Origin of the sequence: Herbaspirillum sp. CAH-3 (assembly GCF_009668275.1) — a bacterium.
In the GTDB taxonomy this organism is placed as follows: domain Bacteria; phylum Pseudomonadota; class Gammaproteobacteria; order Burkholderiales; family Burkholderiaceae_D; genus Herbaspirillum; species Herbaspirillum aquaticum.
Genome location: NZ_VSWE01000004.1, coordinates 227824 through 283776 on the forward strand (window position 1 = coordinate 227824; position 55953 = coordinate 283776).

The 55953-nt window shown below is 61.8% G+C and carries 54 protein-coding genes, 1 tRNA gene and 1 pseudogene (2 of these 56 cut by a window edge); 19 read left to right on the forward strand and 37 right to left on the reverse strand.

Features of this window, described 5'->3' with window-relative positions; all coding sequences use genetic code 11:
- The 5 genes from FYB76_RS07095 to pseC form a co-directional block, all read right to left on the reverse strand.
- Positions 1 to 1031, reverse strand: partial view of a hypothetical protein gene (locus tag FYB76_RS07095; protein ID WP_154133151.1) — the 5' portion only. The gene continues 925 nt to the left of window position 1, outside the view; 1031 of the gene's 1956 nt are visible here — the first part of the coding sequence; the start codon lies at positions 1029 to 1031; its stop codon lies beyond the left edge, outside the window.
- A gap of 5 nt (positions 1032 to 1036) precedes the next feature.
- Positions 1037 to 1651: a DUF2304 domain-containing protein gene (locus FYB76_RS07100; protein ID WP_154133152.1), complete on the reverse strand. Its 615-nt coding sequence runs from the start codon at positions 1649 to 1651 to the stop codon at positions 1037 to 1039.
- Positions 1648 to 2355, reverse strand: coding sequence for a glycosyltransferase family 2 protein (locus FYB76_RS07105; RefSeq protein ID WP_195724586.1), 708 nt, complete (start codon positions 2353 to 2355; stop codon positions 1648 to 1650). Before FYB76_RS07105 ends, FYB76_RS07100 begins: the two co-directional genes overlap by 4 nt.
- A 66-nt stretch (positions 2356 to 2421) precedes the next feature.
- Positions 2422 to 2877, reverse strand: coding sequence for a GNAT family N-acetyltransferase (locus tag FYB76_RS07110; RefSeq protein ID WP_195724587.1), 456 nt, complete (start codon positions 2875 to 2877; stop codon positions 2422 to 2424).
- 4 nt (positions 2878 to 2881) lie between these two features.
- Entirely contained in the window at positions 2882 to 4024 is a 1143-nt protein-coding gene (pseC, locus tag FYB76_RS07115) for a UDP-4-amino-4,6-dideoxy-N-acetyl-beta-L-altrosamine transaminase (protein WP_154133155.1), read from the reverse strand.
- Positions 4025 to 4431: 407 nt separating this feature from the next.
- Between pseC and FYB76_RS07120 the strand changes: the two genes are divergently transcribed.
- The 4 genes from FYB76_RS07120 (at position 4432) to waaA (ending at position 9179) form a co-directional block, all read left to right on the forward strand.
- Entirely contained in the window at positions 4432 to 5805 is a 1374-nt protein-coding gene (locus FYB76_RS07120; protein ID WP_154133156.1) for a phosphomannomutase/phosphoglucomutase, read from the forward strand.
- 58 nt (positions 5806 to 5863) lie between these two features.
- Entirely contained in the window at positions 5864 to 6841 is a 978-nt protein-coding gene (waaC, locus tag FYB76_RS07125; RefSeq protein ID WP_154133157.1) for a lipopolysaccharide heptosyltransferase I, read from the forward strand.
- 168 nt (positions 6842 to 7009) lie between these two features.
- Positions 7010 to 7879: a Kdo hydroxylase family protein gene (locus tag FYB76_RS07130; RefSeq protein ID WP_154133158.1), complete on the forward strand. Its 870-nt coding sequence runs from the start codon at positions 7010 to 7012 to the stop codon at positions 7877 to 7879.
- A gap of 1 nt (position 7880) precedes the next feature.
- Positions 7881 to 9179, forward strand: coding sequence for a lipid IV(A) 3-deoxy-D-manno-octulosonic acid transferase (gene waaA, locus FYB76_RS07135; RefSeq protein WP_154133159.1), 1299 nt, complete (start codon positions 7881 to 7883; stop codon positions 9177 to 9179).
- On the opposite strand, the gene FYB76_RS07140 is transcribed toward waaA, so the two are convergent.
- The 5 genes from FYB76_RS07140 to FYB76_RS07160 all read right to left on the reverse strand — a co-directional run bounded on the left by FYB76_RS07140 (position 9161) and on the right by FYB76_RS07160 (position 18423).
- Positions 9161 to 10129 (reverse strand): SDR family oxidoreductase, encoded by a 969-nt coding sequence (locus tag FYB76_RS07140; protein ID WP_154133160.1) that lies wholly within the window; start codon positions 10127 to 10129, stop codon positions 9161 to 9163. The two genes, waaA and FYB76_RS07140, sit on opposite strands and share 19 nt — an antisense overlap.
- Before the next feature lie 88 nt (positions 10130 to 10217).
- Positions 10218 to 12221 carry a nucleoside-diphosphate sugar epimerase/dehydratase gene (locus tag FYB76_RS07145; RefSeq protein ID WP_154133161.1) on the reverse strand — a complete coding sequence of 668 codons (2004 nt, stop codon included), beginning with the start codon at positions 12219 to 12221 and terminating at the stop codon, positions 10218 to 10220.
- Between the two features lie 381 nt (positions 12222 to 12602).
- Positions 12603 to 14054 carry an efflux transporter outer membrane subunit gene (locus tag FYB76_RS07150; RefSeq protein WP_154133162.1) on the reverse strand — a complete coding sequence of 484 codons (1452 nt, stop codon included), beginning with the start codon at positions 14052 to 14054 and terminating at the stop codon, positions 12603 to 12605.
- A gap of 2 nt (positions 14055 to 14056) precedes the next feature.
- Positions 14057 to 17203 (reverse strand): efflux RND transporter permease subunit, encoded by a 3147-nt coding sequence (locus FYB76_RS07155; protein ID WP_088756512.1) that lies wholly within the window; start codon positions 17201 to 17203, stop codon positions 14057 to 14059.
- Between the two features lie 11 nt (positions 17204 to 17214).
- Positions 17215 to 18423 carry an efflux RND transporter periplasmic adaptor subunit gene (locus FYB76_RS07160; RefSeq protein ID WP_088756511.1) on the reverse strand — a complete coding sequence of 403 codons (1209 nt, stop codon included), beginning with the start codon at positions 18421 to 18423 and terminating at the stop codon, positions 17215 to 17217.
- Positions 18424 to 19018: 595 nt separating this feature from the next.
- Between FYB76_RS07160 and FYB76_RS07165 the strand changes: the two genes are divergently transcribed.
- Positions 19019 to 19654, forward strand: a complete 636-nt coding sequence (locus tag FYB76_RS07165) for a TetR family transcriptional regulator (RefSeq protein WP_088756510.1) — start codon at positions 19019 to 19021, stop codon at positions 19652 to 19654.
- Between the two features lie 174 nt (positions 19655 to 19828).
- Here the strand turns inward: FYB76_RS07165 and FYB76_RS07170 are convergent, their stop codons facing one another.
- From FYB76_RS07170 to FYB76_RS07180, 3 genes are all read right to left on the reverse strand, one after another.
- The gene (locus FYB76_RS07170) at positions 19829 to 20152 is read right to left on the reverse strand and encodes a rhodanese-like domain-containing protein (protein ID WP_088756509.1); all 324 of its coding nucleotides are present in this window, start codon (positions 20150 to 20152) and stop codon (positions 19829 to 19831) included.
- A gap of 28 nt (positions 20153 to 20180) precedes the next feature.
- The gene (locus FYB76_RS07175; protein WP_154133163.1) at positions 20181 to 20846 is read right to left on the reverse strand and encodes a protein-L-isoaspartate O-methyltransferase; all 666 of its coding nucleotides are present in this window, start codon (positions 20844 to 20846) and stop codon (positions 20181 to 20183) included.
- A gap of 152 nt (positions 20847 to 20998) precedes the next feature.
- Positions 20999 to 21628 (reverse strand): TetR/AcrR family transcriptional regulator, encoded by a 630-nt coding sequence (locus FYB76_RS07180; protein WP_154133164.1) that lies wholly within the window; start codon positions 21626 to 21628, stop codon positions 20999 to 21001.
- Positions 21629 to 21784: 156 nt separating this feature from the next.
- Between FYB76_RS07180 and FYB76_RS07185 the strand changes: the two genes are divergently transcribed.
- On the forward strand, positions 21785 to 22072 hold the full coding sequence (locus FYB76_RS07185) for a YkgJ family cysteine cluster protein (protein WP_154133165.1): 288 nt from the start codon (positions 21785 to 21787) through the stop codon (positions 22070 to 22072).
- A 14-nt stretch (positions 22073 to 22086) separates the two neighbouring features.
- Here FYB76_RS07185 and FYB76_RS07190 read toward each other — a convergent pair whose 3' ends face one another.
- On the reverse strand, positions 22087 to 22254 hold the full coding sequence (locus FYB76_RS07190) for a hypothetical protein (protein ID WP_008325257.1): 168 nt from the start codon (positions 22252 to 22254) through the stop codon (positions 22087 to 22089).
- A 122-nt stretch (positions 22255 to 22376) separates the two neighbouring features.
- Positions 22377 to 22739, reverse strand: a complete 363-nt coding sequence (gene arsC, locus FYB76_RS07195; RefSeq protein ID WP_154133166.1) for an arsenate reductase (glutaredoxin) — start codon at positions 22737 to 22739, stop codon at positions 22377 to 22379.
- Positions 22740 to 23099: 360 nt separating this feature from the next.
- Between arsC and FYB76_RS07200 the strand changes: the two genes are divergently transcribed.
- The 4 genes from FYB76_RS07200 to FYB76_RS07215 all read left to right on the forward strand — a co-directional run bounded on the left by FYB76_RS07200 (position 23100) and on the right by FYB76_RS07215 (position 28682).
- The gene (locus FYB76_RS07200) at positions 23100 to 23954 is read left to right on the forward strand and encodes an undecaprenyl-diphosphate phosphatase (protein WP_088756504.1); all 855 of its coding nucleotides are present in this window, start codon (positions 23100 to 23102) and stop codon (positions 23952 to 23954) included.
- A gap of 159 nt (positions 23955 to 24113) precedes the next feature.
- Positions 24114 to 24986, forward strand: coding sequence for an undecaprenyl-diphosphate phosphatase (locus FYB76_RS07205; RefSeq protein WP_154133167.1), 873 nt, complete (start codon positions 24114 to 24116; stop codon positions 24984 to 24986).
- 38 nt (positions 24987 to 25024) lie between these two features.
- Positions 25025 to 26878: a DNA helicase RecQ gene (gene recQ / locus FYB76_RS07210; protein WP_154133168.1), complete on the forward strand. Its 1854-nt coding sequence runs from the start codon at positions 25025 to 25027 to the stop codon at positions 26876 to 26878.
- 235 nt (positions 26879 to 27113) lie between these two features.
- Positions 27114 to 28682 carry a methyl-accepting chemotaxis protein gene (locus FYB76_RS07215; protein WP_154133169.1) on the forward strand — a complete coding sequence of 523 codons (1569 nt, stop codon included), beginning with the start codon at positions 27114 to 27116 and terminating at the stop codon, positions 28680 to 28682.
- A 207-nt stretch (positions 28683 to 28889) separates the two neighbouring features.
- Here the strand turns inward: FYB76_RS07215 and trmB are convergent, their stop codons facing one another.
- The 5 genes from trmB to FYB76_RS07235 all read right to left on the reverse strand — a co-directional run bounded on the left by trmB (position 28890) and on the right by FYB76_RS07235 (position 31570).
- The gene (trmB, locus tag FYB76_RS07220; RefSeq protein ID WP_187697708.1) at positions 28890 to 29609 is read right to left on the reverse strand and encodes a tRNA (guanosine(46)-N7)-methyltransferase TrmB; all 720 of its coding nucleotides are present in this window, start codon (positions 29607 to 29609) and stop codon (positions 28890 to 28892) included.
- Positions 29610 to 29690: 81 nt separating this feature from the next.
- Positions 29691 to 29764, reverse strand: a tRNA-Gly gene (locus FYB76_RS07225).
- A 79-nt stretch (positions 29765 to 29843) separates the two neighbouring features.
- Positions 29844 to 30449 (reverse strand): hypothetical protein, encoded by a 606-nt coding sequence (locus FYB76_RS07230; RefSeq protein WP_141107023.1) that lies wholly within the window; start codon positions 30447 to 30449, stop codon positions 29844 to 29846.
- 184 nt (positions 30450 to 30633) lie between these two features.
- Positions 30634 to 30801, reverse strand: coding sequence for a hypothetical protein (locus FYB76_RS26580; protein ID WP_167386315.1), 168 nt, complete (start codon positions 30799 to 30801; stop codon positions 30634 to 30636).
- Between the two features lie 82 nt (positions 30802 to 30883).
- Complete coding sequence (locus FYB76_RS07235; protein ID WP_370516316.1) at positions 30884 to 31570, reverse strand: substrate-binding domain-containing protein; 687 nt, start codon at positions 31568 to 31570, stop codon at positions 30884 to 30886.
- 303 nt (positions 31571 to 31873) lie between these two features.
- On the opposite strand from FYB76_RS07235, the gene FYB76_RS07240 reads away from it, so the two are divergent.
- A complete protein-coding gene (locus FYB76_RS07240) occupies positions 31874 to 33784 on the forward strand; it encodes a DUF262 domain-containing protein (RefSeq protein WP_154133170.1) in 1911 nt (636 codons plus the stop codon).
- 166 nt (positions 33785 to 33950) lie between these two features.
- Here the strand turns inward: FYB76_RS07240 and FYB76_RS07245 are convergent, their stop codons facing one another.
- Both FYB76_RS07245 and FYB76_RS07250 read right to left on the reverse strand, forming a co-directional pair.
- Complete coding sequence (locus FYB76_RS07245; protein WP_195724588.1) at positions 33951 to 34391, reverse strand: hypothetical protein; 441 nt, start codon at positions 34389 to 34391, stop codon at positions 33951 to 33953.
- 145 nt (positions 34392 to 34536) lie between these two features.
- On the reverse strand, positions 34537 to 35214 hold the full coding sequence (locus FYB76_RS07250) for a hypothetical protein (protein ID WP_154133172.1): 678 nt from the start codon (positions 35212 to 35214) through the stop codon (positions 34537 to 34539).
- Between the two features lie 370 nt (positions 35215 to 35584).
- Here FYB76_RS07250 and FYB76_RS07255 point away from each other — a divergent pair, with 370 nt between their 5' ends.
- Positions 35585 to 36688 carry an SDR family oxidoreductase gene (locus FYB76_RS07255; RefSeq protein ID WP_229296904.1) on the forward strand — a complete coding sequence of 368 codons (1104 nt, stop codon included), beginning with the start codon at positions 35585 to 35587 and terminating at the stop codon, positions 36686 to 36688.
- A 35-nt stretch (positions 36689 to 36723) separates the two neighbouring features.
- On the opposite strand, the gene FYB76_RS07260 is transcribed toward FYB76_RS07255, so the two are convergent.
- Positions 36724 to 37368 carry an alanyl-tRNA editing protein gene (locus FYB76_RS07260; protein ID WP_154133174.1) on the reverse strand — a complete coding sequence of 215 codons (645 nt, stop codon included), beginning with the start codon at positions 37366 to 37368 and terminating at the stop codon, positions 36724 to 36726.
- A 153-nt stretch (positions 37369 to 37521) separates the two neighbouring features.
- Here FYB76_RS07260 and FYB76_RS07265 point away from each other — a divergent pair, with 153 nt between their 5' ends.
- The gene (locus tag FYB76_RS07265) at positions 37522 to 38319 is read left to right on the forward strand and encodes a hypothetical protein (protein WP_088756497.1); all 798 of its coding nucleotides are present in this window, start codon (positions 37522 to 37524) and stop codon (positions 38317 to 38319) included.
- A 34-nt stretch (positions 38320 to 38353) separates the two neighbouring features.
- Here the strand turns inward: FYB76_RS07265 and FYB76_RS07270 are convergent, their stop codons facing one another.
- Positions 38354 to 41281 carry an HD domain-containing phosphohydrolase gene (locus FYB76_RS07270; RefSeq protein ID WP_154133175.1) on the reverse strand — a complete coding sequence of 976 codons (2928 nt, stop codon included), beginning with the start codon at positions 41279 to 41281 and terminating at the stop codon, positions 38354 to 38356.
- Positions 41282 to 41758: 477 nt separating this feature from the next.
- Between FYB76_RS07270 and FYB76_RS07275 the strand changes: the two genes are divergently transcribed.
- Positions 41759 to 41968, forward strand: a complete 210-nt coding sequence (locus FYB76_RS07275; protein ID WP_088756495.1) for a cold-shock protein — start codon at positions 41759 to 41761, stop codon at positions 41966 to 41968.
- Between the two features lie 528 nt (positions 41969 to 42496).
- On the opposite strand, the gene FYB76_RS26980 is transcribed toward FYB76_RS07275, so the two are convergent.
- Complete coding sequence (locus FYB76_RS26980; protein ID WP_255475284.1) at positions 42497 to 42619, reverse strand: hypothetical protein; 123 nt, start codon at positions 42617 to 42619, stop codon at positions 42497 to 42499.
- Positions 42620 to 42633: 14 nt separating this feature from the next.
- Here FYB76_RS26980 and FYB76_RS07280 point away from each other — a divergent pair.
- A pseudogene (locus tag FYB76_RS07280) lies at positions 42634 to 42822 on the forward strand (TRAP transporter substrate-binding protein); the annotation flags it as partial.
- 103 nt (positions 42823 to 42925) lie between these two features.
- Here FYB76_RS07280 and FYB76_RS26585 read toward each other — a convergent pair.
- The 5 genes from FYB76_RS26585 to FYB76_RS07300 form a co-directional block, all read right to left on the reverse strand.
- Positions 42926 to 43078 (reverse strand): hypothetical protein, encoded by a 153-nt coding sequence (locus FYB76_RS26585; RefSeq protein WP_167386314.1) that lies wholly within the window; start codon positions 43076 to 43078, stop codon positions 42926 to 42928.
- Positions 43079 to 43200: 122 nt separating this feature from the next.
- The gene (locus FYB76_RS07285) at positions 43201 to 43827 is read right to left on the reverse strand and encodes a trimeric intracellular cation channel family protein (RefSeq protein ID WP_088756494.1); all 627 of its coding nucleotides are present in this window, start codon (positions 43825 to 43827) and stop codon (positions 43201 to 43203) included.
- Positions 43828 to 43909: 82 nt separating this feature from the next.
- Entirely contained in the window at positions 43910 to 44119 is a 210-nt protein-coding gene (locus tag FYB76_RS07290) for a protamine P1 domain containing protein (RefSeq protein ID WP_088756493.1), read from the reverse strand.
- Between the two features lie 184 nt (positions 44120 to 44303).
- Positions 44304 to 45956, reverse strand: coding sequence for a PAS domain-containing methyl-accepting chemotaxis protein (locus FYB76_RS07295; protein WP_154133176.1), 1653 nt, complete (start codon positions 45954 to 45956; stop codon positions 44304 to 44306).
- 397 nt (positions 45957 to 46353) lie between these two features.
- On the reverse strand, positions 46354 to 46947 hold the full coding sequence (locus tag FYB76_RS07300; RefSeq protein ID WP_088756491.1) for an attG domain containing protein: 594 nt from the start codon (positions 46945 to 46947) through the stop codon (positions 46354 to 46356).
- Between the two features lie 158 nt (positions 46948 to 47105).
- Here FYB76_RS07300 and FYB76_RS07305 point away from each other — a divergent pair, with 158 nt between their 5' ends.
- The 3 genes from FYB76_RS07305 (at position 47106) to FYB76_RS07315 (ending at position 50211) form a co-directional block, all read left to right on the forward strand.
- Positions 47106 to 47540 (forward strand): nucleotide pyrophosphohydrolase, encoded by a 435-nt coding sequence (locus FYB76_RS07305; protein ID WP_088756490.1) that lies wholly within the window; start codon positions 47106 to 47108, stop codon positions 47538 to 47540.
- Between the two features lie 54 nt (positions 47541 to 47594).
- Positions 47595 to 49163 carry a methyltransferase regulatory domain-containing protein gene (locus FYB76_RS07310; RefSeq protein ID WP_154133177.1) on the forward strand — a complete coding sequence of 523 codons (1569 nt, stop codon included), beginning with the start codon at positions 47595 to 47597 and terminating at the stop codon, positions 49161 to 49163.
- 223 nt (positions 49164 to 49386) lie between these two features.
- Positions 49387 to 50211, forward strand: a complete 825-nt coding sequence (locus FYB76_RS07315; protein ID WP_154133178.1) for a GGDEF domain-containing protein — start codon at positions 49387 to 49389, stop codon at positions 50209 to 50211.
- A 96-nt stretch (positions 50212 to 50307) separates the two neighbouring features.
- Here FYB76_RS07315 and FYB76_RS07320 read toward each other — a convergent pair whose 3' ends face one another.
- The 5 genes from FYB76_RS07320 to FYB76_RS07340 form a co-directional block, all read right to left on the reverse strand.
- Positions 50308 to 50829 (reverse strand): hypothetical protein, encoded by a 522-nt coding sequence (locus FYB76_RS07320; RefSeq protein ID WP_154133179.1) that lies wholly within the window; start codon positions 50827 to 50829, stop codon positions 50308 to 50310.
- A gap of 129 nt (positions 50830 to 50958) precedes the next feature.
- A complete protein-coding gene (locus FYB76_RS07325) occupies positions 50959 to 51375 on the reverse strand; it encodes a DUF2325 domain-containing protein (RefSeq protein ID WP_145606918.1) in 417 nt (138 codons plus the stop codon).
- A 115-nt stretch (positions 51376 to 51490) separates the two neighbouring features.
- Entirely contained in the window at positions 51491 to 52234 is a 744-nt protein-coding gene (locus FYB76_RS07330; RefSeq protein ID WP_186450200.1) for a YafY family protein, read from the reverse strand.
- 122 nt (positions 52235 to 52356) lie between these two features.
- Positions 52357 to 52728 carry a VOC family protein gene (locus tag FYB76_RS07335; RefSeq protein WP_088756484.1) on the reverse strand — a complete coding sequence of 124 codons (372 nt, stop codon included), beginning with the start codon at positions 52726 to 52728 and terminating at the stop codon, positions 52357 to 52359.
- Positions 52729 to 52856: 128 nt separating this feature from the next.
- Positions 52857 to 53870 (reverse strand): bile acid:sodium symporter family protein, encoded by a 1014-nt coding sequence (locus FYB76_RS07340; protein WP_088756483.1) that lies wholly within the window; start codon positions 53868 to 53870, stop codon positions 52857 to 52859.
- Between the two features lie 135 nt (positions 53871 to 54005).
- Between FYB76_RS07340 and FYB76_RS07345 the strand changes: the two genes are divergently transcribed.
- On the forward strand, positions 54006 to 54854 hold the full coding sequence (locus FYB76_RS07345) for a LysR family transcriptional regulator (protein ID WP_088756482.1): 849 nt from the start codon (positions 54006 to 54008) through the stop codon (positions 54852 to 54854).
- Positions 54855 to 54875: 21 nt separating this feature from the next.
- On the opposite strand, the gene FYB76_RS07350 is transcribed toward FYB76_RS07345, so the two are convergent.
- Together FYB76_RS07350 and FYB76_RS07355 are read right to left on the reverse strand one after the other, a co-directional pair.
- Entirely contained in the window at positions 54876 to 55274 is a 399-nt protein-coding gene (locus tag FYB76_RS07350; protein WP_154133181.1) for a hypothetical protein, read from the reverse strand.
- Between the two features lie 130 nt (positions 55275 to 55404).
- Positions 55405 to 55953 carry the final stretch of a DUF342 domain-containing protein gene (locus tag FYB76_RS07355; RefSeq protein WP_154133182.1) on the reverse strand. 1089 nt of this gene lie beyond the right edge of the window, so only the last 549 of its 1638 coding nucleotides appear in the window; its start codon lies beyond the right edge, outside the window; its stop codon occupies positions 55405 to 55407.

The window sequence follows — 55953 nt, forward strand, 5'->3', positions numbered from 1 at the left end:
CCGACCATGATGAGGTTCTTGGCGAAATGCACGAGGAAGGGTGGCAGCATCAACAAGGCTACCCACGCCCCTTCTCTGACGAGTTGCAGCACCCGCGGCGCCATCTGGTGCGGCTCACGCCAGTGCTGGCAGAGCGCGACCAGACGTGGGTAGAACAACAGCATCAGCATGGGAGGGAAGAATGCAATGGCATAGCTCAGTTTGGCGACGAGGGCGATGCCGAGGAACATTCCTGACAACATCAGCGAAGCCCGCCGGATCGGCTCTTCCCAAGAGCGCAAGGCGAACAGCGCGGCACACAGCCCGTAGGCGGCAGCAAAGAAGTCGGTCTTGCCTTCCATCAGGATCACGATGCAGGAGGAGCTGGCGGCTATGGCGACTGCCAGCAGACGTCCCCGCCGGCCCAGCCCGGCGTTGCTGCAGATGGCGCCCAAAATCGCAATGCCGGTGAGCGTGGTGAGCCAGATATAGAGCTTGACGGAGGCATCCGGCATCCCCAGCAGGTAGAGCGCGGCCAGCTGCATCTCGGCGATGAGACCAACGCTCATGAAGGGCTCATACCCGGGTACGGGAGCCAGGCGGTGGGCGCTGGCGATAATCTTGGGCAAGGTCAGATAGAAGGCTAGTGCGTCGCCCTCAATGATGCCGCTAATCGAAGCCATCAGACTCAGTAGCAGCGACGTGGTTACCACGGTAAGCACTTTCCAGTGCAGGGGCGCGCCGAAGAAGGCCTGGCCGGCGATACCCAGCTTGCGCACCAGAGACCATGGATTGCAGCGCGTTTCGTACAGAGCGAAGAGCACGAACGGCAGTGTAAGCGCAAGCAGGACCGGCAGGGTGAACTGCTTGGTCAGCGCCGCAACCAGCAGAACGCTAGCGTAGATGCCTTGCCCCAGCAGAAGCGCGATGCCAGACGCGTACTCGCGGGGACGGGCCTGGGCTGGGAAGAGCCTCATGAGGGCGGTACCTGCGCCAATATTGGCAACGGCCAGATAGATGACGGGGCCTAAAACGGAAAACAGGTGGCTCATGGGCATCAATGCTGATATTCGGCCTGCAGGGAAGTAAAGAGTTGGGTCAAGACGGTGCCGAAATTACCTTGGGGTGGAATGAATCCGGTAAATACACCGAAGGCATATACGCACACGCAGATCCATGCGCAGCCAAGCGTTTGGCGCAATAACTGTCCGCCCATGCCGGTGGCGCTGCGCGGCGGCTGGTTCGGCTCGCTCGCAGCAGTGGCTGGAGATGGTATGGGTGTGCTCGGGGGAGGCGCGGACGACTCAGGGGCGGCGATACCAGTGTGCATACGATCCATACGTTCGTTGAGCAGCGCCAGCTCCTGATCCAGCAATTTGAGTTTGACGGTAAGGCCGGAGATCCGGACGTGATTGTTGATCGCCACCAGGCCGAGCCAGGCGATGGCCAGAATGGCCAGTCCCAGCAGGGGCGTGCCGCGGCCAAAGCGGGCGGCGATGCCAGGTAGTGGCCATGGCAGCAGATTGAGGAGGATGAACACCGTGAGCGCTACCAGCCAACCCACTCCGATACGGGTATTGATGCGGTCGCTGGCGACCAGTTTCCAGGTGTAGACGAACAGCGCGAGCGCGGGCAGCAGCACCGGCCAATTTGCTTTGAGCATAGTGATCATCGGGGAATTTTCCGTTTCTTGATAGCCAGGCCGATGAAGCCCAGAATGACTCGATAAGGATAGAGGGCGGCCTTGCTCATCGTGAACAAGGATTCGCCAGCGGCACGGCCGCGCATCTTGACCGGTACTTCCGTGATACGGAATCCGGCCCTGTGCAGCATGCACAAAGCCTCGGCCTCGGGATGCTCAACGGGGTAGTCGGTGGCAAAGTACGTGAATGCCTTGCGGTTCAGGGCACGGAAGCCCGACGTGGTATCGGTGATGTGCAGTCCGGTCGCCATCATCAGGATGCCGGTGGAGAAGTGCATGCCCATGCGGCGCGGGAAAGATGTCTTGTAATCGACGTCGAACCCCTCCTTGGTATAGCGCGAGCCGATGACGCAATCGGCGCGCCCGTCCCGGATGGGGGCCAGCACGTTGTCCAGCCAGACCGGGTTGTGCTGGGCATCGCCGTCTAGCTGGACCGCGACATCATAGTTGTGGCGCACTGCGTATTTGAATCCGGTCTGGACTGCGCCGCCGATGCCCAGATTGGCTGGTAAAGTGGCCACCGGGGAGCCGTGGGCGGCCGCTACGGCGGCAGTCCTGTCCGAGGACGCGTCGTTGACAACTAGCGTGTCATAACCCAGGCCGGAGAGTTCGCGGAGCAATCCAGGCAGACTCTCTTCCTCGTTGTGAGCAGGAATGATGATCAGTGTTTTCATAGGTACATGCCGTAAGGCGATGAAGTGCATCGGAGAGAGCGTTGTGACGTCATGCGTCTGCGGAGCTCAGTTCATGGGCAGCAGATAGAGGAACATGCCGTCTTCGGATTTTGAGGCCTGGAATCCCAGTGCCGCAAACAGGCGCAGACTGGCCGTGTTCTCCGGCTTGATCCGGGCCACGATGGTTTTAGCTGCATGCTGGCTGGCGAAGTGGTCCAGCGCCATCTTCAGCAGCAGCTTGCTCTGACCACGGCCGCGTGCAGGCGCTGCCAGTACGATGCTGACCTCCCAGCGTCCAGCCTGCAGGTGATCGAAACGAATCATAGCCACAGGCCCGTCTTCGGTTTCTCCGATCAGGAGCAGCCGCGCCGGGTCGGACAATGCACGGGCATACCATGCCTCGTGGCCGGCGCTGTCGATCTCTGCCGTATTGCGTGACATGGCACGGGCTTGGACATCGTTGCGCCAATCAAGAATGGGTAGGCAATCCGCTGCGGTCGCGGGCCGGATACGCAACACCATCGATTCAGGCACTGTAGTAAGTGACGACGCGGGTGACAGCCTCAATGACGTCTTGGATATCGGAGTCGCTCATGCCCGGGAACATCGGCAGGCTGATCATGCGCAGGTGCGAATCTTCCGCCACCGGCCACTGGCCGCGTTCGTACCCAAGTGAAGCGTAGTGGCTCATCCAGGGGATGGGGACGTAGTGCACGTTGACTCCGATATTTTCAGCTCGCAGGGCTTCAAATACCTTATCGCGTCCGACACGCAGCGTCTCGGTATGCAGGCGAATGATGTAGAGGTGCCAGGCGGGGACGACATTCTGACGTACCGTCGGCAACTGCAGATGCGGCAGTTTGGCGAATGCCTCGTCGTAGCGGGCAGCGATTTGATGGCGACGATCAAGCCAGCGATCGAGCTTGCCCAGCTGGCTCAGGCCCAAGGCGCAATTAATGTCCGGAATTCGGTAGTTGTAGCCCAGCATGTTGACGTCGTATTGCCACGATTGCGTCTTCGAACGCTGGTGCAGATCAAGGTCGATGCCATGGTGACGGAAGGAGCGGATGCGCTTTGCGATAGCGGCATCTCGGGTCAGGATCATGCCGCCCTCGCCGGTGGTGACCTGTTTGACGGGATGGAAGCTCAGGGCCGTCATGTCGGCCAGCGTACCGACCTTGCGTCCCTTGTAGACGCCGCCCAGTGAGTGCGCGGCATCCGCGATGGTAACTAGTCCGTGCTTCTCGGCGATCGCGCCGATGGCATCGTGATCGGCAGGATGTCCGGTGAAATCCACCGAAATGATGGCTTTGGTTCTGGAGGTGATCTTGCGTTCGATATCGCTGGGATCAATGTTGAGCGTGTCTGGACTGAGGTCGGCAAAGACCGGTTTGCCCCCCATGTAGAGCACACAATTGGCGCTGGCCACAAACGAAATCGCCGGGACGATGACTTCGTCGCCCGCACTGATATTGGCCGCCCAGGTCGCAGCATGCAGTGCTGCCGTTCCCGTGTTGACCGCTACGCCATGTCCCGCGTGGGTGTAGGAGGCAACAGCGTCCTCAAACGCTTTGACCATCGGTCCGGTGGTGAGCCAATCTCCCTTTAGCACAGCATCCACAGCCCGGCGATCATCGTCATCGATGATCTGGCGTGCATAGGCTAGCATGGTTGCGCGGACAGGTTGTCCGCCTTCTACCGCTATTTTCGAAATCACTTAATCGCCCTGTGTAACGTGGTGTTTAATTCTAATTCTAGGTCTTTTAATGGGAATTATCGCATAGCGTTTCGGTCGCTCGTTACTTGTCGTCCATTCATTATCGCTGAAGCCTATCGCAACTCCAAAGAGAAGGATAATGTCTCACCCTGAAGGGGGTGACATTTTTGACAATCTTCTTTATCGTTTCAAAAAATTCTGCAGTTAGCATGAATCTTTTCCGGAGGCAATAAAACAAACGGCACCGCCTTATCAGATCATCCGTTCAGGTTTTCTCAAAGAAACATCGGGCCGCTCTCCATGCAGCGCGGTTCCGAGCGATGTCCACTCATCCACCCGCTCGCCACTTACTGCCTCTCATGACCATCTCCTCTTCCATCTTCAAAGCCTACGACATCCGCGGCATCATCGACAAAACCCTGGACGACCAGGTGGCCTTCCAGATCGGCCAGGCCTTCGGCGCCGCCGCCCTCGCCAAGGGCCAGAAGAAAGTCGTGATCGGCCGTGATGGCCGCCTTTCCGGCCCCTCCCTGTCGGCCGCGCTGGCCAAGGGCCTGCAGGCCGTGGGGGTGGACGTGATCGACCTGGGCATGGTCGCCACCCCCATGGTCTATTTCGGTACCCACGTGCTCGATACGCAATCGGGCATCATGGTCACCGGCAGCCACAACCCGCCGGACTACAACGGATTCAAGATGGTGCTGGCCGGTGAAGCCATTCACGGCGAGACCATCCAGGGCCTGTACCAGGCCATCGTCAAGGGCGAATTCCCGCAGGGCGCCGGCAGCTACAGCACGCACGACATCAAGGCGGCCTACATCGCCCGCATGATTTCGGATGTGAAACTGGCCCGTCCCCTGAAGATCGCCGTGGACTGCGGCAACGGCGTGGCCGGTGCCTTTGCCGGTGAAATCTACCGCGCGCTGGGCTGTGAAGTCACCGAACTGTTCTGCGAAGTGGATGGCAACTTCCCCAACCACCACCCGGATCCCGCACACCCGGAAAACCTGCAGGACCTGATCCGCTGCCTGCAAGAGACCGACAACGAACTCGGCCTGGCCTTCGATGGCGACGGCGACCGCCTGGGCCTGGTGACCAAGGATGGCCAGATCATCTATCCGGACCGCCAGCTGATGCTCTTCGCCGAAGACGTGCTCACCCGCAACCCGGGCAAGGAAATCCTCTACGACGTCAAATGCACCCGCCACCTGGCGCCCTGGATCACCGCGCGCGGCGGCCAGCCGCTGATGTGGAAGACCGGGCATTCCCTGGTCAAGGCCAAGCTGCGTGAAACCGGCGCGCCGCTGGGCGGCGAGATGAGCGGCCACATCTTCTTCAAGGACCGCTGGTTCGGCTTCGACGACGGCCTCTACGCCGGCGTACGCATGCTGGAACTGATGGCCCGCCAAAGCGATCCGTCGGCCGTGCTCAATGCCCTGCCGCAATCGGTGAGCACGCCGGAACTGCAACTGAAGCTGCAGGAAGGCGAGAACTTCGCGCTCATTGGCAAGCTGCAAAGCGACGCCAAGTTCGAGGGCGCCCAGGACATCATCACCATCGACGGCCTGCGCGTGGAATACGCCGACGGTTTCGGCCTGGCCCGTTCCTCCAACACCACGCCGGTGGTCGTGCTGCGTTTCGAGGCAGAGACGCCGCAAGCGCTGGAGCGCATCCAGGGTGAGTTCCGCAAGGTCATCCTGGCGGCACGCCCGGATGTGACCTTGCCGTTCTGACCGGCCGATGAGGTAAGATGCTGGCCCACCATTAAAGTCACGCCAACGTGGGTCAGCCTTGAAGATTCTTATCGTCCGTGTCTCCTCCCTGGGAGACGTCGTCCATAACATGCCGATGGTGGCGGACATCCATCGTCATTTCCCCGCTGCCCAGATCGATTGGGTGGTCGAAGAGGCGTACACCAGCCTGGTCGGCCTGAACGGCTACGTCCACAGCATCATTCCCATCGCCCTGCGCCGCTGGCGCAAGACCCTCTTCTCGGCGGCCACCCGCGCCGAGATCGGGGCTTTTCGCCGCAAGTTGCGCTGCGAGCGCTATGACCTCGTGTTCGATACCCAGGGCCTGCTCAAGACCAGCGTGGTCATGCGCATGGCGCGCCTGGCCCCGCAGGGCCGCCGTATCGGCCTGGCCAACGCGACAGAGGGTTCAGGATATGAACCTGTCTCCCGCATCTTCCACGACCAGAGCATCCCGGTGGGCCTGCATACGCACGCCGTGACCCGCGCCCGGCTGGTGGCGGCGGGGGCGCTGGGCTACCAGATGGAAGGGCAGCCCGACTTCGCCCTGCGGCCGCCCGAGCCGGCGCGCTGGGACTGGATGCCCGGGCAGCCCTATGTGGTTTTCTTCCACGGCACCGCCCGCGCGGCCAAGCAATGGCCGCAGGACCGCTGGATCCGGCTGGGCCAGGCCCTGGCCGCGCGTGGTATGCCGATCCTGCTGCCGTGGGGGAGTGCCAAGGAACAGCAAGCCGCGCAACAGCTGGCTGCCGGCATTCCCGGCGCCACCGTCCTGCCAGCCTTGCCGATGATGCAGGCCGTAGCACTGGTGCAGCAGGCGCGGCTGGTGATCGGGCTCGATACCGGCCTGACCCATATTGCCGCCGCCTATGGCCGGCCCACCATCGAGCTTTACTGCGACTCGCCGCGCTGGAAGACTGAAGGCAACTGGTCATCTTCCATCCGCAACCTGGGCGACCTGGGCAAGCCGCCCGCGGAGGATGAGGTGTTGCAGGCCGCGCTGGATCTGCTGGCCTGAACTTCATCGCCCGCGGCCGGCGCCACTTGGGCATGCGTTGAAGCAGATCAAAGGCCCCGCTCAAAGCGCCAACTTTGCGTGACGAGCCGCATCCAGCTTGCCTTCCGGACGTGCCGACGCGGCCGTCTTGGCCACACGGGCAGGGCGCTTGCGGGCATAATACGCGCCATGGAATCGCAAATTATCGAGATCGGCTTGACCGAATGGCAGGTCGACAATCCCAACCAGGAATGGATCACCGCGCTGGAAGCGGGTAAGGTGCTGTATTTCCCGCAGCTGGCATTCCAGCTCCTGGAGTCCGAGCGCAAGCTGCTCGATCCGGCCGTGCGCGACCCCAAGTCGCGCAATATCAGCCTGGATGCGCGTGGTCACATCAAGGGCGCCGCCGGCGGGACCGAGCAGCAGCTGGCCCTGGCCGCGATGGTCGGGCGTTTTCGGGAGCAGGCGCTGGCGCTGGTGCATACCTTGCTGCCGAAGTACCGGGATGCCTTGCGCATCGCCCCGACCAGCTACCGCCCGATGCAGGTGGAAACACGTGCCCAGTCCTGGCGTGCCGATGATCGCCGCATGCACGTCGATGCCTTCCCCTCCCGTCCCAACTATGGCGAACGCATCTTGCGCGTCTTCACCAACGTGAATCCGGACGGCGTGCCGCGTGTCTGGCGCGTGGGCGAGCCCTTCGAGACCGTGGCCCGGCGCTTTCTGCCGCGCGCCAAGCCCTACGTGCGCTGGCAGGCCAGTGTGCTCAAGGCGCTGCATGTGACCAAGTCGTTCCGTAGCGAATACGATCACCTCATGCTGCAGTTGCATGACGGCATGAAGGGCGACATGCAATACCAGCAAGACGCCCAGCAGGTGACCATGCCCTTTGCCGCCGGCTCGGTCTGGATCTGCTTCTCGGACCAGGCCTCGCATGCGGTGATGTCCGGCCAGTACATGATGGAACAGACCCTGCACCTGGCACCGGAACAACAATACGATCCGCAATCCAGCCCGCTGGCCATCTTGACGCGCCTGGTCGGCCATCCCCTGGTCTGAGATGCGGCTGCTGTATTCCTTCATCTGGTGGCTGATGCTGCCGCTGGTGCTACTGCGCCTGTGGTGGCGTGGTCGCAAGGAGCCCGGTTACCGCGCCCATGTGGGCGAACGCCTGGGTTTTTATTCGCAGGACGCCCGGCTGTCCGATCCCCAGGGGCGGTTCATCTGGGTGCACGCGGTCTCTGTGGGAGAGACGCGTGCTGCAGAGCCCCTCATCGATGCATTGCTCGCGCAGTATCCGCAGCACTCCGTCCTGCTGACCTGCATGACGGCAACCGGTCGCGCTACCGGAGCACAGGTCTTTGGCAGGCATGGCATGCGCGTGGTGCAGAGTTTCCTGCCGTACGACACAGGATGGATGTGCGCGCGTTTCCTGCGCCATTTTCGTCCCGCAGTGTGCGTGCTGATGGAAACGGAGGTCTGGCCCAATTTGATTGAACAATGTCGCCGTCACCAAGTGCCGATCATGTTAGCCAATGCCCGTCTTTCCGAACGTTCACTGCGGCGTGGTCGGCGTCTGGGCGCGCTGTTGCGGCCGGCGGCCGCGGCCATTGACGTGGTCGCAGCCCAGTCCGTGGCTGACGCCGACCGCCTGCGCGCCTTCGGCGCACGCCGCGTGGAAGTGACGGGCAGTCTCAAGTTTGATGTCCAGCCTCCGGTCGAGATGGTGGAGCGCGGCTTGGCCTGGAAGCGGGCGATTGGCCAGCGCAGGATCCTGCTCTGTGCCAGCACGCGCGAGGGCGAGGAAGCCTTGATCCTTGATGCGCTGGTCACGCTGGGATGTACTGACTGGCTGACCGTGATAGTGCCGCGCCATCCGCAGCGATTCGACGAGGTCGCGACGATGATTCAGTCGCGCGCGTTGCGGATGCGCCGACGTACTCAATTGGAGCAGGGTGGCCGCTGGGATGAGGTCGACGTCATGCTGGGCGACTCCATGGGTGAGATGTTCGCCTATTACGCACTTTGTGATGTCGCTTTTGTCGGAGGTAGTCTCTTGCCGCTGGGTGGGCAGAACCTGATCGAGGCGCTGGCGCTTGGCAAGCCGGTGCTGGTCGGAGAGTACACCTTCAACTTCGGAAGCATTACCGAAGAGGCCGTCCGGGACGGAGCAGCGCATCGGGTAGAAGATGCCCCGGCGCTACTGGGCCACTGGCTAAGCCTCATGGACGATCCGCAGCGCCTGTCTCGGATGTCCCAGGCGGCGGTCTCCTATGGTCTTCATCATCAAGGGGCCACTCTACGCAGCTTGGCACTGCTAGCGCCCCTGCTGCAAGAGCCTCAGTCGGCGCAGCGGTAGGCGTCCGCCGTTTCCTTCAAAGCGGTGTCGACCGACACTGGCGGTGACCATCCCAGCAACGCACGATTCTTTCCGATGTCCACTTGCAACGAGCCGCATAGACGTTGCGCCAAACCAGGCTTGCCCAGTGCGCGTGCGCCCAATGCCAGCATGGAGGCAGGCACGGGAAGAAGGATCGGACGCTTGTTCAATGCCCGTGCCGTGCGGCGCAGCAGAGCCGACGTCGAAAGATCTTCCCCATCAGAGGCGAGGAAGACCTGTCCGGCAGCGGCAGGATGGCGCAGGCAGACCACAATGAGGTCGACCAGGTTGGGCAAGGCGACCAGACTTCGCTGATTCCGTGTTATACCGCCCAGAGGCAGCGGTACTCCCTTGTCGATCCAGCGCATCATGCTCAGGAAATTGGCTTTGACCCCGGGGCCATATACCAGCACCGGACGAATAGCCACGACTTCCATGGTACTTGCCGTCCCGAGTTCAAACAGTTGTCGTTCTGCCTCAAGCTTGGAAATGCCATAAGGATCGGACGGCGTAGGCATGTCGTCTGCGCTGAAGGGGGCTCCCGGCAATGTCGCCTCTCCATTGACCTTCACGGAGCTGATGAAGATGAAGCGTTTCACCCCCGCTGTATGGGCCTGTTGCGCCAGTGAGAGCGTGCCATTGACATTGGTCCGGCGGAACTCCTCCATCGGATTGGCGGCAGTATCGTGCATCACATGCACACGTGCCGCGCAATGGATGACAGCGTCAATGCCTTCGAGCGCATTACGCCAGTCGGTGTCTTCGTTGAGATCGCCGACAAGGACATACTCGACACCCGGCAGCGGAGCCGGCGGGGGGCGTCGAACTGCGGCGCGCAGCCTTGCGGTCGAGACGCCAGGTTCCTTGATCAACCTGGCAAGTACTGCGCTCCCGACGAAGCCAGTTGCGCCAGTGATGAGAATGTTCATGGAGTGGCCTTTGGTTTTTCTCGGTTCTGCTTCTTGTTGCTTGCTTCGTGGGAACGACCAGCGGCGCGGCTTGCCCAGTGGTCAAGCATCAGGTCGCGTGATGCCGACGGGACTCGATCCGCTGCGGCCTGGCCAGGCTGAAATCCTCCGGTTCGGGCTTGGCGCCACATGCCTCCTGTTCCAGATAGACCCAGTCCACGATCTCGCCGGTCGGCGAGTATCCTGAGATGAATTCCAGAAGCATGCTTCGGATGGTATCCACCTCATTCTTGACAATAGCTTCCAGCAGCAAGCTCAGCTTGGGTTCCAGCACCTGCCAGTCGACGAACTCCTCGCGGGCCTTCATGATGCGCGGATGCTGGGTGGGCATCGGATTGTCACCGATCAGAAGCTCCTCGTAGAGCTTTTCTCCCGGTCGCAGACCGGCAATATGGATCTCGATGTCGCCGTCAGGACGGCGGTCGTCGCGTACGGTGAGGCCGGACAATTCCACGATTCTGCGAGCCAGGTCGATGATCTTGACCGGGCTACCCATATCCAGCAGAAAGACATTGCCGCCGCTTCCCGCCATCGCTCCTGCCTGGATCACCAACTGGGCTGCCTCCGGAATCGTCATAAAGTAACGGGTGATGTCCGGGTGCGTAAGGGTAATCGGGCCACCGTCACGAATCTGCTGACGGAACTTCGGCACGACCGAGCCGGATGAGCCCAGGACGTTACCGAAACGAACCATCGTGAAGCGGGTCTTGTCGGTCGAGGCAGCAATGGCTTGCAGCACCATCTCGGCCAGACGTTTGCTGGCGCCCATGATGTTGGTGGGACGCACGGCCTTATCAGTACTGACCAGAACAAAGTCCGCAACCCCGGCGGCCTCGGCCGCACGGGCGGTGTTGAGCGTGCCGAATACGTTGTTCTTGATTCCTTCCGCGGGGTTGTGCTCGACCAGCGGCACATGCTTGTAGGCTGCAGCATGGTAGACCGTGTTGGGAGCCCACGTCGACAAGATCTGATGCATCCGTTTGCCATCCTGGACCGAGGCCAGCAGCGGGACGATGGCGATATCGCGGCCGGCCAGTTTTTCTTCCAGCTCCTGGTGGATCTGATAGAGGGCAAATTCGCTCTGTTCCACCAGCAACAAGGTCTGTGGGCCAACGTTGATGATCTGTCGGCACAACTCGCTGCCGATGGAGCCCCCGGCTCCGGTTACCAGCACTACCTTGTCCTGCACGTTCTTGACCAGCAGCAAGTGATTCGGGGCCACCGGTTCCCGGCCCAGGAGATCATCGATATCCAGATCCCGCAAATCGGAAATGCTGACCTTGCCTTGCGCCAGGTCGGTCATGCTGGGCAAGGTACGCACGGCGACATGGGCCGACTGGATCTGTTGCAGGATGGCATTGCGCCGTTTGCGCGTGATCCCGGGCATGGCCAGCAATACGGCCGAGATACCCAGGGTCGAGACCAGCGCCGGCAGATCGTGCGGATTGTGGATGGGCAAGCCATTGAGGATATGACCATGAAGCCGATCGTCATCGTCGAGAAAACCGGCGACTCGCATCTCAAGATTGTTGGTCATGGCCATGGCCAGCTGGCGGCCGCTCAGGCCGGCGCCGTAGATCAGCACTTTCGCCCGCTTGCCGTTCTTGACGATGCTACGGTACTGGTCTCCCAGCCAGACGTGCGCCAGCGCGCGCGATGCGCCCACCGTGAACAGCAGGAGGATGGGCTGAATCAGGCCGATGGTACGCGGCACATCGGGCACACTGACGACGGTGAAGATGCTTGCGTAGATCAGGCCATAAATGCCGATCGCGCGTCCCACCGCCAGCAGCGCAGGCCAGCCGCTGTATCGGAAAATGGCCCGGTAGAGACCCGATATGATGAAGATCGGCAATGCGACTGCTACCGAAACATACGCGGCCATGAGTGCATTGCCTGAGAGGTAGACTAAGTCGCCCAAGCGTAAATAATAAGCTAGCCAGACGCAGAGTATGCACAGGCAGAGATCGAGGGTAATTGCAATGAGCCGTTTGGCTAAACGCGGCAGCGCCAGAAGCGGGACCGCGAGCTTGAGCAGAGGCTTCTTTAACATAAGTATGGTGACCAGCAATAGGATGGCGCAGGCAGCCAGCGCGAACGGGCCATATGGCTATCAACATCAGAACACTGAAGCAGCATAGTCGCTACAGCGCCGAGATACCTCGACCTGTTGAGAGACCGCGAGATCGTCAGTTCATTCTTTAAGGAGGGCTGAATAGAATAGATTTTGTCGAACCTTGCGTGCTTGAGCGGTTTGCCATTTGTAATGGTGAGAATACGTTAACGAGTCAGCATTTTGCCACACACCAGCAGTGGAGAGAAATCTCATGCGATGGGAGTGTGTGCATTCCATCAAACACTTTTTCCGTGCAAAAAGAAAACGCCCGGCCAACGCTTGACCGGGCGACAGGCTGGACGTGCAAGGAGCGTCGGATCAGCCAGATACGGACGGTGGAACTGAATTTTCCTGAAGACCGCCACCGAGCGCCTTGTACAGATCAATTGCGTTGTTTAGACGCAACTGCCGCGCCTGAATCAACGCCTGCTGCGCCGAGAACAGGTCACGTTGCGCATCGAGCTGATCCAGCGAAGAGGCAATGCCATTCTTGAACCGCAGGTCGGTCAGCTTCAGGCGTTCCTGCTGTGCTGCCAGGAAAGCTTCCTGGGCCTTGACCTGGTCATCCAGCGTACCACGCGCCACCAGGGCGTCGGCCACTTCGCGGAAAGCCGTCTGGATGGTTTTCTCGTAAGTGACCACAGCCTTGTTCTTGCGTACCTCGGCCAGATCCAGATTGGCACTGTTACGGCCGAAGTCGAAGATCGGCAACGACAGCGAGGGACCAAAACTCCACGCCCCGGAACCCGATTCGAACAAACCGCCCAGCGTGCTGCTGGCACTGCCGAAGCTGCCGGTGAGCGAAATGCGCGGGAAAAATGCCGCCCGCGCCGCGCCGATGTTGGCATTGGCGGCGAGCAGGCTCTGCTCGGCCGAGCGGATGTCCGGACGATTGGTCAGCAGGTCCGAAGGCAGGCCGGCCGGAATATCAGTCACGATCTTTTCATCCGACAGCAGCTGCGCCGGCGGCAGGTCGCCGACCTTCTTCCCGACCAGCAGTGTCAGCGCATTCTCGGCCTGCGCGCGCTGGCGTTCCAGCTGGGACTTCGATACCCGCGCCGACTCCACCAGTGTTTGCGTCAGGCGGAAATCCAGCGCCGAACTGGCGCCCACGTCGAGGCGCTTTTGCGCCAGGTCGAGGTTGGCCTCGCGCGATTTGAGCGTGTCATTGGCCAGTTGCAGCTGTTCCGCATAGGAACGCTCGGACAGGTAAGCCTGGGCCACCTGTGCAATCAGGCTGATCTGTGCCGACTTCTGCGCTTCTTCGGTGGAGAGATAGGTCGCCAGTGCCGCATCCTTCAAGCTGCGCACACGGCCGAAGAAGTCCAGCTCGTAGGCCGGAACCGCCAGGCCTACCTGATAGCTGTTGCTGATGAACGGCTGCCCGGTCAGCGATTGGCTGGCCGCAGTGCGCGAGCGGGCGGCATTGCCGGTGACGTTCAGGTTGGGCAGCAGGTCAGCCCGGGCGATCTGGTACTGGGCGCGCGCTTCCTCGATATTGAGCACGGCAGTACGCAGGTCACGGTTGTTCTCCAGGGCAGCCGCGATCAGTTGCTGCAGACGCTGGTCCGGGAAGAACTGGCGCCAGCCCAGGTTGACGGCCTGCAGTTCGGCACGGCCCGCGGCATCTGCCGGGTAGGCCGTCTCCACCGGAGCTTGCGGACGGTCATAGGTGGGGGCCAGCGAGCAGCCCCCCAATACGCCGGCCACCATCAGCGCTGCGCACAATTGCAGCAGGCGAGGCGAGCGCGGCAACGACAGATTAGCCATTGTCATTCTCCACTATTGATCTTGGGCGAGTGGTCGGCGTCAAACTTGCGCTGACGCTCGCTGCCCTTGAAAATCTTGCGCACGACCACGAAGAAGATCGGCACCAGGAACACGGCCAGCACGGTAGCGGTGATCATGCCGCCCATCACGCCGGTACCGATGGCGCGTTGGCTGGCCGAACCGGCGCCAGAGGCGATGGCCAGCGGCAGCACGCCAAGGATGAAGGCCAGCGAGGTCATGATGATCGGACGGAAGCGCAGGTGCACCGCCTCCAATGTCGCTTCAATCAATCCCTTGCCCTGCGCCTGCAGATCCTTGGCGAACTCGATGATCAGAATCGCGTTCTTGGCCGACAGACCCACCACCGCAATCATCCCCACCTTGAAGTACACGTCGTTGGGCATGGCGCGCAGCGTCACACCGAGCAGGGCACCGAGGATACCCAGCGGCACCACCAGCATCACCGCCAGCGGGATCGAGGTGCTTTCATAAAGCGCTGCCAGCACCAGGAACACGGCGATGAGCGACAGGGCATACAGCGCCGGGGCCTGGTTGCCGGAGGTCTTTTCTTCCAGCGACTGGCCGGTCCATTCGAAACCGAAGCCCGGCGGCAGCTTGGCCACATAGGATTCCATCTCGGCCATGGCTTCACCGGTACTGCGGCCAGGCGCCGCGCCGCCGGCGATCTTCATGGCCGGATAGCCGTTGTAGCGGATCAGCTGCACGGGACCGTTGATCCACTTGGCCGTCACGAATGCCGAGAAGGGCACCATGCCACCATTGGCGTTGCGGGCGTACAGGTTGGTCAGATCTTCAGGTTGCAGTCGACGGTTGGCATCGGCCTGCACGATCACGCGCTGCTGGCGGCCCAGGTTGGGGAAGTCGTTCACATAGGACGAACCCAGCGCCGTGGAGAGCACGCTGTTGATCGTCGAGAACGGCACGCCCAGCGCATTGGCCTTGTCGCGGTCGATGTCCAGTTGCAGCTGCGGCGCATCTTCCAGACCTTCCGGACGCACACCGGCCAGCACCTTGCTCTGCGAAGCCATGCCCAGGATCTGGTTGCGGGCCTGTACCAGGGCGGCGTGGCCCAGGCCGGCACGGTCCTGCAGACGGAAGGTGAAGCCCGTTGCATTACCCAGTTCCGGGATCGGCGGCGGATTCAGCGGGAAGACGATCGCGTCCTTGATCTGCGAGAAGGCACCGAAAGCCTTGCCGGCAATCGCATCAGCCGATTGCGACTTGTCGCGCTCGGACCAGTCCTTCAGCGGGGTAAACACCAGCGCCGCGTTCTGGCCATTGCCCGAGAACGAGAAGCCCAGCACGGCAATGGCGTGTTCGACCGCCGGATCCTTGAGGTAGTGCTGCTCAATCTTCTTGACCACCTCCAACGTACGCGCCGTACTTGCACCCGGCGGCAGCTGGACGTTGGTGATGATGTAGCCCTGGTCTTCGTTGGGCAGGAAGGAAGCCGGCAATCGCACGTACAGCAAGCCCACGCAGGCCACGATGACCACGTAGACGATCATGTAGCGACCGGCCTTGTTGAGCATCTTGCCGATCACGCCCTGATAGCTGTTGGCGGTGGTGTTGAACTTGCGGTTGAACCAGCCGAAGAAACCCTTCTTCTCGTGGTGGTGACCCTTCTCCACCGGCTTGAGGATGGTCGCGCACAGTGCCGGCGTGAGGGTGAAGGCCATCAGCACCGAGAACACCATGGAAGCCACCATCGACAGCGAGAACTGGCGATAGATCGCGCCCACGGCGCCACCGAAGAAGGCCATCGGGATGAACACCGCAATCAGCACCAGGGTGATACCGATCAGCGCGCCGCTGATCTGGCCCATGGCCTTGCGGGTCGCGTCAGCCGGCGAGAGGCCTTCCTCGCTCATGATGCGTTCGACGTTTTCCACCACCACGATCGCATCGTCGACCAGGATACCAATGGCCAGCACCATGCCGAACATGGTCAGCACGTTGATCGAGAAGCCGAACAACAGCAGCGTGGCAAAGGTTCCCAGCAGCGCCACCGGCACCACGATGGTCGGGATGATGGTGTAGCGGATGTTCTGCAGGAACAGGAACATCACCAGGAACACCAGCACGATGGCTTCGATCAGGGTCTTGACCACTTCCTCGATCGAGATCTTGACGAACTTGGAGGTGTCGTAGGGGATGGTGTACTTCACACCGGCCGGGAAATACTTGGCCAGCTCTTCCATCTTCTTGTGCACGGCGGTGGCAGTGCCGAGCGCGTTGGCAGTCGGCGAAAGCTGCACGCCGATGAACGACGAAGGCTTGCCATCCAGGCGGCCGGACGTGTCATAGCTCTGGCCACCGACTTCGATGCGGGCCACATCACGCAGGCGCACGCTCGAACCATTGGCATTGGCGCGCAGCACGATGTTGCCGAACTGCTCGGGCGAAGTCAGCTGGCCGTTGACCACCACGGTGGCCGCGATCTGCTGGGTGCCCGGGCTGGGCAGGGCGCCCAGGGTACCGCCGGCCACCAGTGCATTCTGCGCCTGGATCGCTGCGGTCACATCCGCGGGGGTCAGGCTCAGGCCGATCAGCTTGTTCGGGTCGATCCAGATGCGCATGGCGCGTTCGGTACCGAACAACTGCGCCTGGCCCACACCAGGCACGCGCTTGATTTCGTTCAAGACGTTGCGTGACAGGTAGTCACCCAGCGCCACCGGATCGAGCTTGCCATCGGTGGAAGACAAACCGATGAAGAGCAGGAAGTTGGAACGCGACTTGGTCACCTGCACGCCCTGTTGCGTCACGGCCGCCGGCAGGCGGGCCTCGACGCGCTTGAGGCGGTTCTGCACATCCACCGCCGCCAGGTCCGGATTGGTTTCCGGCGAGAAGGTGATGGTGATCTGCACCTGGCCGTTGGCCTGGCTTTGCGACTCGATGTATTGCAGGCCATCGGCGCCGTTCATTTCCTGTTCGATCAGGCTGGTCACCGAATCGTCCAGGGTCTGCGCGGTCGCACCCGGATAAGTGGCCGTGACCACGATGGTCGGCGGCGCGATGCTGGGGTACTGGGCCACCGGCAAGCCGGTAATGGCCAGCGCACCGGCCAGCATGATGAAGATCGCTAGCACCCACGCAAATACGGGGCGATCAATAAAGAACTTTCCCATCTGGCAGCCTCTTAGTTAGCTTTCGGTTGGGCGCTCGCCTCTTGCTTGGCCGGCTGGCCAGAAGCTTGTGCGGGAGCGCCCGCGGGATTCCATTGGACCGGCTTGACGGTGGCGCCCGGGCGGACCTTCTGCAGGCCTTCCACGATGACGCGATCACCTTCCTTCAAGCCATCGATGACCTGCCAGTTGTTGCCGCGTGCACCGCCCGTCTTGACCGGACGCGCCTCGACCTTGCTCTCGGCATTGACCACCATCACCGAGGAGCCGCCGGCATCACGCATCACCGCTTGTTGCGGCACCAGCAGGGCTTGTTCGTCCACGGCTTGCTCGATCTTGGTCCGCACGTAGGTGCCCGGCAGCAGCAGGCGCTTGGGGTTGGGGAATTCGGCGCGCAGCGAGACCGAACCGGTGCTTTCATCCACGCTGATGTCGGAGAAGAGCAGCTTGCCCGGCTGTTCATAAGCCTGGCCGTTTTCCAGTACCAGGGTCACGCTGGCCTTGTTGTCGCCCACGCTCTTGAGTTGACCGGCAGCCATGGCCTGCTGCAGCTTCAACAGGTCGGCGCTGGACTGGGTCACGTTGACGTAGACCGGATCGAGCTGCTGCACCAGGGCCAGCTGGGTGGCATCACCCTGGCCCACCAGCGCACCTTCGGTCACCAGCGCGCGGCCGATGCGGCCGGAGATGGGCGAGGTCACGGTGGCATAACCCAGGTTCAGGTTGGCAGTCTGCACCGCTGCCTTGCCGGCGGCGACATCGGCTTCGGCCTGCTTCTGGGCGGCCACGGCGTTGTCATATTCCTGCTTGGAGACGGCGTTGACTTCCACCAGCGGCTTGTAGCGCTGCGCGGTCAGCGAGGTCTGCGTCAGGTTGGCCTGGGCGCGTGCCAGCGTGGCTTGTGCGCTTTCCAGGCTGGCCTTGTACTGGGCCGGGTCGATCTTGAAGAGCACCTGGCCCTCCTTGACCTCGCTGCCTTCCTTGAAGACGCGCTTTTGCACGATGCCTGCGACTCGTGCACGCACCTGCGCCACGCGGAAGGCTTCCACCCGGCCCGGCAGTTCATTGGTGATGGCCACGCGCTGCGGGGCGATGGTCACCACCGACACCTCGGCCGGCGGCATCTGGCCGCCTTGCGCGGCGGGTTTCTGTCCGCAGGCAACCAGCGCGGCGGCAACGGCGACGGTCATGGTGAGGCGCGTGAAACGACTGACTGAGCTCATAGATATCTCGCACGAAAGTAAAGTTGAAGCCGCCAGGGGCGGCGATGAAACGAATTCGGTAGAACCGGTCACGACGATGATGCTGTGCCTGTCATCCGTTGATGGAGGGGATGGATGAGCCGGGCCACAGATTGTTGCAATGCAAAAAAAGTCCCCACCCCCCTTAGGCCAGGGTGATGAATTTTTTTGCAGATGATGAACGGCAGGAACTTGAAGCGGATGCTATTATACATACATCCATGAATGTATGTATTTCTTCCAGACATCACATTAATTTATCAAACTTGTTTGAAACGGCGTAGCAAAATATGAGCGATTCCTTGCATTTTGGTTCGAAAGCTACTGTGATGCCGTTTCCGCTGGTCTGAACCCGAGCTCTTCCATGCCTCCAGGCTATTGGCCGAGCTGCTGGGAAGACGAATTTGACGCCCTGATATTGTGCACGAAACTTACTTACTTCTTCATGACCGTGACTGCTCTCATGAAGCCTTCGACCAAATTCCGCCGCTTGCGGGTGATGTGCATCCGCAACACGGCTGCCCCATGGTGCGCCTGAAGGCCGGCGCCATGGGCATTTCCCGGGGAGCTTGCTGACATGGCCCGTTCGACCAAGGAAGAAGCGCTGGAAACGCGCGCCCGCATCCTCGATGCGGCCGAGCAGGTGTTCCACGAGCGCGGTGTCTCGCAGACATCGCTGGCCGATGTGGCCAAGGCTGCCGAAGTCACGCGCGGAGCGATCTACTGGCATTTCAAGAACAAGAGCGACTTGTTCGACGCCATGTGTGAACGCGTGCGCCTGCCCATGGAAGCGGTGCTGGAAGAAAACGCCAGCCCGCAGGTGGAAGACCCGCTGGGGCAATTCCTGCGCAGTGGCATCTACGTGCTCACCATGGCCGCGACGGACGAGCGATGCCGGCGCGTGTTCGACATCATCTTCAACAAGTGTGAATTCGCCGACGCCCACGACCCCATCCTGATTCGCCAGCGCGAATGCCATGTGGACGGCCTGCTGCGGCTGGAGCAGATCCTGCTCAATGCGGTGGCACGCGGCCAGCTTCCGGCGACGCTCGATATCCGCCTGGCCTGCCTGGCGGCGCACGCCACCTTCAGCGGCTTGCTGACGGACTGGTTCTTTTCCCCCGACAGTTTCGACCTGGTCAAGGATGGCGAGCGCATCCTGGCGGCTTCGCTGTACGCGCTCAAGACCGCACCGTCGCTGCAGAAAGCGTAGCCCGGCCAAGCACGATAAAACCTTGCGGTTTTCAGGCGATATGAAGAATCAGGATAAAACGGAAGGGAATTGAGGCAGGCCGGAGAACCCGGCCCCCGCCTGACCGGCCTGCGCCATGTGCATGACGCCCGCCGGCCAGAATGCGATATGAATCAATAAACCAAAAAAACCGGCTCAATAGGTCGGCATCGAAGGATCCACCTGGGCCGCCCAGGCGTGCACGCCTCCGCTCAGGTTGATGACCTTGGTGAACCCCTGGCGCTCCAGGAAGGCAGCCACCTGCATGCTGCGGCCACCGTGATGGCAGATGCAGACCACCGGTTGTTCCTCGTCCAGCTCCGAGAAGCGGCCGGGAATGGTGTTCATCGGAACCAGCTGCGAGCCGGCGATGTGGCAGGTCTGGTGTTCCCAGGGTTCACGCACATCCAGCAGCAGGGGCGTGGGGCGCTCCGGATCGTTGATCCAGGCCGCCAGTTCCGGGGCAGAGATGTGCTCCATGATGCTTTTCCTGTCTCGGCCTGGCGGCTCAGAACGTGAAGTGGGACGGCGTGATCGCTGCATGCAGCGGCTTGGCCAGGGTTTCCACGATGTTGACGGTCTCGAAGGCGTGTTCCGAGGTGCGGGTGATCAATTGCAGTTCCATCACCGGGGCCGAACCGACGATGGCCAGCAGGCGGCCGCCGATCTTGAGTTGCTTGCCGAAGGCTTCCGGCAGCAGCGGCAGCGAGCCCGAGATGACGATCACGTCGTATTCGCCAGCCTTGCCATCGGCGCCGGTCCAGCCTTGCGCGCCATTGCCCAGTTGCACGTCGACGTTGGCCACGCCGTAGTCCGACAGGTTCTGCTCGGCCAGGGACTTCAGTTCCGGCGAGATTTCCACGGACGTCACGTGACGCGCCTTGTGCGCCAGCAGGGCCGCCATGTAGCCCGAACCTGCGCCGATTTCCAGCACGTATTCGTGCTTCTTCACATTGGCTTCCTGCAGGATGCGCGCTTCGATCTTGGGGGCCAGCATGTTTTCACCACCCGGCAGCGGGATCTCGGTGTCGAAGAAGGCCAGGCTGCGATAGGCGGCCGGGACGAATTCTTCACGCTTGACGACCATCAGCAGGTCCAGCACGTCTTGCGCCAGCACGTTCCAGGGGCGGATTTGCTGCTCGATCATGTTGAAGCGGGCTTGTTCGATATTCATGGCGTTGGCTCGATCTAATCTAATAGCGACGGAAAGGCAGCATTTTAGCAAACACCGCCCAGCTAATCAGCCCATCTATGCGCTGAAAAAGCCGCCGGAGGCGCTTCTGTTGCCGGTTTTCCTCAATGCAATGCGAGCGCGGCAGGCCCGCGTCAGGCTTTGAGCCCGTTCAGGCAAAGGTCGATCATGCTCTCCAGGTAGGCCAGCGGATCGATGGGCGTGGCCGCGCAGGGTGCGAGTGACTGCTCCCACAGCATCAGCATGATGAGGGGCGCGACGATGACTTTCTTCATGGCATCGGCGTCGACCCGGCGGAATTCCCCGCGCGCCATGCCGCGTTCGAGCACGCGCACCACGGTCGCATCCCCGCGCGCGGTGACTTCATCATGGTAGAAGCGCGCCAGTTCGGGGAAGTTGCCGGATTCGGCCACCATCAGCTTGGCGATGCCGACCACGCCGGAGTGCGAGGCGGATTGCCACCAGTGCAGGATGAGGTCGCGCAGCAGCTCGGCACTGCTGCCGGCGTGGCCCTCGATGCGGGCTTCGGCCTGATCCAGCAGGGGCAGCACGTTGGTGCGCACCACCGACTTGAAGAGGCTTTCCTTGCCATCGAAGTAGAGATAGAGCGTGCCCTTGGAGACGCCCGCGCGGGTGGCGACGTCTTCGAGGCGGGTAGCGGCATAACCGCGTTCGACGAACAGCTCCAGGGCCGCCGCCAGCAATTCCTGGGGGCGGTCTTGCTTGCGTCGTTCCCAACGCGGTTCTTTGGCCGATGCAGACATGAGAAACAAGATTACCGGGACGGGGCACTGTAAGTGGCAAGCCGCGCCGGCGTCAAGCGGCCAGATCAAGAGTGGCCAGGTCAAGCCACCGGTACCGCGTGCCGCCCGATGCACTACAATGCAGTCCCCCAGCGCCACCCTCCACCAGGAAAGTCCATGAACTGCCGAGACGCATGCGGCGCCTGCTGCATCGCCCCTTCCATCACCAGCCCGATACCCGGCATGCCCGATGGCAAGCCGGCTGGCGTGCCGTGCGTGCAACTGGGCGAGGACATGCGCTGCAAGATCTTCGGCCAGCCCGAACGCCCGGACTTCTGTGCGGGCCTGCAGCCTTCGGTGGAGATGTGTGGAGAGAACCGCGGTCAGGCCATCGCCTGGCTCAGTGAACTGGAGACGCTGACGGCGCCGGGCAGCCAAGCTGGCCGGCGACGGGAGAGCACCTGAAGCGGGAAGCCTGTCTAGAAAGCTTCCTCGCGCCGCCGTCGGGCTTCTTCGCGGATATCCTCGATGAGCCGGCGGGTATCCACCTTTTCCTTGAGGTGTGCGGCATGGGCTTCACGGCTGATGGGAGCGATGGTAGTGAGCTCCTTCAGATCGGCAGTACTTTCTTCGTGTCGATGATGCACCGCTGCTCCTGTGTCGATAGGGGGAGGGAGGAACTCTGCCTTTGTACCACGGATCGGGCGCCTTTGGCGAGTTTGGCATCAAATGACTGCTGATGTCGGGCCGATGCGCCCCGTTCCGGTGCTCAGGGGAAGATTTCCGCCAGCCGCTCGCTCGGACGCACCAGCAACGTGCCTTTGGGCGCCACCACGATGGGGCGGTTGATGAGGATGGGATGTTCCAGCATGGCGTCGATGAGCTGCGCGTCCGTCACACCTTCGGCATCCAGCCCCAGTTCCTTGTAAAGCGCTTCCTTGCTGCGCACCACCTCGCGCACCGGCACTCCCATGGCCTTGATGAGGCCTTCGAGCGTGGCGCGGTCGGGCGGATTCTTCAGGTATTCGATGATGGTCGGCTCCACGCCGCCATCGCGCAGCCCTTGCAGGACATTGCGTGAGGTGCCGCACTTGGGGTTGTGATAGATCGTGATGCCGGTGTTGGTGCTCATATCGTTCGTTGGAAGAGGGAATAAAAAATTCATCTTAGCGCGCTTAGCTGACAGCAAAACGTCAGTTTTGTCACCCTGCTAAGGTAAAATCCATTTTTGTTGCAGCGCACCGAGTGCACTTTTTTCAGCCACTCGTGGTCGAAAGGCCGCTTTACGGCGAAGAAATTCATTCCGGATGGCCCTTCAACCGCATTTTTGCAGGGTTCGGCCGTCGCCGGCGTCCGGAAAACCGTCCATTGCTTCCTGTTTGCGTGGCCACTGGCACCCAACGAAGCGGATCGGCGGGCTTTCGGGCCTGAAAGCAGCCATTTTCCTTCATTTCCCTTCAACCCCACATCAACAGCCACCCACAGCACCCGTATGGATACTCTCCTCGCGCTCAAGGCGCTCATCATGGGCATCGTCGAAGGCCTGACCGAATTCCTGCCCATTTCCTCCACCGGCCACCTGATCCTGGCCAACAGCCTGCTGCAGTTCACCGGCCCCGACTTTTCCAAGGAAAAGGCCGATGTCTTCGAGATCGTCATCCAGGCCGGCGCCATCCTGGCGGTGTGCTGGGAGTACCGGGTACGCATCGCCACCGTCTTGACCGGCATGTTTTCTGACCGCAAGGCCCAGCGCCTGGTGATCAACCTGATCGTGGCCTTCCTGCCGGCAGCCATCCTGGGCTTCCTGTTCAGCCGCCGCATCAAGGAGGTGCTGTTCAACCCGGTCTCGGTGGCCATCGCCTTCATCGTCGGCGGCCTCATCATCCTGTGGGTGGAACGCCGCAACAAGGACCGCATGAGCATGGCCTCGGCGCGCGTGGAAACGGTGGATGACATGACCCCGCTGGATGCCCTGAAAGTCGGCATTGCCCAGGCCTTCGCGCTGATCCCCGGGACCAGCCGCTCGGGTGCCACCATCATCGGCGGCATGATGTTCGGCCTGTCGCGCAAGGCGGCGACCGAATTCTCGTTCTTCCTGGCCATCCCGACCCTGTTTGCTGCCACCATCTATTCGCTCTACAAGGAGCGCGCCCTGCTATCGGCGGCCGACGTGCCGCTGTTTACCGTGGGCACCGTGGCCGCCTTCGTCTCGGCCTTCCTGTGCGTGCGCTGGCTCCTGCGCTACATCAGCTCGCACGATTTCACCATCTTCGCCTGGTATCGCATCGTCTTCGGCATCATCGTCCTGGTGACCGCCTATACCGGCGCCGTTGCCTGGGTGGAGTGATCCCCCGGCGCCTGGCCCCGTGCATGGCATGCGCGGGCGTCAGGCGCCTGTCAGCCAGCGCCCGGGCGGGCGCGGTACACTGCAGCACCCGTGGCCGGCCTCGCTGCCGGCGGCGGCGACAACATCTCTTTCGCCAACTCCCTTCAGAGCACACACCCCATGGCCAACGTCTGCAGCGCCGGGCTTGATATCGGCTTTGCCTCCCTCAGTTACGCGCAGATCGGTTTCCTCGGCATCGTCCAGGGCATCACCGAACTGCTCCCCATTTCATCGACCGCCCACATGCGCGTGGTGCCGGCCTTCCTCGGCTGGCATGATCCGGGTTCGGCCTTCTCCGCGGCCATGCAGCTGGCCGCGCTGGCGGCCGTCATCAGCTACTTCCGGCGCGATGTGAGCGCCGTCACCGGCGGCAGCCTGGCCGCCTGGCGCCGCCGCGATTTCAGCGATCCCATGTTCAAGCTGGCCGTGGCCATCATCCTGGCCACCATCCCCATCGGCATTGCCGGGCTGGCGTTGTCGCATGTCTTGAATGCCTGCGGCTCGCCGCTGCGCAGCCTGACCGTGATCGGCTGGTCCTGCATCGTCATGGCGGTCTTGCTGGCGATTTCCGAACTGGTCTGCCGCCATCGCCGCAGCGTCGACCAGATGCGCCTGCGCGATGCCTTGATCGTCGGCCTGGCCCAGGTCGGTGCGCTGATCCCGGGCGTCTCGCGTTCCGGTTCCACGCTCACGGCCGCGCTGTTCCTGAACTTCCGCCGGGAGGAAGCGGCACGCTTTTCCTTCCTGCTGGGTTTGCCCGCCATCGCCCTGGCCGGATTGAAGGAACTGGCCGTATTGCTGCACGCCCATATCCCGCTGGAAGCCTGGGGCGTCCTGCTCTTCGGGCTGGCCGTGGCGAGTGTTTCGGCCTTTGCCGCCATCTGGGGGTTGATGAAATTCCTGGAGCGTTTCTCGACATGGCCCTTCATCGTCTATCGAGCTGCGCTGGGCGTTTTCCTGCTGTTGGCGGTGTCGCGAGGCTGGCTGCAATAAAATAGCGCCTTCGCTACGCAGCAGCTTCAGGTTTTTCCATGGTCGATTTCGATTCCCTGCCTCCCGGCGCCACCCAGCAAGAACGTGCATTGCACGTGCTGGAGACGGTGTTCGGCTACTCGTCCTTCCGCGGTCACCAGGGCGAGATCGTCCAGCACGTCGCCGGGGGCGGGGATGCCCTCGTGCTCATGCCCACCGGCGGCGGCAAGTCGCTCTGCTACCAGGTGCCGGCGCTGCTGCGCGAGGGCACCGGCGTGGTGGTCTCGCCCTTGATTGCGCTCATGCAGGACCAGGTCGATGCGCTGGCCGAAGTCGGTGTGCGGGCGGCCTTCCTCAATTCCACCCAGAGTTTCGACGAAGCCCTGCAGATCGAGCGCCGCCTGCGCCAGGGCGACCTGGACCTGCTTTATGTCGCTCCCGAACGCCTGATGACGCCGCGCTGCCTGGACTTGCTGGAGTCGGCCCGCATCTCGCTCTTCGCCATCGATGAGGCGCACTGCGTCTCGCAATGGGGGCATGATTTCCGTCCGGAATACATCAAGCTCTCGATACTGCACGAGCGTTTCCCGCAGGTCCCGCGCATCGCGTTGACGGCCACGGCCGACCAGCAGACCCGCGAAGAAATCATCCATCGCCTGCAACTGGAAGATGCGCGCCAGTTCGTCTCCTCCTTCGATCGTCCCAACATCCGCTACCAGATCGTGGAAAAGGCCAATGGCCGCAAGCAGTTGCTGGACTTCATCAAGAGCGAACACCCCGAAGACGCCGGCATCGTCTACTGCCTCTCGCGCAAGAAGGTCGAAGAGACGGCCGAGTTCCTGCGTGGCGAAGGCCTCAATGCGCTGGCCTATCACGCCGGCATGGACTACGCGCTGCGCACCAAGAACCAGGCGCGCTTCCTGCGGGAAGACAAGATCGTGATGGTCGCCACCATCGCCTTCGGCATGGGCATCGACAAGCCCGACGTGCGTTTCGTCTGCCACCTCGATTTGCCCAAGAGCGTGGAAGGCTACTACCAGGAGACCGGCCGCGCCGGCCGCGACGGCCTGCCCGCCGACGCCTGGATGGCCTACGGCTTGCAGGACGTGGTGCAGCAGCGCCGCATGATCGACGAATCCGAAGCCGACGAGACCTTCAAGCGCGTGCTCGGCACCAAGCTCGACGCCATGCTCTCCCTGTGCGAGACGCTGCACTGCCGGCGCGTGCACCTGCTGGACTATTTCGGCGAGAAATCCAGCCCCTGCGGCAATTGCGACACCTGCCTCACGCCCCCGGTCTCCTTTGATGCCACGGTCGAGGTACAGAAACTGCTCTCCACCGTCTATCGCGTCGAACAGCGCTTCGCCCCCGGCCATGTGATCGAGGTGCTGCGCGGCATCGATGGCGAGCGCGTCAAGCAATGGCGTCACGATCAGCTTTCCGTTTTTGGCGTGGGCAGCGATCGCGGCGAGGCGGAATGGCGCGCCATCCTGCGTCAGGTGATCGCGCTGGGTTTGCTGACAGTGGACGCCGAGAACTACAGCGCCCTCAAGCTCACCGAGGCCGCGCGCCCGGTGCTGCGCGGTGAACAGCAGGTGCAGCTGCGGCGCTATCGCAAGCCGGAAAAAGCCAAGCGCAGCTCGCAGCGCTCCAGCTTCGTCGAGACCGACCTCAGCAGCCAAGAGCAGGCGCTCTTCGAGAAGCTGCGCTGGTGGCGCATGGAAACCGCGCGCACGCACAACGTGCCGGCCTACGTCATCTTCCACGATGCCACCATGCGCGAGATCGCCAAGGCCCGGCCGCAGTCGCTGGACGACCTGCGCCACGTCACCGGCGTGGGTGAAAAGAAGCTGGAAACCTATGGCGCCCAGATCATCGACCTGATCGCCGGCATGGAGTCGGCCGACGCCTGAGGGGGCGGCGGCAATTCTCCCTGATTCTCGTCAACTCCCTTCATTCCCTCCGCCATCCGCACCAGCGCTGTGCAGCGCCGGGCGGGCGTTTGCGGCTGACGTTGCTGCCGTAACACAACTTTCCTTCATACGGCACTTTTACCGGCCTCTTCCCCGATTTGCTGACCCCGCTTGGCGATATCATCAACGACGGGGAATCGGGTTCAACACCAACGAAGGTGAGCCGGGGGGCGATATGAAACTCAATGATCTGAAGATAGGCGTGCGCCTGGGCATGCTGTCGGCACTGCTGCTGGCGGCCATCGCCTTTGTCGGCATACGTGGCGTGATGGTGGTCGGGGAAGTCTACGGCCAGGGGGCGCACGGCATGGAAACGGGGGCCCTCATCGAGCAGTCGGTCGATGCCGCCCGCAGTGCGCAGGTGCAATTCAAGATCCAGGTGCAGGAGTGGAAGAACACCTTGCTGCGCGGCAAGGATCCCGCCGCCTTCAACAAATACCGCCAGGCCTTCATCGATGAAAGCGCCGCCACCCAGAAGCAGCTCAAGACCCTGGAAGCCCTGATGCCGCGCATCGGCATGGAGGCCGAGCCCGCACGCAAGGCCCAGCAGGCCCATGCCGAGCTGCTCAATCGTTATCTTGAAGCCCTCAAGCTCTACGCCTCCGACGATCCCGCCTCGGTAGCGCGGGTGGATGAACAGGTCAAGGGCGTGGATCGCGTACCGACCAAGATGATCGATGACATCGTCGTGGCCGTGCTGGAGCACAGCCGCAAGACACGCGAGTCCATCAATGCTGACAGTCTTTCCGACTACCAGCAGGCGCGTTTGCTGCTGCTGGTCTCGATCGGCCTGTCGCTGCTGCTGGGCCTGGCCATCACCTGGACCCTGGTGCGCAGCATCGTGCGCCCGCTGGGCGAAGCGGTGCAGATTGCCCGGACGGTGGCGGCGGGTGACCTGCGCTCGGAGGTCGTCATTCGTGGCAAGGACGAAACGGCGCAACTGCTGCACTCATTGAAGGAGATGAACGACAACCTGGCCGGCATCGTCTCAGAAGTGCGCAGCGGCACCGGTGCCATCACGGTGGCGGCTACCGAGATCGCCAGTGGCAACCGCGACTTGTCCGAGCGCACGGAGGAGCAGGCCGGTTCGCTCGAAGAGACTGCCGCCTCGATGGAAGAGATCACCTCCACCGTGCAGAAGAACGCCGAGAACACGCACCAGGCCCATCAACTGGCCGACCATGCCTCGGGGGTGGCGCGCAAGGGGGGCGACATGGTTGGTGCGGTGGTGCAGACCATGCAGGCCATCGAGGAGAGTTCGCATCGCATCGTCGAGATCATCAGCGTCATCGACGGCATCGCCTTCCAGACCAATATCCTCGCGCTCAATGCCGCAGTGGAAGCCGCGCGCGCCGGCGAGCAGGGGCGCGGGTTTGCGGTGGTGGCCTCGGAGGTGCGCAGCCTGGCCCAGCGCAGCGCCACGGCCGCGCGCGAGATCAAGGAACTGATCGATGATTCGGTCGGCAAGATCAACGCCGGCTCGGCCCTGGTCAATGGTGCCGGCAACACCATGGAAGACATCATCAGCGCCATCCAGAAGGTCGCGGCCATCATGGATGACATCAACGTGGCCAACCGCGAGCAGAGTACCGGCATCGATGAAGTCAACAAGGCGGTGGTGCAGATGGATAGCGTCACCCAGCAGAATGCCGCGCTGGTGGAAGAAGCTGCTGCAGCGGCGGAGAGCCTGCAGTTCCAGGCGGAATCGCTGTCACGGGCGGTGGCTGTATTCAAGCTCAAGTGAGGCCACGGCACAAATGAAAACGGCATGCCATCGTGGCATGCCGCTGGTGCGATCCTTCGGTGAGACGGGCGATATCGGTGATACGGGTGATCAGTTCAGGTGATCGCTTTTGTTCATCACCTTGGTGATTCCAGGATGTGATCACTTTCCCTCATCACCCGACGGATGCACGATTGAGGGAATCATCCGTGCATCCGACGCGCATCCTCAGGCGCGTTTTTCAAACACCAGGTCCCACACACCATGACCGAGGCGCAGGCCACGGTTTTCGAATTTGGTGGTATCGCGGTAATCCGGACGCGGCACGTAGCCGGAGGGATCGGTTGCGGTGTTCTTCAGGGTCGGTTCGGCCGACAGCACTTCCAGCATCTGGATGGCATATTCTTCCCAGTCGGTGGCGCAATGGATATAGCCGCCGGGGGCCAGGCGCGTGCTGATCAGTTGCACCAGGGGCGACTGGATCAGGCGGCGCTTGTTGTGGCGCGCCTTGTGCCACGGATCGGGGAAGAACACGTGCACGCCAGCCAGGGAATCGGGGGCGATCATGTTGGTGAGCACTTCGACGGCATCGTGCTGGATGATGCGCACGTTTTCCAGGTTGCCCTCGCCGATCAGCTTGAGGTAGCTGCCCACGCCGGGGGTATGGACTTCGACGCCGATGAAGTTTTTCTCGGGCATGAGGGCCGAGATTTTGGCGCTGGTTTCACCCATGCCGAAGCCGATTTCGAGGATGGTCGGCGCCTGGCGTGCGAAGGTGGCGGCCAGGTCCAGCGGGGCCTTGTCGTAGGGGACCAGGAAGCGCGGTCCCAGTTCTTCCAGCGCGCGTCCTTGCGCGACCGAGACACGTCCGGCGCGGGTGACGAAACTGCGGATGCGGCGCTCGCTGGGATCATAGAACAGCGGCTTGCCGGATTTGTTTTCAGACATGGATGACTCGAAGCAATTGAGGCGCGGCCCGCAAAGTCGCACCGGTCAGGGACGGGCGAACAGGGCCGCAGGGAAGCGATCTGGAGCGGGTGAAGGGGATCGAACCCTCGTCTTAAGCTTGGGAAGCTTCTGCTCTACCATTGAGCTACACCCGCGTGTGGGTGGGGATTATACCGGGTAACTGGGTGGTTTTTCCAATGTTGGGAATTTGCTGGAGTGCTACTAATATTTGCTCTAACCATTTTTATTTTTTTCCTCTAATTGCAAAATGATGGCTCTGAGCTTTGCGGCGATAATTTCATTGCTCTTACTAACTGTATTTCCAAACACAGTCTCAATAAGCGAAAATGCATCAAGCGCGGCATTAAACTCTTCGTCACTAATCGCTAAATCCTCAAGCGTTTTAGGATGCATTAATCGATCTCTTACCGAGAATGTGTCAACTAAGTTTCTAAATAAAATTGTGTCAAAATCTGGGCACAAGTCTGTACCAAAAAGATCGTCAAACGTTCGTAACGAAAATTTAATCAGTGCGATTGAACCTGTCCTCAATCTCTTGCTTTGAATGATCCCGTTGTTTCCTATATCTATTTGTTGCTCTTTTAGCGCAAAGAATAATTCCGATCTTGCATTCGGTTCTAAGCAATGAAGGATAACTTGGCGAAGTTGATAAGTCATAGCCTCAATAAATGCTGCGACAGCCCGAATTAAATGTCGTCTATAACTTTGGCTAATTTGCGCTGCTGAGTCTTTTTCTTTTTCTATGAGAACTAATATGTCACCACGTAATGCAAGATAAAGTTCTGCTATTGGACTATTTTTGGAAGTCTCTTCAGACATGGTTTCCACCTTTAATACATGAAGCTATTTTCTACGTATTAGAGCACGTGAGAGCGCGTACTTAACGCAGGATTGGACTGCGCGGGCAAATAGCCCCTTGGGGTATCAGGAGGAGCTTCGGCAGCGGCTCTTGCTATTCAGCTGCTGGCGCCGCCGGTTGATCCGAGGTGAATTCAGGTTCAGCTTATTTTTCTTGCTCCTTGCCCTCCCGCGCTTTCCTCTCTTTTGCATATTTCTCGGACATCTTGCGCCATTGATTCAGTTGCCGAAAATAAGTCCGCTTGACGCTGACCTCCGATAACGGCTGGATGCCTCGAATCGGACTGACGGGAGGGACGCGACGTTCGCTCATGATGCCTGGCTCCTGCTGTGGTCTGTTTGTTCGCAATATCCCGCTCCCGGGGAAATTGCACATACCCGGTTGAATATTGTCATCACTGGGTCTCAGGCACCAAGCCATGTTCCACCATCGCCCGGCGCGCCTCCTCTTCGCCCAGCAGCGTCAAAAACGCCCGCCCCGCCACCCCTGACGAAGACCGCGCGTCCACCGCCCCCACATACACGGTGTAATTCTGAATGGCCGCCGGCAACGGCCCCACCAGCTTTGCACCCTTGACCTGCAGAATCTCGCTCTGCTGATGCAGTGCCAGCACGGCACTTCCATCCACCAGTTTTTCCGCCACCAGACCGCCAGGCACAAGCACTTCCTTAGAATGCATCTGGGCTGCTATGCCAAGTTGTTCAAACAATTTCTCCAGATAGATCCCGCTGGACCCTCCCGCCTTCGGATCGATCATTGCCACCGAAGGCGCGTCCAGCAACGCCTTCCTGAATTGCGCCACGGTGGCAATGGCTGGCGAGGGCGCGCCTTGCTTGACCGCCACCGCAATCCCCACGCGCGCAATTGCGCGCTCGCTGGCCAGGTTCAGGTAGCCGTCCTTGCCCAAGCCGCGCAGGACACCTTCCGGTGCCACCACCACGTCGACCGGTTCACCGGATCGCACTCGTTTGTCCACCACGCCACCGGTGGCATTGTCGACCTTCACATGAATTCCGCTGCGCCGTTCGAAATCGGCCGCTACCGTGCGCACGATGGGCGCAATCGCGCCGGCCGCCAGCACGCGGAGTTCGTCCGCAGAGGCGGGTATTGAAACAAAGAACGCCTGGCAAGCGAAGGCCAATAGCGGGATGGGGTAAGCGCGCACGATTTCTCCAAGAACTGTAAGGCGAGTGGGGCATGCGGCATGACGCCGGCATTTCGGGCACTTTGATTATATGCCGTCGACTTACCGTGGTCTCGCGGTACGGAAAACTGGTGTGGATTAGATTGCGCAGCGAATTTACTCTAATGGTTGACTTCTGATAAAGTGAAAGAAGGGAGTAGTCTAAGTTTTCAGAAATTTCAAATCAAAAGAAAAATCCACGTGAATCTTCAGCCAGATACCGCAACCCTGATGACGGTTGCAGACTTACTTGCGCAGCAACTTGTTATTCCAGCTTTTCAGCGCCCCTATGATTGGCGCAACGAAAAGGTTAGAGGAAGGGCTCAGGTAAGCGATTTCGTCTATGACATTGAAGACGCCATCCACAAGAGGCAACCCCTTTTCTTGGGGATGATCGTAGCCTGCCAAGACCCTAACGGAGCACTTCAGATCGTAGATGGTCAGCAGAGGCTGACCACCTTGATGCTTGCCTTGGCGGCGAGCGGTAAGGCGTCTAAGCTGGTTGATCATTCTGTTTTTCCTGTTAAGAGTTGGATCAAGATCAAGCAGGATGATCAAATATTCTTCGAGAAGCTGGTCGCCGGAGTGCAGCCAGACGAGCCAAATACACTTTCTCAAAGACTGTTGGCTGATGCATTCAGCGAGCTAAAGACCCGTAATCTTGACGCTGAACAGTTGCTCCAATGTCGACTCATCGTATATCTCGCACCCACCATAGCTGGAGCTACTAGCCTTTTTGAACGTATCAATTTGCGTGGGAAGGAAGTTAGTCAATTCGATCTCGTCAAAAACAAGCTAATCGAGTGGGCTGCCACTTGTGAGGGCACTCAGCAGGAGGAGTTGGTGCGTAGGATTACGCAACGATATGGTGACCTATATCGTCTTCTGGATCCCGAGGGCGTAAGCCGGGAGCAGGAATATGATAGTGACCGTTTGCTGCGGATCCACTGGATCCTTTTTGATAACCATCCGTTTTCGAGTTCTGACCGGGTGCTTGAAAAGATCGACGAGCGTATTCGCGAACGCTTGAAAGAGGATCAGGTCGCCAAGTACATCAGCGAGTATCTTGATGATCTGGTGGAAGTCTGCCGGGTTTGGTTGAGAGTGGAAGATCCTATTTCTCACCCTGAGCCGCATGCGGGGCTCAAGGAGGCGCTACTTGATTTCGTGAAGGTGCCAAGTGATGCTGAGTTGCAACCACTGGTCATCGCCGCGCTGATCCGGTTAAAAGCGGACGCCATCAAAGTCGTTCGAATGGCCGAAATCATTGCATTTAGGACCGCATTGGCTGATAAGCGAAGCAACTACGCTCGGTCGCGTAAGTGGAGAATCGCCAAAGAGTTCAAGCAGGGAATCTATGTTGACGATGTTGGCGATAAAGTTGATAGCGCCGAAAAACTCAATCATCAGATGTATTGGTCTTTCTGTCCGTATTGGGAAGCTGCTGAGTCAGATGCGATGGGAGGCGGAACGTTGTCAAAGGAAGAGCGTGAGGCAACGATCTTCCCCCTCAACTCTTTGGACTCGCCCAATTTCTACACTTCGTATGCCCGGTTGGTTCATTACATTTTCTGGAACTATGGACGCTATCTGCCGAAGTCTGATAAGTGGGCTGCGCTTACCAAGAGCGAACTTAATCCATTGACCCATGATGCTTGGTTCTCGCGTGAACCGGGACAATTCGGTACGTGGGACATTGAACACATTTATCCCGTCAACAGTGCCGATAAATCCACTCCCGCTGGACGAAAGTACGCTGCGAGTATGGCTCCTTACCTTCATCACCTTGGGAATCTGACCGTGTTGCCGCTCTCAGAAAATCGTAGCTGGAAGAACGCAAACTTTGATGAAAAGCTGCCGAAGCTTCAAGACGCTGTGCGTGTTTCTTTCAATGCATTGCTGAGTGAGAGCAAATATATCGGAAACCGTATGGCGTCCAGTCGAGAACATTGGGGTGAGAACAATTGCCGTAAGCGAGCAGCTGACATCAAGGAGTATGCGAGCATCCATTGGGGAACAGCTGCGATTCAGGCGTTGGGCGTTACTTGTTACGACGAACGTGTTGGGCTAGAGGTGGAGCAGGAGGACGACGAAGAAGAAGGCGTTAAGTGAGGGGTAACCAGGACAACGTGATAAGGCGACGTGAACATGCTTTATTATTTTCACGAACCGCTCAACCGCGTCGTTACTCATTACTGAGCGCCCAGACCGTGCTGCGCAACTTCAAAGGGAATCGCGTGAGTATGGTTGGAAGAGTTACGATCTCTCTGCCGCCGGGTCAATTCGCTTTCGGCGGATTGGGATCGGTGGACTGTTCTTTCAACTCTGAGCCGAACTCTGCCAGGACATCATCCAGGCGGGACATCGTTTCCTCTTTCAGATGGCCGTCGGTCAGAACCGTCGAATAGACACGCATCTCGACGGTACCGACCTTGCTGATATCTGTCGCTGTGATGAACGCCCATTTTTTTGACGGCATCCTATACGCCACGTACAGAACGTCTCGACCGCGAAGTTCTCTCAGTCCCGGGGCTGCCCCATATCGCGATAGTCCGCTGGCTTTCATCGCAGAGTCGAGTCTATTCATCAAGTCGCCATAGCGACTTGGATCAAGACGGATCTGGGCAAGATGCGTAGGTAACATCGCTTCGTGAGTACAGCCGCTCATGGCCGCGCACAATAGCAAGGCAGCCCCAAGGAAGCTCTTGCGGATATACATGCCCCGCCTTGAGAGCGCGTTTCTGTATTTCATGCTTGGATCATGAATGTATAAATCAGAAGATACTTCAGCAAATAGCTAAATGCCGAGAAGTATATCTTCCATCCATCCGAGTCGTGGCTCAACCACCGACATTGCCATCAGCTCATAAAGGCGGTCTTGATGCCGCCCCCTCATCCCAATCCCCAAACGCCCGCGACCGCCTGCCCGCATCCACCAGGCAATCCTTGACCACCTTCAACACCAGCAGTCCCACGGCAAACAGCACCACCATCAAGCCCGCCAGCAGCGCCGCTTCGCCCCACGTTGGCCAGCCCGGCGCGCGCCAGGGAAACCGCAGCTGCCGCGCCTGGGCAGATTGCATCACCGCAAAGCCCAGCCACCCCAGCATCGGTGCAAAGGGCAGCACGGTGCGCCAGACCAGCATCACGGGTCCGCAGAACACCAGCCAGTAAGTAAATATGCCCAGCGGCAACACCCCATGGCGCAACGCGCTCATCGCCATCGCCAGCGAATCCACACCTCGATCCTTGGCCAGTCCCGCGTCCGACAGGCCCGCCAGGAAAACGCAGACGATCAATGTCGCCAGCATCGCCGATTTGCGCGGCGACTCGGGCAGGCCGCGCCGCTCGCGCAGCAGCAGGTGCGCAAAGCAGCCGCCGCACAGCAGCGCCGTCAACACCGACGTGCAGGCGGTATAGGTCGGCAGCGAACGCGCCATCAACGTGATGGCCAGCAAGCTGACGCCAGCTGCGGCCAGGCAGGCCGCCATCCCTAGCCGCACACCCCGGTGGATAGGTAGCAAATGGGCGTGCTCGCTCATGGCCGACGACCTGGGAAGGAAAAGGGCGGGCACCAGCGGCATGGAGAGGCTCCTCGTCGCCACATCGCGGCAGAAAATGCAGGCAGGGAAGTCAGGGCAGGCATTGGCCAAATTCTAATGCGCGCGTGCCCAAATGAAACCAGTCCGATTGGACTGAAATGCCGCTGCAAGATGTAAATTACCGGCCGCGGCCACCGGACGTTGCGTGGGCCCAGTCCATATGGACTGCTTCAATTCCACGCACGCCTCACTTATAATTTTTTGCCCCATTTTTTTTATGGAATGGGCTGAGGCTCTCCGCCTCATTGATACCGGTCGGCATGGGGGCATGCCGGTTTTCACTCCGAATTCTTTGGAACTCTCATCGTCTATGTTGTTGCTCACCGGCAGTACCGGATTCATCGGGGGAGCGCTGGCCGCTCGTCTCATCAAGACGCCTCGCTGGGAGCGCTCACTGTTCCTGGTGCGCTCGGCCAATCGCGACGAGGGCCGCACGCGCCTGGCGTCCAACCTGCGCCTGCACGGCGTGAGCGAGCAGGACCTGGAGCGCCTCTCGCCGGACCAGATCATCTGCGGCGACCTCACCGGTGTGGAGCGCTGGATCGATGATCCACGCTTGCTGCAGGTCAACGATGTGGTGAACTCGGCCGCCCTGGCTTCTTTCGGCACCCATCGCTCCATCTTCCCCACCAACGTCGATGGCGTGCTTGCCATGGCGCACGGCCTCTGTCGCGGGCGCAAGCTGCGCCGCTTCATCCAGATCGGCACCGGCATGTCGTGCGGCCGCAATGCGCCACGCCCGGTGTCGGAAGATTATTCCCCCGGTGATGATGTCGAGCACTACCTCGATTACACCGCCAGCAAGTACGAGGCCGAACAGCGCCTGCGCACCGAATTGCCGGAGCTGCCGCTGGTCGTGGCGCGCCCCTCCATCGTGGTCGGCCATACCGAGCTGGGGTGTGCCGCCTCCGGCAGCATCTACTGGGTATTCCGCCTGGCGCGCGCCCTGCAGGCTTTCCCCTGCGAACTGGATCAGAAGATCGACGTGATCCCGGTGGACTATTGCGCCGAGGCACTGCACCTGCTGCTGGATAAATCGACGCTCAAATACTCGGCCTACAACATCTCCTCCGGCCCGAGCCATTCCTGCACGTTCGGCCAGATCGATGAAGCCATCAGCGTGGGCAGCGGTGAGCGCCCGATGTCCCGTTATCGCCAGACCCATTACGAAAGCTTCCTGCAGATGCAGGACCGCTTCAAGGACCTCATCGGTCCCTGCAACAAGCGCATCGTCTTGAAGGCGATCCGTGCGTATGGCTATTTTGCGGCGGAAGAAGTGCTGTTCGACAATGCGCGCCTGATCGAGGAAGGCATGCCTCCGCCCCAGCCGCTCACCGATTACGTGACCCTGTGCGAACGCACCAGCAAGGACATCCTCATCGCGCAGCAGATGAAGTACGACTACAAGACCTGAGCAAGGGCTTCAGGTCATCGCATTGCCGGCAAGGTTCAGGGCGCATCGAGCAGGATCTCGATGCGCTCCTTGCCGCGTCCCGTGTTCTTGCGTTTGAGCCGCAGCGCTCCCACCTCGGCCGTCGTGCGAGGGTGCGTACCGCCGCAGGCCATGCGCGCAAATCCTTCCACTTCCCAATAACGCCGCCCGGCGGCCTCATCGCTGAACGCGGTGACGATAGGCAAGCCCGCAGCCACCAGCTCCTGCGCCGCTGCTTCGATGGCCGGGAAGAGGGGCGCCAGGCTGGTGTCGCTGGCGAAGTCCACGCGCGCCTTGTCGATGGCGATATGTGCGCCGATGCGTTCGATCCCCGGCCGCATCTGGTAGACCAGCTGCAATACCATCTCGGCGGCGAAGTGCAGGCGCATCAGGCGATAGCGGCGGGCCCAGTCGATCTGCAGGTGGACGGCATCGCCGACCTGTAGGCCATGGCCCGCGGGCAGCGTGTAGACGATGCTCTGGTCGCGCTTCTCGGCCTGTAGAACGGGATGACCACCGAGTGTGCCGGCGTCGCTCTCCTGGCCGCCGGAGAAAGCGAAGAAGATGGTCTGTGCCACCTGCACCTGGTCGCCGTCGACGGCGGTGATGATGGTGTCGAGTTCGGTCTGGTAGGGCGCGGACCAGAAATTTTTGTGCGTCATGATGTGCCGATAACAGGAGAAAACAGGACAGGACGAAGCGAAATAATTTGTGGAGATGCGACATCGGTAAGGTCCCCTCCGCTGAACCTGGCGCGCGGTCCCCAGTCTACAGGCTGTTGCATCCTCGGACAGCCTAACAAAGGAGACCTCCCCATGTCGTTGCACGAAGATTATATCTTCCCGCTGCAGGCGCATCTGGCGCAGCCAGACTGGCCTGCGTTGGAGCATATGCTGCTCGCGCAGGGCTTCATCATTCCGCCGCGCGGCGAGGGCGTGCCCGGTCCTGCGCTGCAGGAATTGCTTCATCTTTTATGCAGAGCACTCGACTGCGGATTTCAATGGAAGGAGAATATTCGCACCACGGGCGATGTCTTGCGTTGCTATGTGGAATCGGGCGACCTGCCTGCAGATTTCCCTGCGCCTGATGATCTGACTATGGCCGAGACCGTGGCGCTGCTGGCCGAGCATGGCATCGTTATCAAAGACCCGTACGAGGAAAAAGCAGTCACATGGTCTAGTCCCATGTATAGCTTCGGTCCGGCGACACTGGCGCTGCTGAGTGCCGACTGCATGTCCGAGTACAAACGCGAGAGGCACAGATTCAGCCTGTGCCTGGAAGCCTGCGATGGTGTCAATCCCATGGTGCGTGTGGGTGAGAACCTGGAAATCCCCCGAGTGCCGGGCAGCAAGGAGCCGTTGAAGGAGATGCACCCCTTTGGTTCGCATGTCGATTTTCTCAGCGCTTCCTGGGAAGACCCTGCAGTGCAATGGCAGGACGAACGATCCGGTCGCAGCTATCGTATCCTGGAACTGGACTGGCAATACAGCATGGCCCTGGGATTCCGGATGGTGCGTTTGAAGGGCTTCGACCAGGACAGCACCCTGCGCCTGGCGTCTGTGGTGGCCGAACTGGCCGGTGAACCCATGGGGGCCAGTCATTTGTGGTTGTGAGTTCTTCCCGAGGCTGCAGCCTTCTTGAATGTCTTCATGCCGTCTGCGGCCTGTCGTCCAGCAACGCTTCAATCGCCACAGTGTCCACCTCATCGCGCTGCGCCGGCCGCAGCAATTCATCCGCATAAGTCCGCCACAAGCCACTGCGCAGGAAGTAGCGGAACAGTTCGGTATCCAGGTGCTGCTCGCGGCACATCCTGGCCATGATGCGCAGTGATTCCGACAAGGTCTTGGCCGGCTTGTACGGCCGGTCTGCTGCGGTGAGCGCCTCGAACACATCGGCCAGTGCCATCACCCTGTCCTGCACGGGGAGCTCCGATGCGCGCAGGCGGCGCGGATAGCCGGTGCCATCCATTTTCTCGTGGTGATTGGCGGCGGTGTCGGGCACGCTCTTGAGCGACTCCGGCCACGGCAGTCGCTTCAACATCACCAGGGTTTGCACGATGTGATTGTTGATGGCGAAGCGGTCTTCCTCGCTCAGCGTGCCGCGCCGCACGGTCAGATTGTGCAGCTCCCCCATGTTCTGCCGGTATTGCGGCAATTGCATGTCGAAGCCCAGCACATTGCGCGGGTCGCCGCGTTCGACCGCAAGGCGATGCTCATCGTCCCAGGCGACCTTGTGTTCCGGGCGGTCGGCCAGCAACTGTTCGGTGTGCGGCAACGTCATGTCGGGCTCCCCGGCACGGGTAGCCTGCAGGCGCCGGCTTTCTTCATCGGCCAGGCCCAGGCTGTCATCGAAGTGACGCTGCCAGGTCTGCGTGGCGATCTGTCGCAGGCGGGCGATGGCCTCGTCCGACATCGCTTCGCCACCGACATTGCATTGCGCGACGAAGGCGAAGTCCTCACGCAGCTGGTGGCGGCGGTCTTCCAGGCGGGCACGCAGGTGCTCCGCCTGGTCAGGCGGCAAGCTGATGTGCAAGTCACGCAGCAGCTCCAGTTCGGCGTCGCGCCACAGCACTTCAAAGCGCATGCGTACTTCATGGATGCGGTTGTGGATCACTTCGAGCTTGGTGGCCTTGTCGACGATGTGCTCGGGGCTGGTGACCTTGCCGCAGTCATGCAGCAGCGCGGCCAATTGGAAGGCATAGCGCTCGTCTTCGTTCAGGGTGAAGTCCGCATAGGGCCCCGCGCGCTCCTGCGCCAGGCTTTCCACCAGCATGATGGCCAGGTGCGGTACGCGCTCGCAATGGCCGCCGGTATAAGGACTCTTGGCATCGATGGCGTCTGCCATCAACCGGATCAGGGATTCCAGCAGCGCCTTCTGCGCGGCGATCAGCTGGCGTGTTTCGATGGCCACGGCCAGCATGCCCGAGAGCCGCCGTGCAAAGGCGAGGAAGCGTGGATCTTCGTGCGCGCTGTCATGCGCATGCATCAGCACCAGCACACCCTCCAGCGAACCGTTGCGCCCGCGCAGGTCCAGTTCCACGCGCAGGCGGCCATCTTCGGTATCGCGCGCGGCATCGGTGGCGCTGCCCTGTTCGTCATAGGGCATGGTGTCGGCCAGGCCGCACTGCTGGCCGTAAGCCGCAGCGCGCTGCATCACGCGCTGTTCGCGCTGCCACAGATAGACCGCGCCGCCATCGCAGCGCGTGGCCTGCACGAATTTTTCCAGCACTTGCTGCAGCATTTCCTCGACATGGGTTTCGGTGCTCAGGATGGCGCTGATGTCGAGGAAGGCTTCCACCGTCAGGCTGACATGATCGACCATGTCGGTGAGCATGTTGACTTCGCGCAGCGTGCTGCGGCCCCGGCGCTGGGTGCGGAAATCAAAGCGCGACATGCGGCCGGCCTGCAGCGCCAGGCGCTCCATGCTGCGGCCGATGGCGCGTCCGGCCCACCAGCCCAGCGGCAGGAAGGCCAGCACCAGCAACAAGGCCACCAGCACCATGGTCTTGCGGTTGCGGTCGAGCTGGCCCAGCAGTTCGTCGCCAGGCGCGGCGATGAGGAGCTTGAGGGCTTGGCCGTCGATGACGTTGAAGGGCAGGGACAAGCCCAGCCATTCGCGCCCGTCCACGCTGTAGAGCGCGCTCGATTCGCCGGTGCGCGCACGCTCGGACAATTGCGACAGGCTCGGCACATCCAGCTCATCCAGGCTGCGGAAGCGGAAGCTCTCCCCGTCCTGCTCCAGCACGCGCGCCATGTCGCTGTAGGCGATGACCTTGCGCTGCTCGTCCACCAGCGCCAGTTCGCTGTGCGGCGTCAGGCGCAGGTTGCCCAGGCTGGCCGCGAGGTCATCGAGCGTCATGTCGATGGCCACCACGGCATCGCTGTTGCGGGCGCGCTGCGAGAGGCTGATGCCGATCTGGCGCGTGGTGAAGAAGACATAGGGCGCAGAAATCGCAGGCACCAGCGAACGGTCCGCTGTGGCATACCAGGGGCGGGTACGCGGATCGAAGCGGTAGCCCGGTTCGTCGCGCCGGGACAGCAGCTTCAGTTCGCCGTCGTAGAACCGGTATTGGCCGTGCTGCGCACCGGCGCCATCGCGCAGGATGCTTTGTACCAGGAAGGCGGCATTGGCCGGAGCAGTGAAGAAGTCGCGCTGCTCGGCGCCGCGCAGCGAACGCACCAGCAGGAAGTCGCCATTGGGGTAGCCCACATAGACGGCCGACACCAGCGGATTGGCGACCATGTCGACGGAGAAGGCGGCGATGCGCGCAAGGCGGTCATCGAGGCCGGTCGCTTGCGTGATGGGATCGAAGGCCAGCTGGCGCAGGGTGGCCACGGCAGGATCGATGATGCGGCGTGACCGCTCGGTCATGATGCGGCCGGCGTCTTCGGCCGAGCGCTCGGCCATGTCCAGCAGCACCTGGCGTGCACCCCACCAGCCGACCGACACCAGCACCGCCGCCAGCAGGATCATGCCGGCCATCACCAGGCCGGAAATGCCGAAGCGTACCGGCAAGCCAGGTACGTTGGCGTCGTCGTCGGACGGATCAAACAAAGGGCGTTCGGAAAGGGGCATTGGGCTCGCTGCGACCGGGTGACCTGCAACAGGACCCGCGATGCCACCGGCGCCGCCTACCACGGCGCACAACGGGACGCGGCCTCTTTTTTGTTCGAGCCAATATACCGGAATTACGTGGGACCGGCAAAAACCGGTCAAGTAGATTGGCCGGCTGTCGGTCAGTTGGGTGCATGCGTGCGTGGCCAGCCCTGGTGCTGCCTGGCAAGACAACGCGTGGCCCGCCAGCAGGGCGGGCTGCGCGGTGATGGCAACGGAAAAACCACACATTTGTCAATAGATGCAGGCATTGTGTGGCAAGTGGTGTACAATAAGCGCTGTACTTGCATCAAGTTGTATTCTTGTTGGTTCCAATTCCGCCTGACTGTCGTTCCCTCCTCGGTCGTTCTGTTTTCTTTCCTTCGGTTTCAGTTCTTGGTTTCAAGTGCCTTCCAGGCATGTGCCTTCATTCGTCCAAACTTTCCAAAGGAAACAAACATGAGCAGTCAAACCGGCGTAGTCAAATGGTTCAACGATGCCAAGGGCTTCGGCTTCATCACTCCTGATGCCGGCGGCGCCGACGTCTTCGCGCACTTCCAGGACATCCAGTCCAACGGCTTCCGCAGCCTGTCGGAAAACCAGCGCGTGTCCTTCGACCGCGGTGTCGGCCCCAAGGGTGAAAAGGCCACCAACATCAAGGTCATCTAAGACCGCGATATTCGCGCAAGCGAAGCAGAACATCCTCGCTGTCCGCGCCTGAACGCCTCCGGAATTCCATACGCTCCAGGGGCCAGGCCGGCAGACTCCGCAGTCCTTTCATGTCGGCGCGATTTTTTCGCAGGCTCTCACCTGGCAGATAGCCAGGGAGGGCCGGTTCCGAAGGAAGGGACAGCGCAGGGCGCCGCCCCTGCCAGAGACTCAGCTGTGGCCGTGCAGATAGCGCGGGCAGGTGAACTTTGACGGCAGGGACGCGTCAGTCACGGCGCAAGCTGTGTAGCAAATAGTTAATTAATCGCTCGTAGAGCGTGACACCGGCCCGCACCAACGGCGGCTTCCGGACCACAACACGAACACCTGGATTGCGACCGCACCGGCCAGATAGGCCGGGCAGGACACCTTCGCAGCACCTGGCAGATCGCCAGGGTCATGAGGGAATCCAGCGTTAATCAATGAACGGCCCATCTGGTTTCAGATGGGCTTTTTGCGTTCTGGAACCGGCTAAACGATATAAATGATTTAGTCCGCCAGCACCTGCGCGCCATCCAGCAGGCGCAGAGTCTGCGCCACCACCGCCTCCGGCGTGATGCCGAAATGCCGGTACGGCACATCAGCTGGTCCCGGTGCACCGAAGCCCGCCATGCCGGCGAAACCACGCCGACATCGCCAGTTTCTCCGGCGTGGCCCGCAATGACCTGGCCGGCAAGGGTTTGCAGATCGTTGATGCAGACAAGGATTCCTTCAAGCAGGCGCTGGCCCAGGCCAACTTCTACAACGACATGCGCGCCAAGTTCGGCGAGGAGGCCTGGAAGCTGCTCGAGGCCAGCGTCGGTGCTCTGGGCTGACGCGCTTCAACGCCGCAGCGCTGGCGCAACATCGAATGCGCAAAACAGAAAAGGCCGGAGCAAGTTTTGCTCCGGCCTATTGGGTGTGCTACAGGGGAAAAGATCAGCGCGGACCACCGCCGTGTCCGCCGTCGCCCCAGCCCCCGCGCGCTCCGCCTCCGCCCGGTCCCGGTCCGCAGAACCAGGGTGCGCAGACACAGCCACCCAGCATGGTCAGCAGAAGTGCTGCGGCCAGCAGCGTGGTCAGTCGTTTCATGGTCAACCTCATGCAAAGAAATGGAAAGAGATGCAGTGAGGCAGCATTGAACTACGCCAGCCTGCCAAGCGCAGTCAGGCAATTGCAACAAAAAATGTTGCTGCCGCAGGCGCGCCTTGGACTCAGTCAAATCCGCGCACGCGCTCCTTGTCCATGCGCGGCAACTCCCAATGGAAGCGGATCGCCAGCAGGCGCACCGCAAAGCCCAGCAGCAGCGAAGCGAGCGTGGCGATACGGCCATCGATCTGCCAGTGCAGGATCAGGACGTACATCGTCCCCGTCAGCAGGGACACGCTGGCATAGATTTCACGCCGCAGGACCAGCGGAATCTCGTTGCAGAGCACATCGCGCAGCAGTCCACCGAAAACGCCGGTGACCATGCCCAGCATCACCACGATGGCCGGATGGAAGTTGTCGAAGCTGCGCGCGATGTCGCAGCCGATAATGGTAAAGGCCACCAAGCCCAGCGCATCGACCACCAGGAATGCAGACTTGAAATGATGCAGGGCACGCGCGGCCACCGCTGCGACGATGGCCGCGCAGATGGTGAAGGCCAGATATTCCGGATGGGCTACCCAGCCCAGCGGATAGTGGCCGATCAGGATGTCGCGCACGGTTCCGCCACCCAGTGCCGCCACCGTCCCGATGAGGCAGATGCCGAAGATGTCCATGTCCTTGCGGATGCCCATGAGCGCGCCCGAAATGGCTTCGGCGCAGATGGCGATGAGGTAGATGGTATGCAGCAGCATGGCAGGGTCCGGGCTGGGCGGTAGTGGCGAAGCCCGGATTATTGCATGGCGCGTACCCGACGCCATGCTGCGGCACACCGGGTCAGGCTGTGGTATCGATGATGTTGCCGATGGCCTTCACGCCCGAACTCACGCTGTCGGCCACCGAGTGCGCGGCCGAGGAAACGGCATCGACCGTGGTGTCGTAGGCGCTTTCAATTTCGTCACCGACTTCGGAGGCGACGTTCTTGATCGGCTGGATGATGGTGTTGTAGAAGCTGCTGTTGCCGGAGGAGACCGAAGACACGCTCATGTGAAACTCCCTTGTAGTGGTAGGCAGCCGGCATCCCCCTCTGCTGAGGAGGATGCGGACAGGAGTTCATCATAGGCAAGCGCGCCACCCGTGCAAAGATGCTGGCACCTGCGCAACGGGTAAAGAAATGCAATGCCTTGTAAAGCGGTGTAGGCGCACATATGGGCGGCCACGCCGCACCTTCTTACCGGGCCAATGCCAGCGCTGTTTCCTTCTGGTGTGTGGCGCTGATCGCTGTGGCCGAAGCAGGCGAGCGCGGACCGCCATGGGTGATCTTGAACACCGACATGGCCTGGCTCAGTTTGATCGACTGGTCGCGCAGGTTCTCGGCAGCGGCGGCGGCCTGTTCCACCAGCGCCGCATTCTGCTGGGTGGTTTCGTCGATGGCGTTGACGGCCTGGTTCAACTGTTCGATGCCGCCGCTCTGCTCGTTGCTGGCGACCGTGATTTCGGCCATGGTCACCGCCATGTTTTCCACCGCGCCACCGAGGTCGCCCATGGCTTGTGCGGTTTCGCGCACCAGCTGGTTGCCGCTCTCGACTTTCGCACGCGAGTCGTCGATGAGGCCCTTGATGTCCTTGGCGGCAGCCGCCGAGCGTTGGGCCAGCGTACGCACTTCCGAGGCCACCACGGCAAAGCCGCGTCCCTGCTCGCCGGCACGCGCGGCTTCCACCGCGGCGTTGAGCGCCAGGATGTTGGTCTGGAAGGAGATGCCGTCGATCAGCCCGATGATGTCCACGATCTTGTGCGAAGCTGCATCGATTTCTTCCATGGTCTTGCCCATGCGCTTGACCGACTGGCTACCGCGTTGCGCGATGGCCGAGGCCGATTGCGCCTGGCGGTCGGCGTTGGCGGCCGAGTCGGCATTCTGGCGCACGGTGGCAGCGAACTGCTCCACGCTGGAGGCCGTCTCTTCCAACGCCGAGGCTTGCGATTCGGTGCGGCCGGACAGGTCCATGTTGCCGCTGGCGATCTCGCCGGTGGAGATGGTCATCGATTCGACGTTGCGGCGTACGTCGCCGATGATGGCGCGCAGATTCACGTTCAGCTGCTGCAGGGCTTGCAGCAGCAAGCCCATGTCACCGCGCGCATTGGTATCGATATGCAGGTCAAGGTCGCCGCCGGCCAGGCCATGGACGGACTTGATGGCACGCTGCAAGGGCGCCACGATGCTCGCATGCAGCACCGCCCACGATCCCAGCAGCAGGGCGGCACCTGCGAGGGTGCCCAGCCATACTGCATAGGGGCTGCCCCCGGCCGATTGCACGGCACTGCCGGCCACCGCACCCCCGAGGATGAACATGAGCGTGAGTGCACTCATCATCCACCCCAGCCGCTTGGCCACCGGGAGATCGCGCAGGCCTTGCAGCCAGCCCATCAAGCCGGTCCGCGCCACTGCGCCGCGACGGATGCGCAGGCCGCGCGCCTGCCCGGCGACGAAGGTGCGATAGGCGCTGTCGGCCGCCTGTACCTGTTCCCGCGAGGGGCGCGTGCGCACCGACATGTAGCCGACCGCGCGGCCGTTCTCGCGCACCGGCGTGACGTTGGCCTGGACCCAGTAGTAGTCGCCGTTCTTGCAGCGGTTCTTGACCAGGCCGTTCCAGGGCAGGCCTTCCTTCAGCGTGGCCCACATGTCGGCGAAGGCCTCGCGCGGCATCTCGGGATGGCGCACGATGTTCTGCGGGGCCCCGATCAGTTCGGCTTCGTCGAAACCGCTGATTTCCACGAAGTAAGGATTGACGTAGGTGATGTTGCCCTGCAGGTCAGTCTTGGAAACGATGGACTTGCCATCCTCCAGCAGCCGTTCGGTGGTGGTGATCGGTAGATTCGTGCGCATCCTGGTCCCCCATTGCCCTGACCGTTGCTGACCTTGCGAGGTCACGGTCCTGCCTCTGTTGTAGAAAGCCGCCGCGCTTCGTCCCCCGGGCGTGGCGACCCCGTTTTCATGCCGGGCCGCGTGCAGCCTGGCGTGCAATTGCGAGTCGGTGTCATGGCGTTCCATGGCATTTCCGCAGGAGATGCACGACGCGAGCCTGTATCCGGCTTGGGCGGCGCGACACGGAAACCACGATGACCAGAATCTAAACGCTGTACTTCGCTTTCAATCGGTCAAAAAGGCGGGGCTTTCCACGGGTGAACCGGAAACAGGTCCGGCATTCCTGCCGGGCGGGGCAGGGGCGATGATGGACGGAAATTGTTTCCGCCCATCATCGCCCCGGCAATGCCGTGGACGCTTATTGGCGGGGCTGTACCTGGAACAGCACGCCTTGGGGTACCAGTTCTACCGAGAGCAATTGGTCGGCCACGACCTCGGTCATGCGCTGGCCGGGGTTGTCCAGGGCGACCGTGGTGAGGCGGGTAATGAGGGGCAGCAGCTTGTCCTCGCTGCCGGAGATGAAACTGCGCGCGGCACTGGAGGCGCAGATCAGGAATTCGTCACGGGCACCGGGGACCTTGTTGGTCATCATCACGCCCACGTTGCGCAGTTCGCCCTTCTTGTTGAGCGTGCCGATGAGCGTGGTCTGGGCCGGGCCGACCTGGGTGTCGAGCACGTATTCATATTTGCCCGGATGCAGGCGCGACGGGTCCAGCATGTAGAGGTGGGCCATGTGCTCGGGCTCTTCCACTTTCATGTCCTTGAGCACGTCGGCCAGCCGGTTGTTGAAGCGATCGGCGAACTGCTTGGGGGTGAGGCCCAGCGTGGTCTGCGCCGCTTCGTGGGCCGCCAGTTCCTGGTCGATGTGGCGGTCACAGCCGGCGGCCAACAAGGAAGTGGCCAGCAGGGTGCAGGACAAGAGACGCAGCGGGGATCGTAAAAGTGTCAGCATGTTCGTCAGAATGTCGCGTGTTTCGCTACATTGTGCATCATTTACGGAGCGCTTGAACCTGTCGCAGATCAAGCGTGGAGGCCGGTTTGTGTGTGTTGGTGATAAAGTACCTTGCCGACAACAAGGCAATACGACAACATCCGAACCGACGCCAAGCCATGACAGCTTCCCCTTCCGGCCAGCCCCCAGTCGCCGTCCAGTCCGATCTGCACGAACTGCGTGAGATCATCCGTCACTTCTCCAGCGAGCGCGACTGGCTGCGGTTCCATACGCCCAAGAATCTCGCCATGGCCCTCTCGGTGGAGGTGGCCGAGCTGGTGGAGCACTTCCAGTGGCTGCCTACCGGCGCCGATCATGAGCTCGACGATGCCGCCCGCGAAGGCATCCGCCATGAGATGGCCGATGTGCTGGTCTACCTGATCCAGCTGGCCGACCACACCGGCGTGGACCTGCGCAGCGCCGTCCTGGAAAAAATGGAACTGAACCGCCGCAAGTACCCGGTCGAACTGGCCCGGGGCAACGCGCGCAAATACAGCGCCCTGGCCGGTTCCGCCGCCGATGCAGACGCAGACGCCGGGTCCGGTGACCGCTGACGCAGGCCTCATCCTTGCTTGTCCTCCTCACACGTTCGCTGCCCGGAGCCTGCCTTGACCAACTGGAATGACGGTTACGTCGTCGACATCGCCTACACCTATGGCTACTACCCCGGCATGAATCCGGCGCGCCTGCCGCTGGCCTTTGCCTTCCACGGCCTGCAGGCACCGGCCATCCAGACCGCCTGCGAACTGGGTTTCGGGCAGGGCCTGTCGACCAACTTTCACGCGGCAGCGTCCACCACGCGCTGGTGGGGCAATGATTTCAATCCACTGCAGGCGGCCTTTGCCCAGGAACTGGCGGCTGCCAGTGGCAGTGGCGCGCAGCTGGAGGATTCCAGCTTCTCGCATTTCTGCCGGCGTGACGACCTGCCCGATTTCGATTTCATCGCACTGCATGGCATCTGGAGCTGGGTCTCCGAAGACAACCGCCAGATCATCCTCGATTTCATCGATCGCAAGCTCAAGCCCGGCGGCGTGCTCTACCTGAGCTACAACACCCAGCCAGGCTGGTCGGCCTTCATGCCGCTGCGCGACCTGCTGGTGCAGCACACGCAACTGGCCGGCAACGAGGAGCGCAGCCTGCCTACCGCCGCCCGCATCGAAGCCGCGCTGGCCTTTGCCACGCGTCTCTTCGAGACCGATCCGGTGTATGCGCAGGCCAACCCCTTCATGCGTGATCGCCTCAAGATGCTGCTGCAACAGCCCCGCAGCTACCTCGCGCACGAATACTTCAACCGTGACTGGCATGCCGAGCCCTTCGCCGAGATCCATCGCCGCTTCTCGCAAGCGGGCCTGCAGTTCGCCTGCCCGGCGCACTACATCGACCATCTCGACATGGCCAACTTCACGCCCGCGCAGCGCCAGTACCTGGCCGAGATCGAGGACCCGGTGCTGTACCAGAGCACGCGCGACTTCATGGTCAACCAGACATTCCGGCGCGACTACTGGGTACGCGGCGGCCAGGTGCTCGATGAGCGCCAGCGCGTGCAGGCCCTGGCGCTGCAAAGCGTGGTGCTGCTGACCGAACCGGACAAGGTGCCGCTGACAATCCAGAACGTGGCCTCCGAAATCACGCTCAACCGCCTCATCTATGAGCCCATCCTGCAAGCCCTCTCGGACTACCAGCCGCACACGCTGGTGGACCTGGCGGCCTCGCTGGCACATCGCAACCTGAACCTGTCGCAGGTGATCGACTCGGCCCTGATGCTCATCGGTACTGGCCACGCCGCCCCGCTGCCGCCCGAGCCCGATGCCGCCACCTTCGCCCAGATCGCCCGCCGCACCGCCGACCTCAATGCCTACCTGCTGCAACGCGCGGCCATGGTGCTGCCGGACAGCCAGGAGGGCGACATCAGCCACCTGGCCAGTCCCCTGACCGGGGGCGGGGTGAAGGTGGAGCGGGTGGAGCAGTTGTTCCTGCTGGCGCGCGAGATCTGCGGCGACGACGTGGAAGCCTGGCCGGCCCAGGCCTGGCAGCATATCGCCGCCCAAGGCAAGCGGCTGGTGCGCGATGGCGTGCGGCTGGAAGGGGGGGCCGAGAACCTGGCCGAACTGGCGACCCAGGCGCGGCTCTTCGCGCGCACCCGGCTGCCCTTGCTGCGGGCCTTGCAGGTTGCCTGAACCTGCTGCGCTGCGCCACGGATGAGCTTGCGGTGCATGATTTTTGGGGAATCCTCACGCGCGGCCTGACAGCGGCGTGACAGCGCCCTGACAAGGCAGCAGGATCGCACTGCCTGGCTGCAATCGCGTTGCATCGCAGCGCACTAGCCTGTAGCATTTCGCGTGGCCGTATTGCCGGCCATCACAGCCGTGCCTCTCATTAAGGAAAGTCGGTCTCCAGCTTATGTCCCTGTCTCGTCAACTCCAAACGCGCCTGACCCTGTCCGGCACCGCTGCCGCGCTCCTCACCGCCGTCGTGCTCACCGCCATGGCCCTCAATGGCAGCACGCAGGGCCTGGTCATGGCCGCCGTGGTGCTGGTGCTGTTGTCGGCCTTGCTGTCCTGGCTGCTGGCCCGGCAATGGCTGCAACCGCTCGCGGCAGTGGAGGCAGGCATGCAGCAACTGCAGGAAGAACACAAGCAGCTCGTAGAGCAGCGCGACGACGCCCGCACGCACCTGGAAGAAATGGAAAAGACGCTGGCCCGCGTCGGCCTGGAAGATGCACTCACGGGCCTGGCCAATCGCCGCCAGTTCGAGCGCGGCCTGCTGGAAGAATTCAACCGTGCCGCGCGCACCAACCTGTCGCTGGCCATCATCATGATCGACATCGATCTCTTCGATGAGTACAACGCCAGCTATGGCCGCATGGCCGGTGACAAGGTCTTGCGCCGTGTCGGCAGCGCCATCCGCGATACCAACGTGCGTCCGGAAGACCTGCTCTCGCGCTTCGGTACCCAGGAGATCGCCGTGCTGCTGCCCGGCTCGCGCCTGGACGGCGCGCTGATCGTGGCCGAACGCATCCGCAAGTCGATCGAGCAGCTCAACATCGAACACAGCGCCAGCCCGACCGGGCGCGTGACCATCAGCATCGGCATCGCGGCAGTTGCCCCGCAGCGCCAGGTCGACGAACCCGAGACCGTACTGCGCGAATCGGAACAGGCCCTGGCCCTGGCCAAGGCTTCCGGCCGCGATTGCATCCGCACCGCCGAGGACCTCAAACAGGCCTGAGCCGCCGCACCCCAACGCAGTGCTGCAACGACAAATGCCGCCCGGTGGTCACCCACCGCGCGGCATTTTTCATGGTTCTACAGGTTGCTGCCGGGCTCAGGGTTGCTCGGGCCCCGGCACGAGGAACTTGGACTTGGCGCAATACATCTTGGCGTTGGTATCGTTGTAGACGATCTTGCTGCCGGCCTGCGATTGCCGCACCGGATAGGCCGAGTCATCCTCGGGCGTGAAGCGGATGCCCAGCGCGCCCTTGATGGCATCGGTCAACTTGACCGGGGTGGTATTGAAATAGGCACCGATGAAATCGGCCTGGCTGTTGCTGTCATTGACCAGGAAATCGGTGGCCTGCATGCCCCACAGCGAGACATTGGTGGCCTTGAACCAGTAGGCTCCGCCCTCGGTCTTGTAGGGCGGCCCGAAGGCAGCCACCAGGTAATCGTAGAAATACTTGCTGTTGAGCTGGTTCAGGCACAGCAAGGCATTGCCGACCTCGATGCCAAAACTGGGTTGCGGCGCGGCCTGCGCAGCGGGTGCGGCGGCCACGGCACCGGCCAGCGTCAGCACCAGCGCGCCCAGGCGCGGGCGCAGGCGAGTGCACAGGCGAAATGCGATCTTCAAACGAACTCCCGGAAATTGCCTCTTGGCATGTTATCGGTACGGCACGCGGGGCGGGCCGGGGAGTCGATTGTAGGGGGGATTTGGGATTTTTTCCAAACAGCCGTCTTTTTTGCCGCCCGGCGGGAGGCCCTAGCGCTTGCCGCGCAACACCCGGTCGCCGCGCGCCGAGCGGCCTTCCTGCGGCGCTTCGCTGGCGGCCAGGTGTCCCAGGCCATCGAGGAAGGACGCGATGCCGGTGCCCTTGACCAGGACGCAAGGCTTGCCCAGCTTCTTGCAGGTGCTCTTGACCAGGTGATAGGCGTTGTGGCTGATGTTGCCGGAGGCGCAGATGACGATGTCAGCCGCGGCCAGCATGGGCGTGAGCCGGTGCAGGTTGTCTTCGCGTCCGCCGTCGTGATGCAGGAAGCGCCCGGCGCGGGTTTCGATCTCGGCCCGGTAGTGATTGCGCGCGCCGGTCAGGCCGCCTACGCAGAGCACACAGCGGTCGCCAAGCGACAAGGCGATGGGGGCAGCCGTGGAGGCGGAAGCGGAGGCAGCAGCACGCATGGGGGGACTCGCAGGAAGTGAGTGACGGTCCCAGCCTAACTGCTGTCTTGCCGCTTGCGAACGAATCAATCCGCAGCAGCATATGCGCTTTGCGTTGGCGCCAGCCGGGTGCGGATCAGGCCGCAGGCGGCACGGCGGCGCCCGGCGGCGTGGCCGGTATCGCCGAGGATTGTTGTGCGCGCACCTGGCGCTGCATGGCCCGCACGAAGTCCGGCAGGCGACGGCCATTGCGGTCCGGATAATGGCCGTGTTCGCTCATCTGCCGGACACGGTCCAGGCGGAAGGAACGGAAATCGTCACGGGTTTCGCACCAGGCGGCCAGCAGCCAGGTGCCGCCGAAGAAGGCCAGCGCCAGTGGCCACACCACGCGCTGGCTGCTGCGCTGCTGGGCATCGGTGTAGTGCAGCAGCAGCTTGTGGCGGCTGTTGATGGCCTGGCGGATGGCTTCCAGCCGTTCGCCCTGGCCGCAGTCGTCCTGCATGGCGGGGGCAAAGAGCGGTGTGGCCTCGACGAAATCACGCTTTTCCTTGGGCAGGGCCAGCACTACCTTGGCCAGTGCCGAAGCCGCCGAGGCACCCAGTTGCGGGCCGCCCCAGGCCTGCACCATGCGCATGCCGATCACCAGCGCATCGATTTCATCGGCATTGAACATCAGCGGCGGCAGGTCATAGCCGGGCTTGATGCGGTAGCCGACCCCGGCTTCGCCATCCACCGGCACGCCCGACAGCGACAGGTCGCGGATGTCGCGATAGACCGTGCGTTCCGATACCGACAGCCATTGCGCCAGCTGGCGCGCCGTGGTGAGACGGCGTCCGCGCAGGTACTGGGTGATCTGGAACAGGCGATCGGCTCGACGCATGGCAGGGACGGTGAAAAATGATGCGGGCCATTCTGGCACGCATGCTCCCGGCCCGCCACGAACTTCGATGCTGCTGTGCAAGATGCGGCCATGGCGTTGCCTGGCGAGCCGATCCGGCTCGTTCAGTGCATCGCGTGCAAGGCGAGGCGATTGCCTTCGCTGTCGATGAACTGGGCGATGTAGCCGATATCGTTGGGCAGCTGGAAGCGTTCCATGGTGACCTCACCACCGGCGGCCTTGACGCGGTCGAGCACGGCCTGGATCGAGGGGCCGGCATCGAGGTAGATCAGCGTGCCCTGGCGAGCGGGTTCCAGCCAGCCGGGGCCGGTCAGGCAGCCGATGGACTGGCCATCGTCACGCACGAAGATGGCCATCGGACCTTCTTCGGACAATTGCTCCTGGCGCAGCCTGGTAGCGAAGACGGCTTCGTAGAAGCGGGTGGCGCGCTGCAGGTCCTTGGTGGCGATCTCGAACCAGTTGACTTGGGTTTGCATGGTGTTCTTCCTTTTCTTGTGAGGGGAGCGTTGTCTATGCCGGCTGGCATGGAACGCATCATGCGCGGGGGCTACTGACACCGTCCTGTCAGTAGCCCTCGCGCCCCCGGGGAAGAATTGGTCAGCAATCAGCGCGTGGCCGCCGCTGCAACGCCCTCCTGCTGAGGCTGCCCGCCGGTTTGTTCATCTTCGTGGCCAGCGGCATAGCGCCGCGCCAGCACCGCGCACAGCATCAGCTGCATCTGGTGGAACAGCATGATCGGCAGCAGCACCACCGCTGCACCGCTGCCGGCAAACAGCACCGACGCGATAGGGATGCCCGAGGCCAGCGACTTCTTGGAGCCGCAGAAGACCAGCACGATTTCATCGCCGCGCGGCATCTTCAGGGCGCGGGCACCATAGGTCGTCACCAGCAGCACGGTCCCCAGCAACACCGCATTGACCAGCACCAGCAAGGCCAGCTGGCCCGGCGGGAACAGGTGCCAGACGCCCTGTGCCACGGCCACGCTGAAGGCAGCATAGACCGACAACAGGATGCCGCCGCGATCGACCACATTGACGATGACCTTGTGGCGATTGATCCAGTCGCCGATCCACGGGCGCATCAGGTTGCCCAGCACGAAGGGCAGCAGCAGTTGCAGCAGGATGCTCAGCACCTGCGACATGCCGTTGGCTTCGTGATGACGATGCAGCAGCAGCGTGACCAGGAGCGGCGTGATGACGATGCCCAGCAGGTTGGAGGCCGTGGCACCGCAGATCGCCGCCGGCACGTTGCCGCGTGCAATGGAGGTAAAACCGATTGAGGATTGCACGGTGGAGGAGAGCGTACAGACGAACAGCACGCCCATCCACAGTTGCGGCGTCAGCAGGTCGGGCACGGCGCTCTTCAAGGCCAGGCCCAGCAGCGGGAACAGCAGGAAGGTCGAGGCCAGCGTGAGCAAATGCAGGCGCGGCTGCTTCAGTCCGGACAGGGCCGCCTCGCGGGAGAGCTTGGCACCATGCAGGAAGAACAGCAGCGAGATGGCCGCATTGCTGGCGATGTGCATGAAGTGCTCGAAGCTGCCAGTGGCCGGGAAGAAGGTGGCCAGCAGCACGGTGCCGATGAGCAACTGGGTGAAGCGGTCGGGGAGAAAGCGGTTCATGGCGCGCTCGCGGAGAAAATGAAGGGACGATGAAGGGAAGATTCGGGTTTGCCCTCATGATAGGAAAGCGCACGGCCATCGGGAACCCCTCTGATCCCGTTGACTGTCATCGGAAAGTCCGATGATAATGGCCGCATGCTCAATCCCCTCTGGCTCCAGACCTTCGCCACCGCTGCGGCTTCGTCCAGCTTCACCGAGGCCGGGCGCCAGCTCGGGCTGACGCAATCAACCGTCAGCGACCACATCCGCCGCCTGGAAGAGAGCCTGGGCCGTCGCCTCTTCGTGCGCGATACGCATTCCCTGGCGCTGACCGCCGATGGCGAAAGCCTGCTTGTCCATGCTCGCCTGATCCTGCAGGCGCATGCGCGCGCCGAGGCCCAGTTCAGTGCTCCGCGTCTGCGTGGACGGGTTCGCTTCGGTACTTCTGACGACCTCGCCATGGGTCCGCTGCCGGACATGCTGGCCGCCTTTCGCAGCCAGCATCCGGAGGTCGAACTGGAAATCACCATCGGTCTCACCAGCGAGCTCTATGCCTCGCTGGACCAGGGCAAGCTGGACTTGCTGGTGGGCAAACGGCGCGCGGGCGAATCGCGCGGCCACAGCATGTTCTCCACGCCCATGCAGTGGCTCACCCGGCCCGATACCCTGGTCGACCTCACCGAACCCTTGCCCCTGATCCTGCTGCCCGAGCCCAGCATCACCCGGGCGGCGACCTTGCAGGCGCTGGGCAAGTCGGGTCATCACTGGCGCATCGTCTGCACCAGCGGCAGTCATGCGGGCTGCATGGCAGCGGCGCGTGGCGGGCTGGGGCTGGCGGCGTTGCCGCAGCATCTGGCCTCGCGTGACCTGGTGGTGCCGTTGAACCATGCGGCGCTGCCGCGGCTGCCGGATGTGGAATATGTGGCGCTCACCGCGCGGCGGCTGTCGCGGCCGGCCGATACGCTGTACCAGATCCTGATGGCCAGCCGCTTGAGTCGCGGCTGAACGGTCAAGCGCGAGCGGGTTTCAGGCAGCCTCGACGATCAGCGCCGGGTCATTCAGGGAACGGATGCGTCGGTCCACGAAATAGCCACCGGCTTCCATGTAGCGCAGGTAGTGGCGTCCGCACTGCGTGCAGCGAGCGATATTGCAGCGGTTGTACGGATACCAGGCCGGCGCGACAGGCGCCTCGGGCGAGGCGTAGCGCGTGCCCTGGGGATGGTATTCGGTGAAGGTGGGTTCGTCGTAGGGATCGGCAATGAGCGTGGCCACGTCCACCAATTGCGTCTCCGGCAGCGACAGCGGCAGGCTGATCCAGCCGCTGCTGTCGGCCGCGCGGCAATTGCACTCCACGGTGATGGCCGCACTGTCGGCTGCCAGGGCGCGCAGTTGCGCCAGGTCCGGATGGGGGAGCAGGTCTTGCATGAGCGGGACCGGTCAGTGCGCCAAGGCGCAATGCCCTGTGGATAAGCGAAGCGTAAATGCTATAAACGATTTATCCACAGGCTGTCTGAAAATGAAAAAAGAAAAGAACAAAAAATAAAAACGGCGAACACTATTTTTTCGGGTTGTAGCGGATATCGCCTTCAAACAGCTGTGCGGTGCCGCCGCCCAGGTCTGATTGCACCGGCCACACTTCATGCCCGATGCGCAATTCCGTGCCTTCGTGAACGGCCTTGGCCACGATGATGCGTGCGTCTTCGGCGGCCACCATGCCTTCCTTCATCTGGCTCACTTCTTCCAGCAACACCTTGACCTCGTAGGCCAGCGCCTTGCGCTTGTCGCTGGTCTCATGCAGCAGTTCCGGAGTGGCCTTCTCGGGATTGAGCTTGTAGTAGCTCTGCTGCTTGATGGTGCGATCGAGCTCGGCCACCTTGCGGGTGTATTCCTGTTCCTTGATGGCGATCTTCTCTTCCAGATACGGATCGAGGCCGACCTGGATACGCGTATGCGTGGTGGTGGAAGCACCGATCACGTTGGCGCGGATCACGTTGGTGGCTTCCACGCGGCCGCCGATGATGTGGCCGGTACGTGGATTGCCCTTGCCGACGGTGATCTCGTTGCCGGCCAGCAGTTCGCAGTGACGGGCGTTGCCCAGGACCAG

Coding starts and splice junctions, on each gene's coding strand:
- FYB76_RS07100 (WP_154133152.1), bottom strand. CDS start 1,651: ATGATCACTATGCTCAAAGCAAATTGGCCGGTGCTGCTGCCCGCGCTC.
- FYB76_RS07105 (WP_195724586.1), bottom strand. CDS start 2,355: ATGAAAACACTGATCATCATTCCTGCTCACAACGAGGAAGAGAGTCTG.
- FYB76_RS07110 (WP_195724587.1), bottom strand. CDS start 2,877: ATGGTGTTGCGTATCCGGCCCGCGACCGCAGCGGATTGCCTACCCATT.
- pseC (WP_154133155.1), bottom strand. CDS start 4,024: ATGCTAGCCTATGCACGCCAGATCATCGATGACGATGATCGCCGGGCT.
- FYB76_RS07120 (WP_154133156.1), top strand. CDS start 4,432: ATGACCATCTCCTCTTCCATCTTCAAAGCCTACGACATCCGCGGCATC.
- FYB76_RS07130 (WP_154133158.1), top strand. CDS start 7,010: ATGGAATCGCAAATTATCGAGATCGGCTTGACCGAATGGCAGGTCGAC.
- waaA (WP_154133159.1), top strand. CDS start 7,881: ATGCGGCTGCTGTATTCCTTCATCTGGTGGCTGATGCTGCCGCTGGTG.
- FYB76_RS07140 (WP_154133160.1), bottom strand. CDS start 10,129: ATGAACATTCTCATCACTGGCGCAACTGGCTTCGTCGGGAGCGCAGTA.
- FYB76_RS07145 (WP_154133161.1), bottom strand. CDS start 12,221: ATGTTAAAGAAGCCTCTGCTCAAGCTCGCGGTCCCGCTTCTGGCGCTG.
- FYB76_RS07150 (WP_154133162.1), bottom strand. CDS start 14,054: ATGGCTAATCTGTCGTTGCCGCGCTCGCCTCGCCTGCTGCAATTGTGC.
- FYB76_RS07155 (WP_088756512.1), bottom strand. CDS start 17,203: ATGGGAAAGTTCTTTATTGATCGCCCCGTATTTGCGTGGGTGCTAGCG.
- FYB76_RS07160 (WP_088756511.1), bottom strand. CDS start 18,423: ATGAGCTCAGTCAGTCGTTTCACGCGCCTCACCATGACCGTCGCCGTT.
- FYB76_RS07165 (WP_088756510.1), top strand. CDS start 19,019: ATGGCCCGTTCGACCAAGGAAGAAGCGCTGGAAACGCGCGCCCGCATC.
- FYB76_RS07170 (WP_088756509.1), bottom strand. CDS start 20,152: ATGGAGCACATCTCTGCCCCGGAACTGGCGGCCTGGATCAACGATCCG.
- FYB76_RS07175 (WP_154133163.1), bottom strand. CDS start 20,846: ATGAATATCGAACAAGCCCGCTTCAACATGATCGAGCAGCAAATCCGC.
- FYB76_RS07180 (WP_154133164.1), bottom strand. CDS start 21,628: ATGTCTGCATCGGCCAAAGAACCGCGTTGGGAACGACGCAAGCAAGAC.
- FYB76_RS07185 (WP_154133165.1), top strand. CDS start 21,785: ATGAACTGCCGAGACGCATGCGGCGCCTGCTGCATCGCCCCTTCCATC.
- arsC (WP_154133166.1), bottom strand. CDS start 22,739: ATGAGCACCAACACCGGCATCACGATCTATCACAACCCCAAGTGCGGC.
- FYB76_RS07200 (WP_088756504.1), top strand. CDS start 23,100: ATGGATACTCTCCTCGCGCTCAAGGCGCTCATCATGGGCATCGTCGAA.
- FYB76_RS07205 (WP_154133167.1), top strand. CDS start 24,114: ATGGCCAACGTCTGCAGCGCCGGGCTTGATATCGGCTTTGCCTCCCTC.
- recQ (WP_154133168.1), top strand. CDS start 25,025: ATGGTCGATTTCGATTCCCTGCCTCCCGGCGCCACCCAGCAAGAACGT.
- FYB76_RS07215 (WP_154133169.1), top strand. CDS start 27,114: ATGAAACTCAATGATCTGAAGATAGGCGTGCGCCTGGGCATGCTGTCG.
- trmB (WP_187697708.1), bottom strand. CDS start 29,609: ATGTCTGAAAACAAATCCGGCAAGCCGCTGTTCTATGATCCCAGCGAG.
- FYB76_RS07230 (WP_141107023.1), bottom strand. CDS start 30,449: ATGTCTGAAGAGACTTCCAAAAATAGTCCAATAGCAGAACTTTATCTT.
- FYB76_RS26580 (WP_167386315.1), bottom strand. CDS start 30,801: ATGAGCGAACGTCGCGTCCCTCCCGTCAGTCCGATTCGAGGCATCCAG.
- FYB76_RS07245 (WP_195724588.1), bottom strand. CDS start 34,391: ATGTATATCCGCAAGAGCTTCCTTGGGGCTGCCTTGCTATTGTGCGCG.
- FYB76_RS07250 (WP_154133172.1), bottom strand. CDS start 35,214: ATGAGCGAGCACGCCCATTTGCTACCTATCCACCGGGGTGTGCGGCTA.
- FYB76_RS07255 (WP_229296904.1), top strand. CDS start 35,585: ATGTTGTTGCTCACCGGCAGTACCGGATTCATCGGGGGAGCGCTGGCC.
- FYB76_RS07260 (WP_154133174.1), bottom strand. CDS start 37,368: ATGACGCACAAAAATTTCTGGTCCGCGCCCTACCAGACCGAACTCGAC.
- FYB76_RS07265 (WP_088756497.1), top strand. CDS start 37,522: ATGTCGTTGCACGAAGATTATATCTTCCCGCTGCAGGCGCATCTGGCG.
- FYB76_RS07270 (WP_154133175.1), bottom strand. CDS start 41,281: ATGCCCCTTTCCGAACGCCCTTTGTTTGATCCGTCCGACGACGACGCC.
- FYB76_RS07275 (WP_088756495.1), top strand. CDS start 41,759: ATGAGCAGTCAAACCGGCGTAGTCAAATGGTTCAACGATGCCAAGGGC.
- FYB76_RS26980 (WP_255475284.1), bottom strand. CDS start 42,619: ATGGCGGGCTTCGGTGCACCGGGACCAGCTGATGTGCCGTACCGGCAT.
- FYB76_RS26585 (WP_167386314.1), bottom strand. CDS start 43,078: ATGAAACGACTGACCACGCTGCTGGCCGCAGCACTTCTGCTGACCATG.
- FYB76_RS07285 (WP_088756494.1), bottom strand. CDS start 43,827: ATGCTGCTGCATACCATCTACCTCATCGCCATCTGCGCCGAAGCCATT.
- FYB76_RS07290 (WP_088756493.1), bottom strand. CDS start 44,119: ATGAGCGTGTCTTCGGTCTCCTCCGGCAACAGCAGCTTCTACAACACC.
- FYB76_RS07295 (WP_154133176.1), bottom strand. CDS start 45,956: ATGCGCACGAATCTACCGATCACCACCACCGAACGGCTGCTGGAGGAT.
- FYB76_RS07300 (WP_088756491.1), bottom strand. CDS start 46,947: ATGCTGACACTTTTACGATCCCCGCTGCGTCTCTTGTCCTGCACCCTG.
- FYB76_RS07305 (WP_088756490.1), top strand. CDS start 47,106: ATGACAGCTTCCCCTTCCGGCCAGCCCCCAGTCGCCGTCCAGTCCGAT.
- FYB76_RS07315 (WP_154133178.1), top strand. CDS start 49,387: ATGTCCCTGTCTCGTCAACTCCAAACGCGCCTGACCCTGTCCGGCACC.
- FYB76_RS07325 (WP_145606918.1), bottom strand. CDS start 51,375: ATGCGTGCTGCTGCCTCCGCTTCCGCCTCCACGGCTGCCCCCATCGCC.
- FYB76_RS07330 (WP_186450200.1), bottom strand. CDS start 52,234: ATGCGTCGAGCCGATCGCCTGTTCCAGATCACCCAGTACCTGCGCGGA.
- FYB76_RS07335 (WP_088756484.1), bottom strand. CDS start 52,728: ATGCAAACCCAAGTCAACTGGTTCGAGATCGCCACCAAGGACCTGCAG.
- FYB76_RS07340 (WP_088756483.1), bottom strand. CDS start 53,870: ATGAACCGCTTTCTCCCCGACCGCTTCACCCAGTTGCTCATCGGCACC.
- FYB76_RS07345 (WP_088756482.1), top strand. CDS start 54,006: ATGCTCAATCCCCTCTGGCTCCAGACCTTCGCCACCGCTGCGGCTTCG.
- FYB76_RS07350 (WP_154133181.1), bottom strand. CDS start 55,274: ATGCAAGACCTGCTCCCCCATCCGGACCTGGCGCAACTGCGCGCCCTG.